This window comes from Gemmatimonadota bacterium (assembly GCA_026706845.1).
In the GTDB taxonomy this organism is placed as follows: Bacteria; Latescibacterota; UBA2968; order UBA2968; family UBA2968; genus VXRD01.
Window position 1 is genome coordinate 1 of the sequence record JAPOXY010000057.1, and the last position, 54,659, is coordinate 54,659.

The following is a 54,659-nucleotide window of genomic DNA, read 5'->3' on the forward strand; positions in this document are numbered from 1 at the left end:
ATCAGCGATGTGATGGCATTGAGTTCGATGCCGGGCAAGAGGCCGATAAACACGGGAATAATAATGATGATGTTGAGGGGCGCCATAATGCTCTGCGCTTCTTTGAAAGATTTGGCAAAGATGGAGACGGACATTAAGGCGGCGGCAAAAAAGATGGTTAAGGGCAGACACAGAGAAAGGACCAGGAGGATGGATGATATTTCGAACATGCCCTGTAGCGCGTCGAGGATTCTTGCGACAATTTCTCGTTGTAACATAACGGCGATAAAAAAACCGATAAAACTATTGGCGATTGACGCAAATCCCGATAGGACAATTACACCACATTTGCCCAGCAAGATCTGAATTTTGCTGACGGGAGCAACGAGTAGTGTTTCGAGGGTGGCGCGTTCTTTTTCTCCTGCGCCCAGATCAAGGGCTGGATACATACATCCCATAAAACACATTATGACAAAAATATAGGGCAGAAAACCTCCCACGCTTTTTCCGATTCTTTCCCGTTGAGAAGCAATATCGTGGCGTCTGACCTGCACGGGATCCACAATTGTGCGGTCGAGGGCAAGCCGTTGGAATCGGTCATTGATGATCTGGTTTTCGTAGTCTCGAATCAGACTTGTCAGGCGATTGCGAGATGCGTCCATATCTCTGGAGGATTTGAAATAGAGATGGATCTGGCCGCGCTGTAAGTCGGCGATTTGGGCATCGAATTGCTCGTCAACGCGAATGGCTGCATCTATGCTGTCGGAGCGGATGAGCTGAGGGATTATGTCTTCTGTTATGTCTTCTCGTATTTTCAGGTCGTCGCGGTTGAGAAGGGTTTCGCGGAATGCCTCTGCATTGCCATTTGTGATCAGGGCAACTACAAGTGTTTTGGTTCTGACTTTTTGGGCCTGACGAGTAGTAAAGACAGCCGCAATTGTAAATAACAGCGGGAATAACAGCATTGGTATGATGAACATCATCATCATCGAACGCCGGTCGCGCGTGATGTCCTTAAATTCTTTTTTGAAGATGGTGAAGATCGTTTTCATGGGGACCTCTTATAGCAAATCTATGCCTGTTCAACGATGCGGATAAATTCGTCTTCCAGCGTGGGGGTTTGCATCTGGTTGTGAAAGTCTTTTAGTGTGCCGTTAAACTGCAATTGGCCTTTGTGAATGATGGCGAGGTCGTCGCTGAGCAGGCTGACTTCACCCATGCGGTGTGTGGAAAAGATGACGGTTTTTCCCGCGTTTCGACAGTCGCGGATGAGATGTACGATATTGCGCGAGGTGACGACGTCGAGACCGTCGGTGGGTTCGTCGAATACAATGACATCGGGGTCGTGTATGATCGTGCGTACAATGGAGACTTTTTGTTTCATGCCCGTGGAGAGTTTGCCAATGCGGCGGTTTGCAAAGGCTTCCATGTCGAGGAGGGCAAAGAGGTGGTCGCGCCGCGTGTTGTAATCGGCACTGGTCATGCCGTGCAGGTCGGCAAAGTAGCGCACCATTTCATTGGGCGTCAGGCGATCGTACAATCCCGTGTTGCCGGTGAGAAAGCCGAGGTTTTCGCGTACGGCTTGACTTTGTGTTACAGTGTCGTATTCCGCGACAGATATGCTGCCCGAAGTGGGTTTGAGCATGGTGGCAATCATGCGCAATGCGGTGGTTTTTCCCGCGCCATTGGGACCCAATAGCGCGAAGACGCGACCGGGCTGACAGGTGAAACTGATGTCGCATACTGCGTCGATGGTGTTGCCCTGAAAACCATCTCCCATTTCGCGTTTTTGCTGCCGCGATAATTTGAAAGTTTTGACAATATTTTTTGCGATAACCATAATGCACTCCGCGATTGCGGGTTGAATAGCGTATAGTCAGAAATCTCCCATTACTTTTTCATATTAGTGATAGAGTTACCCAATTTTGTTTCAAAATGCAAGAGGACATTTTTATATTGGGTTTTTTGTTTAAAACAGAAGCCTGCATCTATTCGTCCGTGAACTACAGGTATGGATTAGGAGTCATTGGGGGTGTTGAGCGTGGCGAGGTGTGTGGAGATTGAAGAGAGATTGCGTTGGGAATATAGATCCTTAGAAATACATTTATACAGAGTGCAAACTACTGATTCGGTCCAATGTTCTCTTTAAACTTGCAGATACAGAAGCAGCGCGTTCTAAATCCCAATGATCTCGTACAAATTCGGTAAAACGCGCATTAAATCCAGTGCCTACTTTTGCGGTTGTCGCGCTAGGTACCGGAACCAGTTCTCGTCTTAATTTTCCCTTTCTACTTCTTCGTGCAAGCGAAACGAGAAACTCTTTGGGTTTTTCTATATTGTCGGTGTTGTATGGAATGCGATTGAGTGGTATTGATAGAAATTTTGCGATGCCCCTGCGATCCGCCATAATCCAGGATTCGATTTCCATGACTGCAACGCGAAAGAAAAATCCAGAATTTAGAGGTGCTCCAATCCAGGACTGAATGAGCTTTGGCGGGCAATTTTGAGGAGAATCTAAATCTGTCAACAAAAAGACATTATAAAACCCTCTGGCTGCACGGTTGAGGTTACGGGCATTTTCTTTTAAGTAAGAATTGCCTTTATTTCCGATTCTTTGTACGATTTCGAGGTCAAAGTATTCGAGAATTTTAGTCGAAACTGCATCGCTGAGTGTATCCTCAACAGCGAGGATTACTTTGTTTGATCTCATTCTAAAAAGCTCAACTGTTCGGCATGTTCAGGTCTGGTTCTTGGAAGCACGGCTTCACCAACTGTAAAACCAGCTTCGAGGAGCGTCTGTACTTCATCAATATCAGAGACTATTTTAATCGCTGTTCCTTCCCGTGCTGGTGTAAGCAACAAAACTTCTCCGCCATCAATGCCTTTTTCTGTAAGCAATGCATCGCTATGTGTACTCACAAATACCTGGGGGCGTCTGCTTCTTTGCATCCTGGAAATAAACGGTGCGAGTTGAGAGACAATGCCCGCATTTAATGACAACTCTGGCTCTTCCAATAAGAGTACGGAGTCACTCTCGAGAAGAGACCATAATAAGCCCAGGAGACGAAGCGTTCCATCGGAAAATTGATCTTCGCGTTGTAAGCCCGCATTCGGGCGCCAGTGGGAATAAAGGGCTTGTAAATGAGGTCTTCCCGTGTTTGCTTCGCGAATAAATTCCAATTGCTCAAGTTGGGGCACGGCAATTTTTAGGGCTTGTTCAATTTTTTGCAACCGGGAACGGCGCGTTCTCTCAGGGACTGTAGCAATTCTTTCCAAAAATCCTTGCCCAAAGGGGTCATCTTCAACAACTCTGCCCTGAATCGAATCGGCAAACCGCAAAAGTTGAGGAACCAGATGTAAATAGGTAATGTCTCGCAAGAAAAGCACAATCTCTCGAAAGTCTGCATTGACATTGATCTGCTCAAGAAAGGTTTGTGTAAGTCGCTGTGGGTCCCCTTCGTCGTCTGCATCTGGCCTATCAAGAATCTGTTGATCACCTTTCCACACGCGTTCATAAGTGAGAAAAGGCTGGCGATAACCTCGAGGTTCCTGCCTAATTCCTATCGCATATCGCCAGGTTTCGGGGGATTCTGCATTGTCTGCAAGGTGAATTTCGATTGCAATTTCCGGATCTTGTCGCGCCGCCAGGCTGCGGATTTTAGATACACCTCCGCGGTCTTTGACCGCTTTCTGCAATCCGCCGCCTTCTGCTTTTACAATATCTCGAAGAAAGCGAAAAACATCGAGAAGATTAGACTTACCGGACGCATTTGCACCTACGACAAACTGACGCTCGCGCAATGGAACATCGAATTCTCGAAAATTGCGCCAGTTTTTTACAATAAGACGTTTGATCATCATAACAATAACTCCCATGAAAATCTAAATGGCTCATCCATGGAAACATGATCTTTAGCAGTAGAAATAACAGCATTAATAAACTTATTCGAGATGGGTGTGTTGGGCAAGCATTTTGTAAGTGCGATGCGCGCGGTATCAGATATAGTGTGTTCAATTTTAATAATGGCATATATTCCCTGTAAGCAAATCTATAAGGTGAAAATATGGACCAACGCGTTCTAAACAGCCCTGTTGAGGTTGCAGATCGCATTGAGAGTCTGGATGTGTTGCGCGGCTTTGCTGTGCTTGGTATCCTGGTCATGAACATCCAGTCATTTGCAATGCCTGGGGCGGCGTACCTGAACCCGACGGCTTACGGCGATCTCAATGGTATCAACTTTTTTACCTGGCTGGTTAGCTACCTGCTCGTTGATCAGAAGTTTATGTCAATCTTTTCAATGCTCTTTGGTGCTGGGGTCTGCCTATTTGCCGATCGCGCCGAGGCTCGCAGTGGTCGCTCCGCTGGCTTGCACTACCGCCGCACATTCTATCTGCTCGTCTTCGGCCTTGTGCATGCCTATTTTTTGTGGTCGGGCGATATATTGGTTGCCTACGCGCTTTGCGGCTCCGTCCTCTTTCTTTTTAGGAATCGTTCGCCGCGGACGCTGGTGGTCATTGGCCTCGTTGTTTTTGCAGTGGCGAGTGTGCTGTCCATTGGAATAGGTCTGACAACAGAGTTTATTCCCGAAAAAGATGTGGCTGATATCACCGCGACGTGGGCACCAGATGCGGCCAAAATTGATGCGGAGTTGCTCGCTTATCGTAGCGGCTGGTTCGCACAGCAGGCACAACGGACTAGCGATACACTGGGAATGCACACGACGGTCCTGCCAATTGAAGTGTTTTGGCAATCCGCAGGTATCATGCTGCTGGGCATGGCCCTCTACCGTTGGCACATCCTGAGTACGGCCCGCAATGACCGATTCTACTGCTGCCTCGCGCTCATCGGGTTCGGTGTGGGCGTGCCGATTGTTGCTGCTGGAGCCTGGTGGAATTTTGCGGCCGGATGGAACTGGGAGCGTTCGATGTTCCTTGGGTCGCAGTTCAACTACTGGGGTAGCCTCTCTATGGCATTTGGATACGTGGGTATTGTGATGTTGGCGGTTCGGCGCGGATGGTTCTCTGCGTTACAGATGCGCCTGGCAGCAGCCGGGCGAATGGCGTTTACCAATTATATCGCACAAACGCTGATCTGCACGACTATTTTTTATGGGCATGGATTCGGGCTTTTCGGGCGGGTTGCACGCTGGCAACAGGCCATAGTTGTCATCGTTGTATGGGGCCTCCAACTCTGGTGGTCGCCGTTGCTGATGAGACGTTTTCGATATGGCCCGTTGGAATGGAGTTGGCGGGCACTGACCTACTGGCGGGTCCCGGGACGATAGCGCGAATTTTGTTTCACACGATTCAAAGGAGAAGATATGGATAAACTCAAACTCGCTCTGATTGGTTGTGGCGGTATGGGGACGCGCCATTTGTATGGGTTGCGCGAACTGGCGAAGACGCCATTTAATAATATTGAATTGTGCGCTTTGTGCGATCTCAATCGAGACAATGCAGAAATGGCTGCGAGAGAGGCCGAGCAGTTGCTCGGTTCAAAACCTCCCGTATTTACGTCCATAGAAGAGATGGTGCAGGCGATTCCCGATTTGATGGCGGTCGATGTGGTCACTGATCCGTCGGTGCATCACACGGTGGTGTGTGAGGCTCTGGATCTGGGGTTGCATGTGCTGGTTGAAAAACCTATGGCTATTTCTGTCAAAGCATGCCATGCTATGAATGAGGCGGCGGAGCGCAACGGGCGAAAACTGTCGGTTGCTGAAAATTATCGGCGCGATCCTTCGGCAAGGCTGACGCGCCATTTGTTGGATACCGGGCGGATCGGAACGCCTTATATGGCGACGCTCCACGCCTTGCGCGGCGGCAATGAAATTTTTATTACGCCCTGGCGGCATTTAAAAGACCGCGGGGGACCCTTGATCGATATGGGGGTACACTATGCGGATCTGATTCGGTATCAACTCGGCGATGTGGTCGAGGTGTATGGCGATACGCGCCTGGTGGAGCCAGTGCGCAAAAAACAACAGTCTATCGGTGATCGGTATGAATTTTATCAGCAGCGTTTTCTCGCGATGCCCGATGAAGTGCCCGCTACGGCAGAAGATACGTCAATGGCGATGATGAAGATGGAAAGCGGCGTGATGGTGAGTTTTATTATGGGCATTGGGGGGCACGGCGCATGCCGCAGTCAGTTGATTTTAGGCGATAAAGGGTGTTTGCAGAGCTACGGGAGTCGCGGGAGTCAGGCGATATGGCAATCGGCAGATGGCGAGGTGAGAGATCAGAATGCGATTTTAGATGCTGTTGACGATTTTGAATTGCATCCTCTCTTAGATCATTTTTTTCCCACGAAAAACAGTGTGGGCGACCAGGCAGTGGATTGGAAATTGATCGCTTATGAACAATACGAACTCGCCTGTGCTGTTCTGAATGATGAACCGATTGAGGTCGATGGTATTGAGGGAATGAAGGATGTTGCGGCGATTTATGCGATTTGCGAGTCTGCTCGCGCAGGTCGCACTGTGACGGCAGCAGAGATCGAAAGCGGAGAGTTGTATGAATATCAGGCGGAGATCGATGCGGCGTTGAACATCAACACTTAAAATGGAGGAAAGACAGATGGTGATTCGCAATTGGCAAGATGCCACGCCCACAGTGGGCCATGAAACGGCGTTGATCTGGTCGATTTTCAGGCAGAAGGGGTCTGCTGGTTTGAGCGAGGAAGAAGCACCGATGTTGGCGGCGTCGGGATTTACCCTGCATATGATGCAGAGCCGCAAGGCGGGCGATTATCACATGCACGATGACAAAGAACAGATTTATTATTTTACGCGCGGTCATGGCAAGATGAAGATCGATGACGAGATTTATCCCGTTGAGCCAGGCGATGCCGTGCATTTACCGCCTTATACGTATCACCAGTTGATCAATGACAGCGACGATTGGATTGAACACATCCTGGTGACTGTGCCGGTGGGTTAAGGGTAAAGGACGTATTTTAATCCCTCTTGTCGCTCTGCGCCATCAAATGCCTGTTCCCAATTTTCGAGTGGCAGCCTGTGGGATATGTATGCCGAGGGATCTATTGTTTTGTCGATGACCATTTCGAGGGCGCGTTGCCAACTGGGCCAGTTCTGGGCAATAGAACTGTTTATGGAGAGCTGTTTGTAGATGATTTTGCCCCAGTTCACTTCAACGGGGTGTTCGATCAGTGCTACCTGTGTGAATGTGCCGAGGGGACGCACAGCGTCGAGGCATTGATTGATGGAGGCGGCAGCACCAGCACATTCGATGACAATATCGGCGCCGTCGCTGTTGAGCGAGCGGACACATTCGGATATATTTTCGCGCGTGACATCCACGGTGTGTTCTGCACTTTTAGCCATAGCGAGGCGATGGGCGTCGCGGTCTGTTCCGCAGACTATAACGCGCCCGCCTGCGAGTCTGGCGAGGTCGGCACACATCAGACCAATGGGACCGGGACCCGAAACGAGTACCAGGTCGCCGGGTACGATTTTTGCGTGAAAAAGAACGGCTTTGATGCAGCAGGCGAGGGGTTCAACAAGCGCGGCGGTGTCATAGGAGACAGATTCGGGAAGCGGGAAGGCGAGGTTTTGGGGGATGACGCAGTATTCGGCAAATCCGCCGTCGCGCATGCTGCCAACGGATTTGCGCTGGGGGCAAAAGAAAAATTCGCTGGCCCGACAATAGCGACAGTACCCACACGCGCCATTTGCCGTGGGAAGGACTGTGATGCGATCGCCTATTTTGATGCGGGTAACATTGGCGCCGACTTTGACGACTTCACCCGAAAGTTCATGGCAAAGTGTGACAGGTGGGCGAGAGCCATAACCGCCGTGGCGGATGTGGAGATCGGTGCCGCAGAGTCCACCGAGCTGAACGGCGATTTTAATGTCGTCGGGGTGTTCGATATCCGGTTCTGGAATGTCGCATAAGGCGATGTGTCCAGGGCCGGGTTTTAGTTTGCGTACAGCGCGCATGGTATTTGTTCAGTATAGAGAATGTGTATTTTTTCGTTTACTTTGCTATTATGCACAATCTTTACATGGTAGGCAATCACTGTTTGTGTGGAGGAGACATCGGATGCGGTGCAAGGGCGACTTCTCTATACCCGCTCCACCCAGATCGGAGACGACCAGCCCATCTCGGCATCGGTCTGAATTACGCGGATGTAGTAATAGGCATTCGCCTCAAGTGCTGTGGTGTCCAGCCACTGCAAGCGATAGATATCCTGTCTATCCCGGTGGGGGGGCGTTCCAGTCTCAACGACCTTCCCGTTCTGCACGACCTCAACGCGATCAATCGCGTCTGTACCCCGGACGTAGGCATAGATTTCTCTCGGTACCTCGCCCCTCTCGACCTCCAGAATGCTCCCCATAGGCTGATCGTTGAGTGTGAAGTCCAGGATAATGCGAGCACCCGTAGTGCCGTAACAGCGACGGCTTTTGAGCGCATCGAACAGCGCCTCCCGTGTTAACTCGGGCGCCCAGACCGCTGCAAGTCCCCCTGGAAAAGGCGTATGGGCCTGTCGGTCGTGCTGATAGCTCCGTCCCGGCATGCCCACATGGTTGTCGCTGCTGGCGATCATACCCAGTCGGTAACCCCGTCTCAGTGCCTCCCATGCCCCAGCCCCCGGCGTCATCCCCTTGTCCCACCGGTCCATTGAGGGATTTTCAGATTGTCCCCAGCACGAATAGATCTCCATCAAAGGCTCCAGGTCCGGATCGTGAAGTGACCAATCCGTCCACGTCTTGACGTGATGCGGGATCAGCATCACATCCTTCCGTCCCCGATAGTACTCGTACAGAAAATCGGGCATATAGCTGAACGTCCCGGCATCCTGAGGCGGCTCAACCGCAACGTCCCGAAAATACACATTCCGATGGCCCACTGGAGAGCCGGCCTCATAGGACTTGAACGTCACAAATTCTCCCGGTCTGTAATACTCGATAGCCTTCTGCTGGAGAAGCTCCCAGCCCACGCCTGTAATCGCGCCCTGATCGGTAATGGCCACAAAATCGAGCAGCGACACATCCCGGGCGTACTGATACACATCGTCCGGCGTGCCGCAGGAAATGCCCTTGGACCAGCCCGGTTGGCGGGCGTCCTTTTTTTGCGAGTGCATCACGTGATATTCGCTCTGAGCGTGCAGATCCCCCCAGAAAAGCTGCAAATTTTTCTCATCCGAGTGAATGCACGGATTGGAAGTCCCCCATATCTGTTCTCCCTCCGAATCGGTCAGCGTCACGCCCTCAAAAACGGCTCCCGAATTTTCCAGTTCCACTTTAACCGGCTGCAATCCGGAAAATTGGATATTATCCACCTGGCGCCAGCGCGCGTCGCGCAGGACCAGGGACCTGGGCGGATCGTCCTTCGGACGGCAGTGACAGGCATCTGTCAGGGCAATCCGCACCGGGGGTACGGGCCCTGTAATCACTGATGGGACTACTACGTTGGCCCGTGCAGGAGCGCCTGACACCACGTCCAGTTCAACCGGCGCCCCTCTGGGGCGCACCCAATTCCCATCGCCCGGATCCACATATACCGAAATCGTTAGTTCTTCTTCCGGAAAGGTTTGAATCCGTACACCGCGTCTCACAAATCGGGGGTCACCGTAAGTCAACACAATCTGGTCTCCTCCGGCCAGAGGCCCATCCTCTACCGTCGCCGTGATCCACCATCGCCAATACGCCTCCGCCGGGTCTTCATCGGGAATCAACATGCGCTCCATCGTTTCCAGGTGCAGCACAGCGTCCCCCTGGGTGACCACCTCTGCTGTCGTGTTGACCGAATGAAAGGGGGCGTACTTTCGATCTTTTCCCCGCACCAATTCGTCCCAGTATCGGAGTTGGGGCACCACAACAGGCTCCCACCCGGTATTGGGCATCCCAACACGCAACCGCGCACCTTCAGCCAGGCCGTCCACGCCTGTTGTAAGCGTTAATGTCAAGGTCACATATGAGCCGGTGACAAAGGGTCCCTCTGGTGAAAGCGTCACTTGACCAGTCGCGTCGTCCTGAGAAAAAATCATACCCATCACCTCGTTCAAGTCCGGCTATCGATCGCTCATTGATTGACGATCTCAACGGATATTACCTGTTATGGATAAATCACATATTGAGATAGGGCATCTTCATCCATCTCAATCCCCAGCCCCGACCCTTCGGGCAGGTGGAAATGGCCCTCCTCACACACGATAGGCCGTTTCAAAAACTGGTTGGAAAGACCGAGCATCAGCGGTTGATACTCCTGGAAAATCAAATTTGGAATGGCCAATGCCACATGGATTGAAGCCGCGATACTGGGCGGCAGACAGATCCCTGCATGCAGCGCAATGGGGATATTGAACGTCTCGGCCAGATCGGCAATTTTCCTGGTTTCCGTAATTCCGCAACGCCCCACATCGGGCTGTGCGATATCCAGCCCCCGCGCCTGAAACCAGTTGAGAAATTGGTACCGCGTTGTCTCGGTCTCTCCGGCTGCAACGAACATATCCAGTTCCCGAGCAATCTCCGCGTGGCCTTCAATATCCTCCGGGCTGGTCGGCGTTTCAAACCAGAACACCCCCAGCCGCTCCAGGTGCCGTCCCAATTGCAGGGCCGTCGGTGTGTCATAATTCCACAGTGCATCTACCATCAGCCGGACATTCGGCCCCACCGCATCTCGAATTCCCTCAACGTGTTTTAAATCTCTTTCAATTCCGAAGCCCAAAAACATCTTGAGTGCCCGGAAACCGTCCGATATATGCCCGCGTGCCGTCTCTGCCATTTCCTCAATTGAGTTTCCCCGCACCCCCGAAACATAAACCGGTACTCGATCCCGAAAAGCCCCGCCGAGAAGTTCTACTACCGGCGCACCCAGCTTCTGCCCCTGGATATCCCACAGGGCGGAATCTACCGCTGCAAGGCCGTGTACCATAAACCCGGAGTAGTGTCCCCGCAGGTTCATCGCGTGATACATCTCGTGTTTCAATACTCCCCACTCGGCCGGGTCTCTTCCGATCAGAATCGGCCTTAGCACCTTGTCGATTACCATCGCCGTCACCTCCGGGCCGATTGGTGCCTGTCCCTCTCCCCACCCCACAATGCCACAGTCGGTCTCCACTTTGACCAGCGTCGTCTCGGTCTGGCGGGAATAGAGTCCGCGCCATCCCGGCTGCACATCGTAGGTCCGCTCCTTCGCCTGCTCTTCTTCCACTCCCTTTCCGCCAAAGGTATCTTCCCGGGGAATTTTAATCGCCATCGGCTTGATATCGGTAATTTTCATCTTTTTATCCCTTATGGGCCTGTCTGTTCAGTCACAGTCCAAACCTGGTTGACGGGTATATTTTTCAGTACCTGTACCGTTCCGCTGGGCCACCGAATCATCAGGGTATCCACTGTTGAACGACTGCCCAACCCGAAGTGAACCCGGAGATCGTTCTGAGAGAGATAGCTGGATCCGCTCCGCACCTCCTTCACCTGCCTCAACCTCCCGGAGACCACCCTTACTTTGGCGCCAATTCCATCCCGGTTGCTCACCGTCCCCACAGTTCGGACTGTCAGATAGTTGTTCTGATTTCCCCCGTCGTTGCGCAGCAGGTCCGCCCGCTCGTTGGAGTTGAGGACAAACAGATCGACATCCCCGTCGTTGTCATAATCCCCGAACGCCGTCCCCCGACTGGCTTTCACAAGGCGCATCCCATCTCCGGATTTCAGGGAAGCGTCGGCGAACGTCCCATCCCCGTTATTGCAAAAAAGGAGATTACGCTGTGGATAAGAGGTTGATCCGTCCAGCTTTTCGATGTTGTCCTGCACGTGACCGTTGGCCGCGAAGAGGTCGCTGTACCCGTCGTTGTTATAATCGAAAAAACCGACTCCCCATCCGAGGTAAGGCCGGGTGACCCTGCCTGTACCGGAGGCAAATGACACATCGATGAATGTTCCATCCCCGTTGTTGCGGTAGAGGGTATAAGTCTCATGCTGGAAATTGGTGACAATCAGATCCATCCATCCGTCGTTGTCGTAATCGCCGGCAGCCACGCCCATGCCTCCCTCCTCCTGGCCGTTCTCGTTGTAACCGACCCCGGAGATCAATCCCACATCGGTGAATGTCCCGTCTCCGTTGTTCCGATAGAGGAAATTTCCAACCATATCGTTGGCCACATACAGATCGAGATCTCCATCGTCGTCGTAGTCTGTGACGACTACACCCAGGCTTTTCCCTTCGGTATTGGCTACACCCGCCGCATCGGCTACATCGGTGAATGTCCCATCCCCGTTGTTCCGATAGAGTCGGTCGGGCGCACCATTGAAGTTGTGCGGATGGGGATATGTCTTCAGGTCCGAGGCACCGGCGCCCTGATAATCGACGATATAGGGGATCAGATCAATTCGCGGATCGTCCAATGAGTAATCGAGGTAGTTGGCCACATAGAGGTCCAGATCCCCGTCGTTATCGTAGTCCAGAAACGAGCACCCCGATCCCCAGTGGCTGTCGCCCACGGCGGCGCGCTCCGTCACATCGGTGAATGTTCCATCCCCGTTGTTTCGATAGAGGATGTTGGAACCGTAATTGGTCACATAGAGGTCTAGATCCCCGTCGTTGTCATAGTCGCCGGTGGCGCATCCCGTTCCGTATCCCGTGTCGCCCACGGCGGCGCGCTCCGTCACATCGGTGAATGTTCCATCCCCATTGTTCCGATAAAGCCTGTTCGTCGGCGTCTCATTTCCTACAAACTCCGGAAGTGGGGCACCATTGACAGCATACAGGTCCAGGTCGCCATCGCCATCGCAGTCAAAAAAAGCGCAGCCTGCCCCCATCGTCTCTACAAAGTACTTTTGCCCACTCCCTCCGTGGACGTGGTGGAATTCGACCCCCGCCTGAACCGTGATATCCACAAATCGAACGCCCTGTGCATCGCCTGGATCCCGTTTTGGGCTACAAGTCAGGCCAAATAACGCGACGAGAATCATGAAACGGGTTGTCCACACTCGCGCTGATTGAAACCAGAACATCCTGAACGATCCTTTCTATCCACCTTGCAGGTCCCAACACATCCGTAACGCCACCTTTAGGGCGTTTTGCGTGCGATCTCTTCTGCCTCTTCCAAATTTCTTTTCGTTTCGGGATCGGTCGGGTCGATCGCAAGCGCCGCCTTCCAGGCCGCCACTGCTTCCAGCAATCGCCCTTGCGCTGCATAGATGACCCCGAGGTTGTTATGGGCTTTCAACAGATGGGGATCCAGCGCAATCGCCCGTTGATATTCGGCCATCGCCTTATCCAGCACCCCCTGCTTCTGATGTACTGCACCCAACTCAACATGTGCTGGCGCAAACTCGGCGTTCAGCGCAATCGCCCGTTGAAACGCCGTTTCGGCCTCCCGATATTTGTCCTGCTGTGCATAGACCAGGCCCAGATTGTGATGTGCATCTACTGAAACCGAGTCCAGCCCGATCGCCTTCTGAAATGCTGTTTCGGCCTCCCGATACATGCCTTGCTGTGCATAGACCAGGCCCAGATTGTGATGTGCATCTACCGAAACTGAGTCCAGCGCAATCGCCCGTTGAAACGTCCTGGCAGCCCGCTCAAACCTTTCGTAGCGCGCGTGGATCACTCCCAACTCAACGTAAACAGAGGGATCATTGGGACTTTGTCGAAGGACGGTTTCCGCCTGTTCTACCTCTTCCATATACGCATACAGCCGTTTGAATATCTCCAACTCCCGCTCTCCCTCGTCGGTTTTTCCCTGTCTCATGTAGGCCATACCCAAACCGTAGTGGGACTTCGCGTGTTCCGGATCGATCTCCAGAGTTCGTTCGTACGCCTGAATGGCCTCCGAATACTTGCGCTGTTTTGAATAAGCATTTCCCAGCGCGTAGTGGGCATCTCGATAGTCTGGATCGCGCTGTATCGCCTTTTTGTATTCCGCTATGGCCCGGGCATACTCCTTTCCCTCCATGTAGATTTCTCCCAGATTGTAATATACCTGGGTCAGATCCGGGTTGATCGCGACCACCTTTTCATAGGCCCGAATTGCCTCCGTGTACTCGCCCTGCTGTGCAAGAACCCGGCCGAGGTTATAGGAGGCCTCCACAAAATCTGGCCTCAGACCGATCACCTTGCGGAAGGCCTCCACCGCCTCATCATATTTGCCATGGGATGTGTGAACAAGGCCCAAACCAAAGTAGGGCATCGGAGAATCCGGATCTAATTCGACTGCTTTTTGGAAGACCTCCATTGCCTTGTCGCGGTCGCCTTGGTTTAAGTGAACCATCCCTAAATGATACCTTATCTCCCCCCTGGACATGCCCTTCTCCTTTTCGGGATACGGCCAGAGGTAGATGATAAGCCCGATCAACAGGAGGAGTACAGCGTATATCCAACCTTTTTTCCATTTTTTTAAGCTGGCATTCACAATTCCTCTCCTTCCGTCACCGTGAGGACCTGATTTACCTGGAGATTCTCAAATCGTTGAACCACACCGCTCGGCCATCGAATCTCCAGAAGGTCCACGCGCTTGTTGGACCCCAACCCGAACTCCAGCGGAAGGCTATTCGTAGATCCGAAGCCGCATCCCCCGCTGACCTCTGCGTACAATAACAGCGACCCCGCACGCACGGTCACCGCCGCCCCAATTCCATCCCGGTTGCTCTGAGTTCCAACCGTTTTAACCACCAGCCAGGTGTTGGAATTCCCTTCGTTGCGATATAAGCGATTCACCCATTGATCCCCTATGAACGCCCCCCCAACAGGGACGTAAATATCCAAATCACCGTCACCATCATAATCTGCAAGGGTCACACCATGCCCCTTTCCGACCTGTTCGACTACGGCGGTAGCCGCGGTCACATCCGTAAAGGTCCCATCCCCGTTGTTGCGGTAAAGGGCATCGGGTTCTAACCGCCCCATCTCCGGGCCCCCGTTGGCCAGATAGAGGTCCTGATATCCATCCTGGTCAATATCGCCAAAGTTGGCCCCCATCGACCCGAAGGCCTTGTTCAGCCCCGCCTGGATAGTCACATCCGCAAAGGTTCCATCCCCGTTATTGCGGTAGAGCACAGGCGTGCTATAATAAGCGTCCGGACCTGTTTCTCCGTCAACCTGACTCTGGATATAATCGGTGAAATCGGCCATAGATGAAAAGAAAAGATCGAGATCCGCATCGTTGTCATAGTCCAAAAAAAACGTCACAAATCCCTTCCGTCTTGAGGCGACTCCGGCTCGCTCGCTCACATCTGTAAAGGTCCCATCCCCATTGTTGTGATAAAGGACATTGGGCTCCGTATGATTGACGACATACAGATCCAGGTAACCATCTTTATCGTAATCTCCAAAGGCTGTCCCGATAGCTGATCGGGTGTCTGCAACACCTGCTTGAGCGGCAACATTGGTGAAACTGCCGTCGCCATTGTTGTGATAGAGCACGTTGGGTGACGCATCTCCGACCACACCGTTGGCGATGTAAAGGTCGAGAGCCCCGTCATTGTTGTAATCCCCCCAGGCAGCGCCAAAGCTCGACCCGGAATCTCCTGCGCCAGCACTCGCCGTCACATCGGTGAAGGTTCCATCCCCATTGTTCCGATAGAGCGAATTCGACTTCTTACCAAACCAGCCGTCCCGAGTTACGTAGAGATCCAGGTCCCCGTCGTTATCGTAGTCGGCAAACAGAGACGCGAAACCGCCCGGCATATCGGCCAATCCCGCCTGGACAGCCACATCAGTGAAGTTGCCATCTCCGTTGTTTCGATAGAGAGCCTGAGGCGCATAATGTCCCAGGGCGAAAATATCCAGGTCCCCATCGTTGTCATAGTCTCCCCAGGCACTGCCTCGTCCGCCATCCACCTTCGCGACTCCCACCCGGGAAGCGATATCGGTAAACAGAGGGAGAGAAACTCCGAAATCCTCGTGGAAAAGCCTGAGTCTATATCTCTCCTCCAAATCCTCTGGATATCCGCCTTCCCGATCGTAGGCGAGTTTAAGGGCCCATTTGGCCTCCAGGCTGCCCGGCCTGATTTTAAGGGCCTCTTTCAAAGCGGGAATAGCCTTGCGGTAATCCTGGCTTCGGAGATGGGCAACCCCGAGTTGATATTGGGCTTCAAAATGTTGGGGATAATGCGGGGTAATTGATGCGAAGCGCTCTGCGGCTTTAGAAAATTGACCGAGTCTGAGTTCGACGATACCCAGCTGAAAGGAAGCGCCTACATGATCGGGATTCACTTCCAGCACCTTCTCAAATTGCCTCTTGGCCTCCTCCAGGTTGGGAAGCATCCCTCCCGCGATCCCCAGGAGGTAGCCAACCTTCATCCGTGCATCCGCAGGGATACCGTCTGGATCGGTCAAAAGCACCTGCTGGATCTCCTGTCGGGAGTCGAAGAACCGCCCCTCAGTCGCCAGAACCTCCGCAAGCACAAGACGGGCTTCGACCCGATCCGGCTCGATCTTGATTGCCTGGTGGAGCACATCGGCCGCTCGCCCCAACATCGGCTGCCGCAGATATATCTCTGCCAGCCGCACGCGGGCATCGTAGTGGGAGGCGTCGAGTTCCAGACAGCGCCGGAATGCCTGGACCGCCTGCTTGTGCTGGCTCTGATCCATAGATTTGACTCCGCGCCGATAATGCGCCTCGACCTCTTCCTGATCCGAAGTTAGAGCCCAGACCGGAACCGCGATCAGCAACAACAAGAAAACCCGCATTTCCATCCTCCATCTCTATTCAGGTTGAAACAGATTTCAGCCATCCCTTCCGTTCGAAATCAGGGCTACTCCCGTCTCCTTGTCGAAAAAGTGCATTTCGGTCAGATTGAACGCCAGGTGAACCGTTTCACCGACTGCCGGAATCCAATCCGTATAGATACGGGCGACAAACCGCGCATCTTCCGCCCTCAGGTAGAGATAGGTCTCGTTTCCCATCGGTTCTACCACCTCAACGCTGGCGCGGACCTCCCCTCGTTCCCGGGGTCCGTAGGGTGCAGACGCCTCGATAATATGTTCCGGCCTGATGCCCAGTACCAGATCCCGGCCGATATAGGCTTGCAGGCAACCGACACATCGCTCTGGAATGGGGAAGCAGATGGCACCGCTGGAAAAGGCCACACCCTCGTTTCGAATCAGCCTGCCCTCCAGAAAATTCATCGATGGGCTGCCGATAAAACCGGCCACAAACCGGTTGACCGGATGCCGATAGAGATCGATAGGGGAACCAATCTGCTGGATTCGTCCCTCTCGCATTGCTACAATCCGGTCCCCCATCGTCATCGCCTCGACCTGATCGTGGGTGACATAGATCATCGTCGCGTCCAGATGCATATGCAGCTTGCTGATCTCTGTGCGCATCTGGACGCGCAGCCCGGCATCCAGGTTCGACAGCGGCTCGTCGAACAGAAAGACCTTCGGTTTCCGAACGATAGCCCGCCCTACCGCCACGCGCTGTCGCTGTCCACCCGACAGCGCCTTCGGCTTCCGGCCAAGCAGGTCGCCGATTCCCAGAATATCTGCCGCCTCCCGTACCCGGGCGTCGATCTCCTCCTTCCGGTATTTCCGCAGCTTCAACCCGAAGGCCATATTCTGGTAAACGGTCATGTGGGGGTAGAGGGCGTAATTCTGGAAGACCATAGCAATATCCCGATCTTTGGGCAGGAGATTGTTTGCCAGGACCCCCCCGATATAGATCTCTCCTCTGGTCACCTCTTCCAGGCCGGCGATCATCCGGAGGATTGTCGACTTCCCGCATCCGGATGGACCTACCAGGACCACAAACTCTCCATCTTCCACCTGGAGATCGACATCCTCCACTGCCACTACTGCTTTGTCGAACACCTTTCGCACACGCTTCAGAGTCACGCTCGCCATCGCTACCTCTTCTTTTCGGTAACACGCATCTCTCTCCTGAGTTTCCGTCCGCCATCCGCTGGCTGTCATTCACCTTTGAGCGAACCGACCATCAGGCCGGAAACAAAATAGCGCAGACCACTGAGGTACAAAAGAAGCATCGGAAAAACGGCTACGAGCAATCCCGCCATCGTCACCGGCACATTGACGCCGAATCGATCCCGAAAAACAGTGATCCCCACCATAAGCGTGCGCATATCGTCGGCCTGCAGGAGCACCAGGGAGATGAGCAACTCATTCCAGACCCACAGCGCGTTGACGACGGCCAGGGTGGCGATCGCCGGAAGAGACAGCGGCAGCACGAATTTGCGCAACAGCAACCCGTGCGAACACCCATCGATCAGGGCTGCGTCGAATATCCCCTGGGGCAACCGGCTGAAGAAGCCAGTCAAAAAAAACGTGGTATAGGGCAACATAAACCCGCAATACACCGCAATGGCCGCCGGATAGGTGTTCACCAGGCCGACCTTCACCATAAAGACAAACAGCGGCACGATCATGGCGATGACCGGAACGGCCATCAGCGCCGAGGTCAGCCGGAAGAGCACGTGCCGACCCGTGAAAGGGATCCGGGCGAAGGCATAAGCTGCAAAGCACGAGATACCGAGCGTCAAACCGACCGACGCGATTGTGAGAACAGCGCTGTTCAAAATCCACCGCGCAAATTTCGACTGGCCAAAGACAACGGCAAAATTGTCCAGCACAGGCGAAGAGGGCAATCCCACCGGATCCTGGAAAAACGCCATCTGCTCTTTAAGAGCAGAAACCACCATAAAGTAGAGGGGGACGAGGGCCACGATGCACAGCCCGAGAAGAACAAAGTGGCACACGGCCGACCGAAAAAATCTTTGGACCATCGCGAGCATCCTCTACTCGAAGATTTCCACCCGGCGCAGCAGGCTGAAAAGGCCGGTCAGGCCCACAGCGACGAGCAACACCACGACAAACGAACAGGCGGAGGCAACGCCGATCTCGTCGTAGCTGAAAGCCCGCTGGTAGATATAAAATTCACTCACGTAAGTGGTGAAGCCGGGCCCGCCCCGGGTCAGTACAAAGATATAATTGAATACCCAGCTAAATAGCTGAATCATCATAACACTCGTGTAAAACAGAATCACCGTACTCAGCTGCGGAACCGTGATGTAATAAAGCGTCTGCCACCAGCCCGCCCCATCGATACGCGCACTTTCGTAGAGTTCGCCCGGAACCTGCATCAGGCGGGCCAGGAAAAGGACTATGCCCAACCCCAATTCCCGCCAGACGATCACACCCCCTACGGTAAAAAAAGCGAGCTGAGGATCTCCCAGCCAATCCTGGCGCAGTCCGCCCAGTCCGGCGAAATCGAGGACCCTGTTGACCAGACCGCGATACTGAAGGATATAACCAAACGCGATGCCGGTAACCACAACCGGTATCATGTACGGGAGAAAGATGAAAAACCTGTACACCTGCCAGCCTCTGATCCGCTCGTACAGAAGAGACGAAAAAACCAGAGACAGAACAACGAGAATCGGTATTAGAAAGAACAACCCAACATTGTTCCACAACGCCTGCCAGAAGATCGGATCGCCCAGCAAGCGCTGGTAGTTGTCCAGCGCCGTCCACACACCGGTCCCTCTATGCCGCAGGCTGAATTCGATAACCTTTGCCATAGGGTATGCATACACGAAGGCGAGAATGGCAAGGGCGGGAACGAGAAAGGTGTACCCCGCACGATTTGACCACTGTATCATCACACGCTGTCTCCTGACCTGCATACGCTACCTGGTCTCAGAAGCCCAGGTCGTGAGTTCTTCAACCATATCCACGTTCGAATCCCGCCACCGGTTGAGGAACTCGTCCACCTGCCCTGCAGCCCGATCTGCAGATAGTGCTCCGGCGAACAGGGACTGCACCGCCGGAAAAAGATTTTCCCGATCCATCTGAGGCGGCCAGTAGTTCTGGTAATTCGTCATGCTCTCGCTCTCCATCCACGCGGCAATTGTGCGATCCTGCGACCGCACAAGCCTGCTGCGATCAAAGCGCCCGTCGGGTGGAATTGCTCCCGACAGGGCATGCATCCTATCCAGTCGTTCAGGGGTATGAAAGTAACAAAGCAGATCGGCCGCTTCTTCCTTGTAATCCGACCACGAAGTCACAAGCAACTGCTGTGCCGTATTCGGCATCCTACCCGCCAGCCTGCCGCTCCCGAACCTGGGAGGCAGCATGACACCCACGTTCTCCTCTCCCAGCATCTTGCTGAAGTAACTCACCTTGGTCTGGCCAGCAACGGCCATCGCCGCTTCTCCAGCCAGAAACAGGTTTTGAGCCTGATAGTATTCCAGCGAAGAGACATCCCGGTTGAAAACGCCCTTTCGAATCATCTCCTCCACGCGGTGTAGCCAGCCTGAATACAGAGGATCGATAAACGGAACCTCGCCGGTAGCGGCCTTGAGAATATCGATAGAATCGTCCAATTCTTGCAAAATGAAGAGGCTGCTAAAATTTCCAATACCGCTCAGACCCTTCACACCATATCCCCACGGCACAAAACCGGCAGCCCGCAGGCGATCTGCTGCCGACAGGAACGCATCCCAGGTGCGAGGCGGATGATCGGGATCCAGGCCCGCCCGGGCAAAAGCTGGCTTGCTGTAAACGAGCAGGAAGGGAAGCGCATACCAGGGAAGCCCGTAGATTTTCCCCTGAAAGGCGGTCTCTCGCAGACTGTCGGGAAAAACAGGCTCCAGGTCGTCCTTGCTCAGCAGGTCGCTGATCGGATGTACATACCCCCGCCAGACGAACTGCATCGTGGATACCCCACCCCACATATACTGAATATCGGGGCCCTGTCGGGCCTGTCCGGCGGAGGCGAATGACGGATAGAGCGATTCCGTAGCCTGCAGCACGGTTGCAATCTCAACGCCCGGATGCACCGCCTTGTATCGGTGAACGGTCTCTCGCACCCACTGCTGCAGACCCGGCGTCTCCTGTTCGCCCCACCACCAGACGGTGAGATGAACCCCCGGTGCGGCCCGGACACTGCCGGGCGTCAGCCAGACAACCAGAGACAGACCTGCCAAGTCGGCAGTTGCTCGACCGCTCCTTGCAAGGAACTCCCGCCGTGTCACTCCTCCATTACTCACTGGCTCAATCTCCTTATAGCTCGTCTGAGTTCTGGTGTGCAGTCGGTAGCGGTCCAAATCGCTTGACGGCGTCGCTTCTATCCACGATATCCGGCACCTGGACCGGCCTGCCCTCGTAGATCGACTGCACCGCACAGATCGCCCCGGCGCAGGACCGGGCGCTCTCATAGACGTTGCACGGCGGCTGATAGTCCTCCAGGATGGCATTCACCAGATCGAGGTCGGCCAGGTACTCTGTGCCGCCGTGGCCCACCCTCCTGGAGATATCCTCATCCACAATCAGCGGCGGCACTTCGATTTTCACCATCCCGTGTTCCGACTGCTCCTTTGAAGCCTCATCCTCCTGTTTGACGGACATCGTGTACATCCACCCATAAACGCCCCTGCTATAATTCGGATCTTCGTCGACAAAGCAACCATAGACACCCGGTCCATCGGGAGGAGGGGGCACACGGCCAGAGGTCTCCAGCGTGCCCTTCGTCCCGTACACGGCGGCATACTCTATCGTGGGCCGCTTTGGCCCCTTTGAACAGACGCATCGGGCAATTGCACCGCTCGCCGTTTTGAAAAGCGCTACTTCGTGATCGTACACCTGTCGATAGGGCATATTCTTCTTGTTCCCGTACCCGAACACCTCGACGAATTGTTCTCCCATCAACCAGTACGCATTATCCACGGCGTACAGACCACCGCCGGCGCTGATCGATCCCTGAGCCAGTTCTCCCAACCCCCATCGGAAGGTCGGAGAACCATCCTGCCGGATGGTAATTCCCTCAATGTCATGGACATATTCCGTCTCTACATAGTAGATTTCTCCAAGCTTCCCCTGTTCGATCAACCGCTTCATATGCACCGTAGGTGCCATCCACCGGAGCTGATTGTCCATCTGGACCTTCAGATTGCGCCTTTCAGACATATACACAATCTTCCAGAGCGTCTCCAGGGACTGGTTCTCCATTGGCACCTCAACCATAACGTGCTTCCAGTGGTCCAGTGCTGCCAGGGTGTGCTGCCCGTGCAAGTGGCAGGGTGTGCAGAGGGCCACCAGGTCCACATCCTTTTCGGCGAGTACATCGGCGTATCGAGTGGTCCACTTGCCAATGCCGTGTTCCTCTGCTGCGGACCTGGCCCGCTCCTCAACGACGTCGCAGACCATCACCACTTCCGTCTGGTCGATGTACTCGTTGAACACCCGAACGTGTGACCTTCCATGGCCCATCCCGACCACAGCAACCTTCAATGTCTTTGCCATCGCCTGTTTCTCCTTTGATCAAGGTCAACCGCCCAAGCGCGTGCCATATAGCTTTAGTCTGCGTGGATATGGTGGCCGCTACCGGGAAACCAGATCGCATCCACGAGAATTGTCAGGGCGACTCCCAGCGCCCAGCCGACCAGGATGCCGATAAAAAACGGCCTGGACCGCCTGTAGAGCGCCGCGTCCCCGATCTTCATAAAGATCCATTTAAACGCCCAGGCCAGAAAGATGGAAAAGGTCATTCGGTAGCTGAAATAGGTGGATGAAATCGCAAATCCAATCGGATGGATCGGCCAGCCCGGAAACCGGTACCGCAGGAACGTCATCACTGCCATAACCCCGGCGCCGATCCAGAAGAATTGCAGCTTCTCCCAATCGGTCGGGAATGGCGATTGCATATACACGACCACGTCGTTGAGGACCTTCGGCGCAGCGGAATTGATCTTCCAGGAGTTAAAGTTGTAGGCCCCGTGGGCATACCCCAGATAAAGGGTTCCCCACACCGAGCAGAGCAGAGAAACAAATAGCGCCAGGCCGGTGCAGACCAGAATTCCCTTGCGGGAACGTGCGGCCACATCCGCCACCTTCCCCACATGCGTCAGCACCGGCATGAACAGCCCCGTCCCACGGGCCACTAAAGAGTATGTGAAGGCCAGGGCGGTCAGGCTGGCCCCCGAGGTTGTCTCGGTCCCCAGCACATACAGCGTGGAATACTGCGCCGTCATGGGTGCTCGCACATAAGCCAGGCCGGTCTCGACCACGATCCTCGACACTCCGATGTATATGACGAGAGTAGAAACCGTCAACACCAGGGCCATCTTGTAGCTCATTCCCGCGCTGTGCAGCCATAAGAGAATGAATACTATACCCAGAATAAATCCAAAGACGGCGGTCCGATAAGACATCATCTCGTCGCTGTTCCCGGCGAGACGTGCATCTCCGAAGGCACTGCGCACCATATTCCTCAGGTGGTGCCGCGCCGTCCACAGCACCCAGAACACCATACACCAGAATGCCCCCCAGCACTGCCAGCCGGTGGCCGCGCTGTAGGACGACCAGTACGCCCCCTCCCCAGCGCTGTAGCCGATGCGGTTGAAGATGGAGGCCTCGACAATAAAGATCAGAAAGAAGAACCAGATACTGAACAGCACCTCTAAGTTCGCAAAAAAACCGAACGCCATCGCAAAAAAGTGGATGTTCAGGTTTATACCCGGCGCACCCGGGTAAAGAACGACGTTTCCCCCACCCAGGGGAATGGCCGGGAGGCCCGGGACAAGATAGGTCAGGATGTTCCAGCAGACGATCCCGAACGGAATCACCGCCCCGGCCCAGAACAGCTTTCCACGCATAAATTCCGGCTTGAAGCCAACTGCTCCAGATTTTGTCGCCATCTCGATTCCGACACTCACCAGGGGGTAGCCCAGTTTCTCGTGATGGATCCACTGTCTTCTCAATGCCACCACGATGCACGCCGAAACCAGCGTCACCGCCGCGATGAAACAGACCCACCAGAATAGGGGGATCACCCACACTTCCCAGGGAATACGTTCCCCTGTTGGCAAACCCTCGAAAAACCACGTCATCGCACCGGTCTGGTCGGATGGGGCCAGCCAGTCAGAGATGTAGTTGTGAAAATATGGCTCCCATCGGTTCTCCGGCGAGGCAAAGTAGTACGGAGAGGAAATGATCGCCAGCCAAAAGCCCGTCAGTTGCCATGTCGGCAACACGCTTCCGGCCATCACCATCGCCAGGATGATCAGCAGTTCGAAGGGCGAAAGCGGGCGCACAAAACCCAGACGACCCAGAACGACGTTCAAAATAACCAGGACCAGGAAGCACAGAAAGGCAATCAAAGGAAAATGACTCAAGTTGAGATACGAGGAGCGAATCACGTACTCATCATAGGTCAGAAACAGACTGGCGAAGGCCGCGAAGAGAACGCCCAGAATCACCGATCTGGTTGTAATTCCCTCCTTCTTCGCGGGTGAGGACAGGTGCGCCTCATCTACGGCAGTCGATTCAATCGTCGCCCTGGAGGGAACAAAAACTGGTTCTCGGCTATTCATAACCTATCTGCCCTAATGTCCATTTTTTTTCATCGTGGGCGGTAATAACTCAAACGATAAACTTCAACTCGCTCTCTTTTCCAGCACCCACCTTCGCAGAATGTTCCTCAAAATTCAACATGTCAAGCAGGCTCACCCCCTCTTCCATCTTTGTGAGCAACAGCCCTTCCTTTTTCTGGATATCCTCGGCAATCGGAATAGCCTTTGACAATTCAGCGGTGGTTGCCACAACAACACCATCGTCGTCGCCGAAAAGAATATCACCCGGATGCACGATCACGCCTCCACACGAGATTGGTATTTGTGTCTCGAATATCTTGGAAGTGGTACCGGCAACGGGATAGATTGAACGGGCATAATACGGAATAGGTAAGGTGCGTATCTTTGCCGTATCCCGGCAGGGACCGTCGATGACGACGCCAGCCAGTTGCTTGCGCATGGCCTCAGTCGGAAACAATTCGCCCGTCAGCGCCCTGCGACTGCCCTGGGAATCGATGACAAGAACCTCATCCTGCTCGGCGTCTCTCAGCGCTTTGACGACCGTAAGAAAGTCTTCGTGGCAGGTCACAGTGTGTGCACGTCCGATGAGCTTGAGGCCAGTGGTGATTGGACGAATGGCAGAATCGACAGCCCTGAGGTCCTTATTGGCATCACATATGCACGCGGTATCGAGAAGGGACAGACGCCGCTTGATCTCTTCAAAATCCATCAAATTGACCTCCTATTTTATTTTTTTCTTCAATTGTCTTCCCATAGATCAAGACCTAATAGTGTTCGTCCCAGGGGAGACAATTTTGCTGTCAGGCCAAGTTCGTGTTCCTTTTCTTTCCGGAGTTCCCAGCGCTTACCGGTTACTTCGATAACCAGACCCGCCAGGCGATCTCGCCAGGCCTCAATCCGATGGTCCCGTGCTTCTTCATCTTCTTCTTGAGCGGGATACATAGTGATGTATTGCGCTACTCTCGGAAGATCGGCCGTATTTGGACTGCTTCCATGAGGCAACGCACTGTGCCAGATAATGAGATCTCCCGCCCTGCCTGGAATTGACCGCACGCCCAGACTTTCGATATCCTGCTGCCGGGGGTCGGCATCCGGCGGCAGGTCCTTCAGCCACGCCTTGATCTTTCGGTGAAAGCCGGGCACACAGGAGAACGCCCCCTGGTTGGGGGCAGTATCCGTTAGATAGAGCACACCCTGTACCCAAAATTCGATCGGCAAATCCAACGACGTATCCCAATGGAACCTGCCGGAGTATTTCCAGTCGTCCCGTTCCGGTGGATTCATACTGGCTCTATCGATGCTAACCCACAGCTTCTTCGTCCCAAAAATCTCGGCGAACGCCCGATAGACGCGGGGATTCTGGCGGTTGTTCCAGAGGGTCTGATCCTGGTACATTTCGACCATAATACTCGCGCGGGGAGGATTCGGGTACCAGCTTTCTGGATGATCGGGACTCATCCCCAGAAAATCCCAGACTTTTTGTTCGGCTGCTTTGACCTGATCTGGGGGAACGGCATTGGGAATAACAACATAACCGTTCTCTTCCCAAAAGGTTCGGTCTCCTGTGCTTAAGATGGACATTCCCTCAATCTCCTTCACTGTGGCGGCCGACGACTCTTCCGCCACAACCATCAAGCATCTGCAAATTCATACAGAAGCGCAACCGCCGACTTTTCGCATGCCCGCAGGCCCTCCACTTCGAAATACTCGTTAGGGGCGTGCAATAACCAGCCGTGACCGAGTCCCGACATCACAAAGGGCATGTTCAACGGGGGCTCGCTGAACAACACTTGCGGAGCCGTTCCAGGTAATATAGGCACAACTCCAGGCTCGGCGTCTAATCTTCTGAGGGCTCTGACAGCGGCTTGCGCGATATGCTCTTTCGGCGATGTCCTGGCCGGATCGTATCCGGTCACAAATCTCAGTTCGATGTCGCCATACCCATGCCGGTCCAGGTGGGCGCGTACCTTGTCCAAAATCTCCTGGACAGTCATATCCGGCACCAGCCGGATGTCTATCTTGCACATCGCCGAAGCAGGCACAATCGCCTTGGGTCCGGGCCCAGTGTAGCCGGACAGAAAGCCGTCGATATTCAGGCCAGGCGCAAAAATCGCTTCTCTGACAAGATCCAGGCCATCAAGCCCTTCACGGAATTCCGTAATACCGTACATCTCCTTGAAGGCACGAGGGCCCCAGATATCGAGCAGATCGGTGAGCAGGCGCTCATCATCCTCAGTGGGAAGCCGTACATTCTCATAAAAACCATCAATCACAATTCGATCGTCGGCCCCGCGCATAGAATTAAGTGCCCAGATCAGTCGCCACACCGGGCTGTTGACCACAGGCCCGACCATGGAATGCGCATCAGTCGGCAGTGTTTTGACTGCCAGCTCAAAATAGGCAATGCCTTTGAACCCCAGACTTACCTGCGGATGGCCTTTAACGGTCTCCAATGGGAGATGGTAGTACATCGCATCGGCCGTCTTCAACTCATCTGTGTACTGCTCAATAAACTGAGGCAGATGCCGACTGCCCAATTCCTCCTCACCGTCTATGAGAAAAATGAGGTTGACGGGCACATCACCCGTGACAGCCTGAATAGAATGGACGGCGTGAATAAAAGCCATCAGCGGTCCCTTGGTGTTTATGGCACCTCGGGCAATGATACGGCCATCCACAATCCTGGCCTCAAAGGGCGGCGAATCCCAGGCCTCCAGCGGATCTACCGGTTGGACGTCATACATGCCATAGACCAGAAGGGTGCGATCGCTATTGCTGGACATCAAATGGCCGTACACTACGGGATGACCGCCTTTCAGAGGGACCAGCCTCGCGTCTGCACCCAGGTCTCGCAGCATCTCTGCGGTCATTTCGGCACACTTCTGTATCCCCAAATTCTCCGTTGAGATGCTGGGTTGGCGAAGATAGCGTTGCGTAGCTGCCAGATGATCGTCGAAATGTTGATCAACATATTCGAAAATCTGTTTAAGTGTATCCTCTGCCATTTTAACGCCCTCCTGATCAAATCTACGGATACATTTTGTCCTCTAATGCATGCTCTGTCGGCAGGTAATCGCATGTCCCCCGGCCACCATCCACCAGGATAACCTCGCCGGTGATAAAGCGCGCGGCTGAGGATGCCAGAAATACAACGATCCCTGCGACATCCTCCGGCTCTCCGATGTGCCCGAGGGCAACGCGCTCGGCCTGTGCCTTTTCAACGCCGGGCGTGAGCGCATCGCCCCAAATGTCGGTCCGAATCGCACCGGGTGCCACGGCGTTGACTGTAATCCCATACTGTCCCAGATCCCGGGCACAACACCGGGTAAAGGCCTCCATCGCACCCTTGGAGGCGCTGTAGGCGGCTCTCGCAATCCAGCCCAGGCGGGCGTTGAGCGAACTGATATTGATGATCCGTCCACCGTCCCCAACATCGACCATAACCCGAGCCGCGATTTGCGTGCAAAGAAAGCACCCCCGGGCATTCACCGCAAAAATCCGCTCCCAATCGGCATCGGTTGTATCGAGAACGGATACGGCGACATCTATACCGGCGTTGTTGACCAGAATATCGATACCGCCAAAACGTTGAACCGCTGCATGGACCATGGCCTCCACCGCTGTGCGATCCGACACATCGGCCTGGATCGCCATAGCCTGTCCTCCATCCCGCTCAATCTCGATCACAGCACTTTCGGCCGCCTGAGCATGGGCGGCGTAGTTGACCACCACCGCCGCACCCTGGCGCGCCAGTTCTCGGGAGATCGCCCGGCCGATTCCTCGTCCCCCGCCGGTCACCACGGCAACGCGATCTTCCAGACCTTGAAGAGGGAATGGTTTTGTATCGTTCTCCATAATTCCGGCCTCCAGGACAATTTATGAAAAATCGGCACCTCAAAGCTCCGCACTCGACGCTTCCCCATAGGGCAGTGGATAGAGCGGTTTCATCTCATCGTGTCGATCCGCAATCTGTGGGATAGAGATCGGTCGATGCGCCACCTTCGACTCGTTGACCGCAACTGCTCCGGCACATGTGCGCGCCGCTTCATAGACATTGATTTCCGACATACAATCGTTCTCGATCGAGTGGATCAAGTCCATCCAACTGAAGAATTCCACACCGCCATGCCCCACCTTCCTGACCATATCTTGGGTGATCCACTCCGGTAGTGGAACTGGCGGCACCTCAATCGGACGCATCTCGTAAGGCCCGGTATAAGGCTTGGGTCCGGCGCCGTCCTCCACCAGACATCCGTAAAGTCCCGTACTGTCCGGGGGCGCAGGCAGATACCCCGTAGATTCGATCGTGCCCTTCGTACCCCACACCGATTTTGTAATTTCCTTGTAGGGACGCCTCGCTGCCTTTGAACACTGGACCCGTGCAATCGCCCCGGAGGCCGTCCGAAACAGAGCCACATCGTGGTCGTCCACGTTCCGGCTGGGCAGATTCTTGCGATTGCCGTAGGCAAAAACCTCCGTGAAGTCCTCTCCCAGAAACCACCGGGCCGTGTCCACAGCATAGATACCCGCTCCGGCAGACACAGATTCCTGTGCCTTCACCCCGTAGCCCATCCGAAAACCCTCTTTTTTCATGAGTCCGCCTCCGCCCTGCTGCCGAATATCCTGTAAATATTCGCAGATCACGTAATAGATTTCCCCCACATGGCCATCGTCGATCAACTGCTTCATCTTCACTGACTCCGGGATCCACCGGTCCGGGCAGTCCATCTGGACCTTCAGATGCCGGCGTTCGGCCATCGTGATAATTTTCCAGAGCCGTTCCATGGACTCGTTTTCCATCGGCGTCTCAACCATCACATGCTTGCCGGCATCCAGCGCTGCCAGCACCATCTGCCCGTGGATATGACAGGGCGAACAGATACACAGAATGTCCAGGTCCGTGTCCGAAAGCAAGTCCGCGTAATGCGTGGTTGTCTTGCCTATGTCCAGTTCTTTAGCCGTGTTCTGCAGCCGCTCCTCGTTCACATCACAGATCACAGCGCACTCGGTCTGCTCAAGGTATTCGTGGGTTAGACGAACATGGCTTCTTCCGTGACCGAGCCCGACCACACCGACCTTGTAAGTCTTCATTTCCAGCACTCCCACCTTTAAATGAATTCCTCAAAAAAAACTGGTGTCCCTTGGATATCCGTTTGATTCAAGAATACGGTCAAGGACCACCAGAAAAAAATGAGGACAGAAATACGAGAACAGTCCGCAAAATCAACACCGGGGGTTTGGATCTCTCCATGCCCCCGGCGTTAGGCATACCATTACAGACGCCTCAGAACGTCCCGTTCACCGTGAATCTCAAAGGTGCGTTGAAGAATTTGCTATGGGTGTAAGCGATATCTACACTGAGCGACGCCGCACCGAAAGCCCGCTTGAGCCCGGCGCCGACGCTGAAATCCTCGGCGTCGTAATTCCACTTGTATCCCCCCCTCAGTGCCAGTGTATTGGCCAACCACAGTTCAGCACCCATGTGAACGCGTCCTTCGTAATCAATCGCAAACACGTTCTCTGCTGAAAGTGTTAGATAAGTGGGATCTCCCACCTTCCCGATCACCTCCATGGCCCCGGCGATTGTGTAAACCACCGGCATAAAAGAGCTCTCTGCGATAACGGTGTTGTCCTGCCCAAAGTTCTTCAGGGTCATCGCTAACCGGAAAGACTGGAAACCAGTGTAGAAAAGCGTACCGACGCTGGCGTCAAAAGTCGTATTCGAATCTTCGAACAGAGACTCTTGAAGGTACCTGAAGTTTGCACCGAAAGAGAGCCTATCGGTGAACTGGTAGGCATAGGCAACACCAAACGCGATGTCGTCCCCCTCTACCATCTTGCCGGTGCCCATGGGTTCGAAAATGGTCGTCTCCTCAAATGGCTTCGTCCGAAACGACACCATGCTGATCCCGAAGACCGAAGCACCGAAACGATAAGCCACGGCACCCGAGTAGAGTTTTGAATCGGCAAACCAGCGATTGTAAGAAAAGGTATATGCAGCCCTCTCGATGTGGGTCAGGCCAGCCGGATTCCAGAAGATGCTATTGATATCGTTAGAAATAGCCATATACGCAGATCCCATCGCCACAGGGCGAGCCGATTGGCCAATTTTCACAAAGTAGAACCCGGTCGTGCCCAGTTTCTTGAAGATGGCCTCTGCATCCACGGCCAGAAGCGGCCCCATCAGTGCGGCCAAAGTGGCTATCAACAGACTGCGTCTCATTTTTATGCCTCCTTTCATGGTCGCACGGTTATTTGACAATCATAAATGTCCCTGTCTTCTTCTCGCCCTCGCTCCCCGGCATCAGCGACTCCACCACGAAGAAATACTTTCCCGTCGAGACCTTCGACGCGAAATTCAGTACCACCTGATTCCAACTCGTCTCTCCCCGAATCGGGGACCTTGTCCGCACCGGGTTATCGACCACCGCGACCAGATCTCCAGAGACGGTAAAGATCGAGATCTTGCACCTTCGGGGCACATTCACAAATCGGATCTCTTCGCTACCGCCCGGGTAGCGGTGGATGTCGTCGAGTCTGAATGGGTTGGGCACCACAATCACCGGATCCTCGAATCGGTCTTTCTTATCGGAGGCCACCACAAAGGGTATGCTTTGCAGGTGCGTCCTCGTTTCGGGCGCGCCGTGACCACTCTCCAGGGAGGGAATCGCCATTCCTGTGCCGTTCCAGTCGGTGTGCCCAGTGTCGTAGCTTCGGACAGAGTACCAATAACTGAACCCCGCGAGCGAGGAGGCATCCTTATAGCTGTGCGTGCCGGTCTGGAGGTCCACCAGAAGCTCCCAGGGTCCCATAGATGTGAGTTCTGACCGGTAAATCCGATAGCCAGCTACATCCCGCGCCTCGGCGGTCCCCATATAGTCGGGGTCTTCAGCGGCCTCTGCGTCGGCAGACCAGGACAGCAGGTTGTTCCCGTCCTCGTCGCTTTCCACCGTGAATCTGATGTCGGGCGGCGCGTCGGGGATATCGTAGTTGTTGGCGTAGGCAAACCGGGCCCGATCCAGGTGCTGGGCCAGTGCCCGTTCACCGTCGGGCACCTGAGCCTGAGCTCCCGGCTGTCTACTCCATCCAAAAATGTCCACTGTTTCTCCTGAGCTTGCAAATTCGGCTCCGGTGCCAGCTACCCAGGCCACCACGACCTTGGCTTTGTCGCCGGGGCCCAGATCGTAGGGACCATAGGTCTGAGCGAAGCCCATGTTCATAAGCTCTGTGGGATTGTCCTGGGGGTGCTTTGGCGAGATGGGGCGCATTCCCTGCCCGGTCATCTCCAGGTAGATCTCCTCGTCGGACATAGGATGCTCCGGCGTATCGATGTCGTCCAGGCTGCGGATTTGCCACCAGAAGGGGAAGGCTGGCTGGTCGGGATTCTTCGGTGCTACATAGACCTCGTCGTCCTGGGCGAACCCGTCGGTCGGATCGGCGTCTAACAGGGCCAGCCCGATATACTGAAATGCCCGGAGCTGCCCTTCCTTGAGGAGGCCGGAGTTTCGGACATTGCCCGGGGCCTCGGCCAGCCGGGCAGGCTCACCCGTGTCATCGGCCTGGTCAAAGGGGTAGTCGCCGTCATAGACGTACTGGATCTTTTTTCCTCTCAGATCCGCGTGGCCATCGAAATTGGGCGCTTCGCTGTACTTGAACCAGTCGTCCTGCACCCGGGGGCTCACATCCTCCCAGCCGCTGGTCCAGCCCGTCCACATATGCCCTGCCCGGGAGACTCTGGGCAGATTGAAAAATGAAAGGTATGTATCGTTCAACTGCTTCGTCCCGGTATTCTCCAGAATGACCTCTTGAATGATGAAGTCGTCGTAGTCCGGGTAGCCCCACGCTTTGGCCTTTCGAGTCACGACAATCCCGGTTTCGGTGCCCCACTGCGTAATCAGGATTTCTTCGGGTTGGGTGTCGTTGGGAATGTACCGGTTGTAGTCGAAGTTGTGGATCTCCGTCACATCGTTGACCACCGGCGGTGCTCCTGGCCAGTAGTTGGCCGTCACTGCTCCAGTCGCCGGAGAGACCGTCCGTACGCCCAGGTCTTTCTCAGGACCGGCGGAGGCATCGTAGGTCATCGGCACGATATCCTCTGTGACTATCCGGGGATTGGACATCGACACATTGTAGAAGCCGTTCTCGTCCTTTGTCAGCACATAGATCCCCTCTCCCTGGCTGGTGTGGGTCGAACGGTCCGCAAAGTCGATGCTCTCCTTAACTCCCCAGTAGTCTTCAAAGTCTCCCTCCAAAATGGGAGCACCGGGGTACATCAAGCCCGCGTCCCACAGTCTCGTCCAGCTCCTGGTCATGCCCTCGGTCTTACCCTGGATGCCGTTGCTGCGATAGCCCGACCAGAGCAGTCCCCGGGTCAGGTTCCGCATCGGCGCAGCCTGGGCCCAAAGGCTACACGGCAGGAACAACAGCGACAGCACCACAGGCCAGAAGCCTATTCTCACTATTCGCATCTTGAAACCTCCTTGTGATAATAAGGAGCGCCTGGGATCGGGCCACAGCCTGTGTCCGCCTCAATCCCAAGCCCTGAGATATAAAACAGAGTTGACCTGTCAGAAGGACACCATCACTCCCAGCTCGATCTCTCTTGGAAACCCGGCATATCGGCTCAGTTCTCCGGTATCGCCGAACTGTTTGTACGTGCCGCTGTCGGGCCTTGGCCGATCCAGACCGTTTTTCCACCAGTCCTCAGCCGGCCTGGGCTGTAGATCGCGCTGGTTAAACAGGTTCCTGACGTTGAAATAGAATGTAGAGCGCACCTGGTTGCGGATCTGGAACCGCTTCACAAAGGCCAGGTCGGTCCGGGTATGCATAGGTCCGAACCACCACTTCGGTGGCTCGCCAGGCAGTGCGAACCGCCTAGCCCTCCCCTCCTGCATCCGATAGACCATCGTGACGCTGATGTCGCCCCACACCGGTCCATAGTCCGTCGGCGAGTGATAAACAAACACCACCGATCCGAAACCCGGCCGTTCGGTCCCAAAAGTCCCCTGTGCTGTGTTCCGTCCCCGGGGGTTTACGTTAAACTGTTTGTAGGACCACATGCCTGGCCAATCCTCCATTTCTTTGATCTCGGATTCCTTGAGCGGGTCGTAGTCCGCCGCGGTGCCATTCTGTATGGCCCGGAGCCGTTCGTTGGCCCGATGGCCGAATTCCTGGATCTCCTCAGCGGTCAGCAGCACCGGTACTTCCGCTCCGGAATCGCTGCTGTTCACCTGCCCGTCGCCGTTGGTGTCCCGGGAGTGCGTCACATAGTAGTTGGATCCGGTGGCGACCCAGTTCGAGTCGGGCACAAAGTAGGTCCTCCACCACCCGGACTGGCGTGCGGCCGACACCCACTGCTTATTGTACGAAACCAGGAATGAGAACCCGTGGCTGAGATTCTTCCTCAGCGACAGTTCGATGCCCCGGACGTCCTCATAGGAGTTATTCCTCCAGTCGGCCCCACCGCGTTGGGGAGCCTGCTTCTGCGGGTCCCACCAGTAGCTATTGCCGTAGAAGAACTGATCCGTCCCACTCTTGTAGAAGACCGTCAGAGAACTTATGTAGTCCCCGACAAAGTTCCAGTCGGTCCCGACCTCGAAGCTGGTGGTCGTTTCATACTTAATGTGGTTCCAGAATCCGGACCAGTCCCGCGAGTCCGACTGGTTCCCGACCTCTGTCGGGTCGATCTGTCCGTTGTTGTTGAAATCCGCTGCCCGGGCTCGACTAACCCATCCGTATTGAGCGATGTACCATGTGGAGGGCAACTGGCGGAACACTCCGAAAGAGTAGCGGATCGTAGCTCTGTCGGTGATCGGGTGTGAGACTCCAACCCGGGGACTCCAGGCCTGCAGGGCCTTGGCATCCACCAGAGGGATGAGCTGTTGGCGCGTCCACGATTTGGTCATCGGCGCCATCGACCAGAGTCCGTGTTCGCCCTGAGGCACCTGGGTGCCCCAATCCAGTCGGTCATAGCGAGCGCCCACGTTCAGGACCAGCCCGTGAAACTCCATCTTGTCCTGGATGTACCAGGACGACTGGATGGGTTCCCACGGCGTATCCCTGGTATATGGCTTCCCGGCCACGCGCAGGGCAAAACTCGTCATACTTCGCCAGCGTTCCCATACGGTCAGCACCTTGTCGAACGCGACCTCAAACCCACTTTTGACGAAGTGCCCCTTTGTGATCTGGCTGGAGAAATCGAGCTTGAAGTTGACCCGTTCTCGCTTCGTAAGCTGATACTCGGTTCTCGTCGAGGGAGCGGCCGTGAAGTAGCCGTCCGCGTCCCGGCGAATGTCCTCGGTAATGCCTTCTCCGTATTGATCTACCGGTACGTTGGTGGTGTCCTGGTTATCTCGGAAAAAGGAAAGCTTCGCCTCGTAAAATGTCTTGGGCGTCAGGATGTGGGTCAGCGATACATAGACCAGGTCGTTTTTATACTTGACCTGCCCGGCCCCACTCCCCTCAGGGAGAAAGATGTCGCGGCCCAACTGCCTTCTGGCGCCTGAGCCTCCCCAGTAGCTTCCTGAACGGCCGTAGATGCCCCCCACGCCCACCTTGAATTTTGAGCGCGCGATCCCGGTCAGTTTGTAGGAGGTCTCAATGTTGCCAGGAGAGGCAATCCAACCCGATTTTCGGTCTGGGTAGAGGTAGAAGCCGCGCTGTTTGCCCTCTGGAAATATCGCCGCCAACCCCCGATACCTGGCCGAGGTAAAAAAGGAGGCATTTTCGATCACCGGTCCGGATAGAGTCCCCTCTATGCGGTGGCCGATCACGCCGGTGTAGTCGATCCGCTCGTGCACCCTCCGTCCGGTCACCGGATCGGTTTCGCCCGTCCAGTTCGAATCGTTCCACTTCATCTTATCTTGATAATAGGGGCTGTCATAGACATTGCTGCCCCAGTGCTTTTTCCCGGCCGGATTCAACAGGTAATCCAGGCTGCCGTGGAAGTCCCTGCTCCCTTCTTTTGTCACAATGTTGACAACACCCGCCTGGGCGTTGCCGAACTCAGCCTCCATCCCGCCTGTAACCACAGCGAGTTCCTGAACAGCACTGGAGTTGACGCTCTGAAAATTTCGGCTGGCGTGCGACCGCCGCTCCACATTGACTGCAGACATGGGTACTCCATCGACGTAGTAAACCACGTCACTGCTCCCAGAGCCAGATGACGACGTGTCTCCACCCCGGATCGACGTGTCTCCGTCCAGACCGACCCCGGCCAAGAGCTCAAGCACCTGTTCGGTGTCCTTGACGATGGGAGCGACCTCCTCGACGTTGGAGTTGTCCAGGATGTATTTGGTGGTTGTCCTATCCGGCTCTACTGGAGGCCGCTCAGCAACGACCACGATTGCGGTCATCTCCAGGGCGGTCTCCTTCAGGGTAAAATCTACAGTTGTCGTGAAGTCAGCGATGGCCTGGACGTCCGTCTTGGAAATCTGATCGTAGCCGATCATGGACGCTGTCAGCGTGTAGGTCCCCGGATTCACCAGCAAGATCAAGTAGTCCCCATCTGGCCCTGTGGTGGTACCCTGTGAGGTGCCCTCGATGATCACATTTGCCCCGGGCAACGCCTGACCGTTGCTGTCCACGATCTGACCTTTGATCTTTCCCGTGGTTCCGGCAACTGCCTGCTCAGAGGTCACCGAGAACAGCAGCAGAAAGGCGAATACAATCCAGAAAACACGATCACTCTTCATATTCTTCTCCTTTTATTAACAGGTTCCGGATCACATATAAAACTTCACTCCAGCCCCGATGTCGAACAAGTGAAACGGATGGGTCTTTTTCACACCCCAGTTCAGGAAAGGCCTGAGTTCCCCAACGATCACATTGTAACTCACACGCAGGTCCAGGGCAGCCTTCGGTCCCAGGAAGATCTGCATCCCAGCCCCACCGCTTACACCCAGCGCTGTCCGCGTATCGTCGATCGCCTCCAGGAGCAGGGTCTGATCCAGCGTAGCTCCCCCTTGTTCGGGAAAGATGAGTCCGCTCACCTTAGAATGGTAGTTGTGGAACCCGGCTCCAACGGTAAGATAGGGAATGCTTCCTTCGCCTTCGAACTTCTTATCCTTTAAGGCGAAAAGCCAGTTGACCACCAGGCAGTTAAAGGTCATATCGGACTTGGCCTGTGGACTTGTGTAGTCCCTTCCATCCTTGAACCGAAACGTCCGCTCTTCGAGACTGCCGCCCGCAAACTTCGAGTAATAATACTCCACTTCCACGATCCGTGCCGGACTGGTTACAAAGTGCGCAGCAGCCCCAAGCTTGAATCCCTCGGTGTACATATCCCTGAAGTTAAACAGCGGCGAATAAAGCTCGGCGAATACGCCGAACCCCCCTCTGTGGCCCTCTTCCTGAGCCACAGCAAAAGCCGTGGGCGATAATACCCACAAAAGAATCCATAAACCCATGATCCTTCTCATAAACACCTACTTTGAAAACACGCAGTCATTTTTCGATCAACCCACTCGTCTCAGATGATCTCCCTTTCCGGACCCAGCCGATTGTAAAACTGGGGGATATAGACCTTCCGGCCTCCCTCGTTGATCGAGATTAGCGAACTGATTGCCGCAGCGCAGCTCTTTGCCGCCTCATAGACGTTGATAAATGGCAGTCTGTCGTCTAATATCGCGTCCACGAAGTCGCGGCAGTTGTGGTACGTCCCGCCGCCGTGACCGGTTCTTTTGGCAACCTCGGCATCCAGTTCGAGCCCCACCAACTCCAGGGGCTCAATCTCTCCGGGAAGCCCGCTCTCCTCCTGTGCATGTGCAATACCGAGCACTCCATTATGCCGATCTCCCTCAACGGCCGCCCTGGTGCCGTATAGCGACTTGTAGAGGTTGCAGCCGGGCCAGGCCATCGCCTTGCAACAGGCAATCTTTACCGTCACTCCACCGGTTGTCCTGAAAATTGCCGTCTCCCAGTCGTTGACTGTCCGATATGGCGAGTAAATGCGGTTTCCCAACCCGACCACCTCGGTGAAATCCTGCCCGATGATCCAGCGGATGTCGTCGATCGCGTGAATGCCGCCGCCGGAAGAGATGCTCTCCTGCGTCGTCGTACCGAACCCATCCCGCCAGGTCTTTTTCCCATCTCTTACAAACAGGTACACCAGGCTGTGTGTATATTCAGACTCGGCGTAGCATACCTCGCCGATTGTGCCATCTTTTACCAGCCGCCTCAGGGTGATCGTGCGTGGATCCCACCGGCTGTTCTGCTCCATGGCCAGCTTCAGGCCCGTTCGCTCTACCGCCTTGACGATTTCCATGCACTGGTGCAGCTTGTCGGCATTCTCCACCATCGGAATGGTCGTCAGGATGTGCTTTCCCGCCTCCAGGGCCGCCAGACACTCATCTCCGTGGCGAAATCCCGGCGTGCCCGTGCATATGAAGTCCACGTCCTGGTCAGCCAGCAGGTCTCCGTAGTCTGTATAGACTCGGGGCACCCCGTATTCCCTGGCCAATTGGTTCGCTTTTTCCTCGTCTATATCGCATACCGCAGCGACATCCACTTCGTCGATGTATTCGTGGAATGTCCTCAGATGCGACTGCCCGAATCCAAGCCCCACGATCCCCGCCTTCAAGGTAGCCATCGATTCCCTCCGACAGATAACAATCTCAAGTCACGCAAATGAAAACGTTACAACAAATGAGCCTCAGGCAATACGATTTCTTTCTAAAACGCACCAACCGTTCTATTCTATATTTCGTTAAGTTTCGCTAATCTTCACATTTAATTAAGTTTTTCTAATTTCTACTTGACATAAAAATCTATCTTTCTGATATTGAAAGGCGCAATGAAGAGAAATTATAATATTTCCTCACATTGTTCTGGCCATTAGCTCCTCCGTCCAAGGTTTGGTAGCTAATGGCTTTTTTATATGCGCCTTTCGGCTGAGCTTACTGCGTGCGTTTTACCCATTGCCTCATGCCGGTATCGAAGTGATCCCACACTGCCTGCCGCATCCCATTAGGATCACGCGCCTTCAGGGCGAGGAAGATCCGCTCGTGGTTCTGGAAGTGTTCCAGGTCAATGCTCTCCCAGTCCCACCACTCGCGGTGCGCCGTAACGAAAAATTCACTCAGTACTCGTCCAAGAGCCTGAGTCGCCAGGTTCCCCGTTGCTTCGTAGGTCGCAAAGTGAAACGCCCAGTCGTGCGTGTAAAACTCGACAGGACGCTCTAACGCCTCCCGCATCGCTTCCAGGTGATGCTCCATCGCTTCCAACAGATCTTCAGTTACGCGCTCTATTACCATCTCCACTATTCCAATATCCACCGCCCGCCGCAATTCGTACATCTCTATAATCGTCTTTTTATTTATAGATGGAACAAAGCTCAGATACTTAAACAAAGCCTGCGGGTCGAACTCTCTGACACTGATCCCATGCTTGGGACGAGCTTCCAGAACGCCTATTGCCTCTAAGATCTTGACCGCTTCTCGAACGGAGGCACGACTCACACCAAACGCTTCTGCCATCTCTCGCTCTGTGGCCAACCTGTCTCCGGGCATCAATCCATTCTGCAAAATATGGTTCTTGATTGCACCGATGATCCTCTTACTCAGATTTTCTTTTTCAATGCTATTAAACAAATCCCATTCTCCCGACCTTTCATTGTACAGATATTGGTTTACAAAACCAGCTATATCATTATATGGTATAATGGTCAGACCATTAGTAAAAATAATACACTCATTCACATCCTCTGTCAAGGATTTTTTGATTCATATAGGCTTCGGGATGAAATGTTTGAGGAGAAGGTATAAACAGTTGACCTCTTGTGAATTGGTGAACCTTACTCTTTGGAAAGGTCTGGCATCAGGTTGCCGGAATGACGGGAAATACGATGTGAGACGGATACTGTCTCGAGTGATGTACGGTCTGACGAGCCGGGCGCATCTCTGTATCGGTGCCGAATTCGTGGCCGGTATTTGGGTTGCGGTCAAAGCGCGGGAAGTTGGACGAAGAAATTTCGACACGGATGCAGTGGCCTTTCCGAAACACGTTGCCGGTGACACTGAGGTCGATTTCGTATTCGTAGATCTGGTTGGGTTCGAGCAGGGTTGGGTTGGTAAGGCTTTCGCGGTAGCGAGCACGCAAGATGCCGTCGCAGAGGTTTTTGGCGTAACCTGCGGGGGAGACATCTACCAGCTTGGCCGTCCAGTCGGTGTCCGGGCCGTCGGTGGCGGCGTAGAGCACGGCTTTGATTGGTCCGGTGACTTCCATGTCGGCTTCCAGGGGGGCCGAGGTGTAACAGAGTACATCGCCGCGCATCTCGACCGGGCGCTGATCATAGGGCCCCCAGGGCACGATGTGGGGCGAGCAGCAGTTGTTGCCACCCAGGGTCTGGACGGGGTACCGTGGGTCGTAGATAAAGTGGTCCAGAGTCTCTCCTTCTGTGAGGGTGGGAGACAGGCTCCCGTCGCCGAGCAGGGTGTTGGCACTACCGCGGGAATGGAGGTACCATTTCTGCCACCGGGTGCGCGCCAGGGGCCATTCGTTTTCATCGCGCCATTCGTTGGTGCCCATGATGAAGATACGCAGGGGCGGTTCATCTACGATGCCGTTGTCGATGCCTTTGAGCCAGTAGTCGAACCAGCGCAGTTCCAGAGCCTCTAAGTCCACCATTGAGTGGTCGCCGAAGTCGATGTCGCCTGTTCGGGGGGAGGCGCTCAAGACGTGGGGCCACGGCCCGACGATGAGCTTACTTTGCCGGGCTTCGGGGGTGCGGCCGTGCTGCCGCAGACCGTTGAAGTTGGTGAAGGTGTTTGCGGCGTAGAGGTCATACCAGCCGCCCATGTTGAATGCGGGGACAGCGATGTCACCCCACCGTTTTTCGTCATTGATTTCGTCCCAGTAATCGTCGTAGGTAGCGTGTTGAATCCAGTCTTTCCAGAAGCCGAGGTTGCGCCCAGCCTGTTCGTCCATTTCTATGAGGGGGAGATAACGAAAGGCTTCAGTCCAGTTGTGGTATTCGATGCTCTGGGCAGTGCGAGCGGTAGTACGCATGCCCCAGGTCATGAGGACGTTGAGTTGAAGGGCACCACCGGGATAGACCAGCCCGCTGAAGTAGTCACAGCAGATGACGCGAGGGGCAATGCAGGTGAGATACTGGCTTCTGTGCGGCGCGCTTTGCCACTGGACCAGGCCCAGGTACGAAGCACCGGACATGCCAATTTTGCCGTTGCTCCATTCCCGGCGACCGATCCATTCCTGGGTGTCGTAGCCGTCTTTGTCTTCCCGGAAAGGATAGTCGTTGCCCTCCGAGTCCCAGCGACCGCGACAGTCCTGCATTACACAGGCGTAGCCGCAGTTGGCCAGCCGCCGAGCTTTTTCGATCATGATATCGGTGTTATTGCTGTAGGGAGTACGCATCAAGACAGTGGGGAATTTTCCCGTGGCTCTGGGGAGGTAGATATCGGCGGATAGGTTAACTCTGTCCCGCATCGGGACTTTTACGTCCAGTTGCATATCTACGTCGTAATTGGGTTCCATGGGGGCTCCTTCTGACATGTATCCATTATCTGTGTAAAACGCTCAAATCACTCGCGTTTTTTCTATTTCCATCGGTGGTTGCTTTATGAATCATCCAGGCTAATGCTCCTTTGAAGCAGGCTTGTTTTTCGACCGTCTTCCATAGTGGAAGCCGATCTCGCGTGTGGCCGTCTCACCACTCACCAGGTCCGTGATTGTCACTTCCAGGACGTTGATACCGGGTTTGGTCTTGCTCAAATCCAGCTCTACATACTCATTTTCACTCGATTCCGATCCGACCTGCTCGTAGGTCACTGAGACCTGAGGTTTCTTGCTCCTGAGGAGGGATCGGAACCCTGAGGCAACCATTCCGACAATCCCCACCGAACCTTCGGGGCTAAACCGAACCAGATATTGCATCTTGTAGCGGGTCTGACCGAAAGCGTCTTTATTCAGGTTGTAGATCTCGAAATAGGCATAGACCTTCTGATCCGATTTGTAGGCACGGGAGGGCATCGGCACCACCCAGATATTGCCCTTCCGAAATCTGTCATTCGATCCTTTATCGCCAATGGTAGAAGCGAGCTCAATGTCGCTCATCTGGAGCGTCATCGACCGGTAGTCCTCAATCTCCAGCGACTGTTTATAGACCCCGACGTGTCCTGCGATCAGGTCCTTGAGTTGAACCTGAAGTTCGTATTTTCCCGGTGGCACCTGGACCTGAAGCACGTCGGGGACAAACGTCCCCTTCGCCCAGTCGGATTCTCCGGTATTTCGATAGGAAAACGTATCTGTCGTTCGGTAGATGTTGGTGTGGCCTTCGTCCGCCAGAGCCAGTGCGGCCTGCACATGGACCATCGAACCCGTGTCCTTTTCGACGAATTCTAATTGTTTGGGTGAAATGCCGTAATAGACTTCGAGCGTGGTCTGCCCATCGGGGCCTCGGAAGTCGGCCAGGTCGTAGTAGAAATGGAGAGCAGAGCCTCGGAGGCTGGGACGGTAATAGTCCGGGGTTGCGCCAACAGTCCTTTCAAAGACGAGTTTGGGCGCATATTCGAGCATTCGCGCCGTGTATTTCAATTGTCTTTGTCCCGCAGGAATCGGGGGAAGCGGAGCAAAGTCGTAAGTGCGGTTGCCCAGTTCGTCGGTAAAGGTAAACTCGATGCCGTTCTGGATCTGTGTATAAGTCCAGGTCTCCCAGGGGACTGTATTGATCTCGTTGTCGATTGTGAGGGGCGTATAGCCCTGGAAATTGAGACGAGTCTTTATATCCAGGATATCATCGGAAAGGCTCCCGAGTTCATCTTCTTCTTGTGGGGTGGGAATATTCTGCAACATAAGGCGATCCAGATACGAATCCGTCGATCCCGAAAGCGCTTCAACATTCTCATCATCCAGGGTGGGATCTCCAACGGCTGTCCCTTCAGCCATCTGACGAGGGTCAACGGTGATGTCATCGGACAGAGCGTCACGGCGCGTCCGGACCGGGAAGACCGGTCCGGTAAAAGTCAAATAGTTGGCCTCGGGTCCATACATATCCACCGCCATCCGGGTGCGCACGGCCTCAACTTCGGCACTCACACTGAGTTGCCTCAGGTCGGACCGCGACCTGAAGTCGGGTTCCCCATAGCGGATATAGACCTCTCCCCGCCGGTCCCAGGGATAGGGTCCCGCAGCGAAGAAGCTGCGGGCATACCACACCCGGCGATAGTGCTCGATGATACGCTCGTTGACAGGGGTCAGGATATCGGAATCCCGACGCATCCAGAACCGTTCCAGATAGGCCTGGCGCTTCGCAGCTTCAGCGATAGCCCGATAATCGTCGAGTTCCTTCCTGGAGGCCACGAGTGAAATGTCCGTATAGATATGGCGTTCCCCTTCGTCCAGATTCTGTAGATAGCGTTCGAAGTATTCCAGGGCGGATTCGAAGCGCTCATGGAAGAAATAGCCCTGGGCCACCAGGGGGAGGAGCCGGAACTCCTGGGGATTGGCCTCAAGGTAAGGGATGAGGTAGGTGTTAATCTTGTCATATTGCCTGGCCCGCACGCAGGAAAGCCCGAATGCGTAGAGGCCATCCGGGTCATCGGACACCAGTTTGACGTATTTTAAATAGTATCCAATTGCCTTTTGGTGATCCCCCCGAAAGTTTTCGTAGGCCTCTCCGAGAAGCAAGTAGGCCGGGGCGTAAGCCGAATCGATCTTGGCCGCCCGCTTACCCTCGCCCACAGCACGTCGGAAATTGTAAAAGGCCGCCAGTCCTTTGCCAGGCATCTTGACGTGAGTCAGCCCCAAACCCACGCGGGCATCGGGGAGGTTGGGATTGAGTTCCATGGCCGCGGAGAAGGCATCTTTGGCTACCTCGAAGTCTTCCTTCTTGAGGGCTGCGTAGCCGAGCCGGATCTGAAGGGCGGCGTCTTTCGGGTATGCCTCGGCCAGGCGGGCAAATGTATCAACGGCCTTGCCCAACTCGCGCGCTCGCACCTGCTGCTCCCCCAGGGTGATCATAGAGTCCCGCTCGGCTTTGGAGAGGACTTGTGGTGCCGCCTCGGACGGTAGATCCTGGGCAGAGATGGCAAGTGTGAGGATCCAGATTGACGTCCAAAAGGGGACCCAAAAAGAGAAAGTAAAACGCCGAAATCCGACAGAAATTCCCATCGTACACCTCCAGTCTCTCTAAAACCACCAGGATTTTGACTGTAAAGGTGGATCCTTCTCTGACTATCATCACATTTACAGAGCTTCAGAATAATATAAGGTTTGCTAACAGGGGAAGTCAAGCGGCAGGTACAATCCGGTCTCGTTATATTGCTGTGTTCTCGTGAAGTTTTGGATGAAAAAACTCCTTTTGAAATTTTTTAAAAAAAGCTAACTTAAACCGAAGACTGTCAGGTAGGGTTTTCCAGGTACACTTGGACATTGGTGAAGAGGAGGAGGGCTATGCAGAAGCTCACTGTTTCACGAGATGACGAAGTCTATGAGGCTTTTGCCGACATTGCCCGGACGCCGGACGGCATTCTCGTCTGCACTTACCGCGAGAGCATGGCTCATGGCCCCTGGCCCTTCTCGCGGATCGTAGTGCGCCACAGCGAGGACGGTGGCTACACCTGGCAGCCCAGGCAGGTAGTCATTGAGAAGGATGGCGAGAAGGGGGAAGGGCGACTGAACTGTTCCCGCATCACAGTCTGCCGGGATGGAACCCTGTTGCTGATCGTAGATTTCTACGTGCCCGGTCGAGACCGATTGGTGAATCCGGTCGAGAACCTGCTGTTCTGGAGCAGTGATTCGGGCCGGACATGGGAGGGTCCTGTGGAGACGGGCATCACCGATGGGATCGTGCCTTCCATCAAGGAGCTCTCCAATGGCGACCTGCTCGTCGGTGTGACCCGCCAGCGTTCTACGGACGGGAGACTCTCCGGCCTGAAGGAAGAGCAGACAATCTATCGTTCCGGCGACGGTGGTCGAACCTGGGAGGGACCCTCAGTAGTTCCAGCCCCGCCTTACCTGCGGCTAAATGAAGGCGATTTTGCCGAACTGGACGATGGCACGGTGGTCTGCTACATGCGTGAAGATGGGGAGCGGTTCACGGGTTGGAAGAGTACTTCGGACGACGGTGGCCGCACATGGTCTAAGGCCTTTCGCAGCCAGATGTACTCCTGCCTGGGCCGTCCATCGGTCGGCCGGGTTCGGTCTGGCGAGATCGTTGTCACCTACCGCTTCTGCTCTGCTGTATCCACCAGCCTGGCCCTGTATGTAGAGACTCCTGCCGAGGCGGTTCGCCGAGACGATCCGAACCCGGATGATTACGCGACCGACTATCGCCAGGCCAGGTTCGCCTTTCTGGACAATGACCGCAGTCTTCACCCCGATAGCGGCTATTCCGGATGGGTGCAACTCCCCAGCGGCGATCTGTACGTGGTCAATTACATTACCGATGACGCCCCCCGGGCTTTTATTCGGGGCTACATTGTCTCTCGCCATGATTGGTTTTTGTTCCCGGAAGGCGCTATGCCGTGGCTGCCCCCATCATCCTCTCAGCCCTATGTGGAGTTGTCCGCCGAGTGGACACGGAAGCAGCATGAGCGCAACCGGACGCAGGACTGGTCGCGCTACGTGCCAACACAGAAGTAAGGAATGTTAGCACTTGATTTGCCATTATCTATGTTTTGCAATGCAGGTCCCCATCAGTTGCGCTATCTGGCGGGGATTTTCTATACATGTGGTGGAGAATAATGATCCGGAATATTCTGCATATAGGAATGGGTGTGGTCGTGGTCTTTTTAGGGCTGATCGCCCTGGTGGAGTTACTGGGATATGTGACCTGGTACCTGATGCCCAGAGATGCGGAGTCGATGCAACAGGCGTCCGAGTTTGAGGCGATTATGGGCAGGCTGGTGCAAAGTCCTGCAGAGAGAGCTATACAGGTTGTGGTGCCAGACCGACATCCGAAGACCGCAAAAGCCGTGCATCGGGTGATGGAATGGCCGGAAAGAAGGGGACGGCAGTTTCGGGAAGCTCCAATGCTTCAAAAAAGGGTGGCGGCAGGTGAGTTGCCGCCGGTTGGGGAACGGTTGCCGGAAAATCCGCTGGTGATCGTGCCGCCCCATCAGAATGGGCCTTATGGAGGCACCTGGACGCGGTTTGCAACGGGACCGAGAGATATAGGCATTGTTGAAGCGCGATTTGCTTATGAGGGACTGGTGAGATGGGATCCGATGGGGCAGAAAATTCTTCCCAATCTGGCAACGCACTGGGAGATAGCCGATGGGGGACGGACTTACACATTCTGGTTGCGAAAAGGGGTGCGCTGGTCAGATGGACATCCCTTTACGGTAGAGGATATTTTCTTCTGGCATGAAAATGTGTTGAGTAACGAGGAGTTGACACCGGTGGTTGCGCGGGATTTTCAGCGGGGAGACGAGGTGATGGCGATAGAAAAAGTCGATGCGCACACCGTGCGTTTTCGCTTCAAGCGACCCAATGGTCTTTTCCTGAAATTGTTGGCATGGGGGCGCGGATACGAAATGCTGCGGTATCCAGCGCATTATATGGCGCAGTTTCATCCGCGGTATGTGCCAGTGGAGAAATTAGAAGCGATGGCTCGGGAGCACGGTTTTGATTTCTGGCACCAGCTTTTTCAAGATAAGCGGGATTGGCGAAATCCGGATATTCCCAGGCTGTGGCCGTGGGTGGTCGTGGCGCCGCCACCGGCCCGTCCTTCTGTGTTCGAGCGCAATCCCTATTATTGGAAGGTGGATCCAGAGGGGAACCAGCTTCCCTATATTGATCGTATGACTTTTGAGATTTACGACCGCGAGACGATCAATCTCAAAGCGATTAATGGAGAAATTGGGATGCAGGGGAGGCACATTCTGATCGAAAATTATTCTTTATTTATGGAGAATCAGTCGCGCGGAGGGTACCGGGTGTTGCACTGGATTACCGGGGGAACCGGCGGAGAGAGCGTTGCGTTGAATTTGAACCACAAGGATCCCGTGATGCGCGAAATCATATGGGATCGTCGGTTCCGCATCGCGCTGTCACACGCGATTGATCGGGAGGCGATTAACGAGGTCGGTGGGTTTGGTATCGGTCAGCCGAGGCAACCGGCGCCTTTGCAAACGTCGGTGCATTATTCAGAGGCATTTGAAAAAGCATATATCGAATATGAGCCGGATAAGGCCAACGCGCTTTTGGATGAGATGGGATTGGTGGAGAAAGACCCGTCCGGCATGCGACTGCGTCCGGATGGCAAGCCGATCAGGGTGGCAATTGAGACGATGTCGATCAACAACCGGGTGCTGGAATTGGTGGCGAACTATTGGACGGCGGTGGGGGTGAAGACGGAGATTAAAGAGGAAGCCCGACAGCTTTATTACGAGCGAAGAAAGGCGCTGATACACGATGCGGCAACTGCGGGGGGAGAAGTTCAGAACCCGCTTTTGGAGCCGCGCCTGTTTGTCCCCTATAATGTGGGATCGAGCCACGCGATTGGGTTCACGCATTGGCTTTTGACCAATGGAAAACGCGGGGAGACGCCCACGGGAGATATGCGGCGCTGCATTGAACTGTTCTGGCAGATTGAGGAGACGCCGGACGAGGCCGAACAGGTTCGGCTGTTTGGAGAGATTATAGAACTGAACCGGAAAAATCTCTGGGTAATCGGAACAATCGGGAGTATGCCTTCGATTATGCTGGTACACAATACATTTCGGAATGTGCCGGAGGTCGCCATGGCTTCATGGTCGGTTCGCACACCCGCAAATACTGCGGTTGAGTGTTATGCGATTGAGCCATATAGGTGATGATTACTCTTTCAGTGCCGAAAGTTGAGCGGTTTGTTCAACCTTGCCATCGACAATGCCCATGTATCCAATTAGCATTTCGTCAAAACTTTGCTCACCCCAGCGAACCGTTGCGGATGGGTCGGGGTTGAGTTTGTTTTTTGCCGAGTTGTCAAAGACGGCATGGCTGACTATGCGCGTTCCTGTGGGCAGGTGTTTAGGGGTTGAGAGGGCGTAGAACCGCTGCCAGTTGAACGTGTAATTTGGCACAGAGAGCAGGGTCTCGCGGGTTCCGTCGGGATAATGTGCAACATAGCGGAAGCCCGCGCCCCGGAAGTGCATGTGGGGGAAGAGGGTGTAGAGCGTTGCGTCCTGTTCGAAGATTTTTACGGATGAATCGCGATGGGCACTGGCATATGGTGGAATTTTAATTTTCGGATTGGCGGGACCGACCACGCGGTGTTCGAGCAGGTTTTGTGCGTCGGTGAAATACAACCCCAGTTTGCTTTCATCCACTTCGGGACGTCCAGTGGTCGTGTAGTGGATTTGAAACTGGATTCTGCTTCCTTTGGGGAGTAGTTGCGCCGTGCCTTTGGGCAGCATGACACCGTCCATGCCCGGTACATAAGAGGCAAAGATGCCGTCTAACCAGCGGTTCTTTTTGACGGTTTTCATTTTGTGCCCTTTGGGATAGATCACGCGCGCCAGTGCGTGGTGCATGGCCGCGCGATTTCCCGGCAGAAATTCGGTGCCTCGCACTCGCACATCGCGGTCTATGGGCACTGTAATTTTGAGATAGCGATAGTCAACAATGCCGGTTGCGGGGATTTCCTGCCGTTCCAATGCGATGACCAGATCGGGCTCTCCGTAAGCCCAGGTTGTGGCTTGTGTCGGGTTTTCGGATAGGGGGTCAGGGCCTTCACCGCGGGGCGATCCGGCTTCGATCCAGTGAACGAGGGTTTGTTCTTCTTGTCGTGTGAGAGACAGGTCGTTGCTGAATGTGCCTATGTGTGGGTCTGCATGCCAGGGGGGCATGCGGCGTGTGCGCACGACTTCGCGCATCATTGGAGACCAGCCCGCGACTTCTTTGTAATCGGTCATGTCAAAGGGGGCTATGCCGCCGGTTTGGTGACAGGTGACGCATTTGTTTTGCAGAATGGGCGCGATTTCTCTGGCATAAGAGATCTGTTTGTGTCGTGCGCGGTCTTTGCCCGGCAGGGCAATCAGGCAGCCGGGTGATGCGACGGCTTTGACGGCGATTTCTTCACCTTTGAGATGGGCGAGGAGTGCATCGGCGAGATAATGGTTGGATGCACTGGGTTTTTGCGCTTCGTAATTCAGGCGATCGTCGATGGGACCCCGGTAGAGGATGTGCCACGTTTTGGGATCGATGACAAGTGCTTCAGCCGTGCGGTGCAGGTCGAGCGATTCGGCGACGAGTTGTGTTTCGTCAATGAGGATGGGATAGCCGATGGAGAAGGCATCGGCTTCTTCGCGTACGCTTTCGCGGTCGTCTTGTAAGTTGGCATTGAGCATTAAAAATTGCACGCCTTTGGGCGCGTATTCATCGCGTATTGCGTTGAGGTCATGCACTGCATTGCGCACAATCGGGCAACCATTGCCTTGGATGAATAAGACGATGGCAGATGCGTCTGAGTGTTCGTGGAGTGTGTGGAATTCGCCGTTCTGGTCATAAAGGCCAAAATCATCCACGACAATATCTACGGATTGTGGTGTTTCGAGAATGGCAGAGCAGCCAATGAAGAGACAGGAGAGGATGTACAATAGGTGTTTCATTCGGGGATACCTTTACAAGAGTTAAAATTCTCTGCTTCGCAACAATTCCAGCACGCGTTCGAGGTCGTCATTGCTGTAAAATTCGATTTCGATTTTGCCTTTGGAGCCTCTGCGGCTGATGTTGACCGCTGTGCCAAAATAACGCTGGAGGTCTTCTTCGAGAAATAGCAGGTTGGGGTCTTTGGGCGGCGTGGTTTTTTTTGGTGCGGTGTCTTCTTTGAGTGCTTTGACGAGGGCTTCTGTGCGGCGAACCGATAATTCCTGTGCAATAATCCGCTGGCATAAGGCAATTTGTTGATCCGCGTTGTCAAGACCAAGCAGTGCGCGGGCGTGACCTGCAGATATCTGCCCGGCTTGTAGTGCGTCGAGTGCTTCGGGTGCCAATGCGAGGAGGCGCAAGGTGTTGGCAATGGTCGAGCGGTTTTTGCCCACGTGTTCGGCAACTTCTTCCTGTGTGAGAAAACACTCCTCTATGAGCATGCGATAGGCTTTGGCTTCTTCAATGGGGTTGAGATTTTCTCGCTGGATGTTTTCAATCAGCGAGAGTTCCATCATTTCCTGGTCTGTTCCCACGTCCATAACAATCGCCGGTACGACCGTGAGTTCGGCCTGACGCGCGGCGCGAAAACGACGTTCGCCTGCGATCAGTTGATAGCCCGAGCCAAAGCGGCGCACGGAAACAGGCTGTATGATGCCTTTTTCGCGGATTGATTGCGCCAGTTCGCCCACGGCTTTGGGATCAAATTCCGTGCGTGGCTGGTGGGGGTTAGGTTCAATATCGTCAATAGATATTTCGATGATTTGCCGTTGGGTCTGCCCCGTGGGCGAAGGGGCAATTTCCGATGTGATTTTTTCGGCAGGAGCTGTATCGGCACCGGGAATCAGGGCGCCCAAACCTTTGCCGAGGGCATTGCGTTTAGCCATTGATGACCTCCCCGGCTAAGTTCATATAGTTTTGCGCGCCGGTAGATATGATATCGTAGAGGATGATGGGTTTGCCAAAGCTGGGTGCTTCGCCGAGTTTGACGTTGCGAGTGATAATTGTATTATAGACGCGGTCGCCAAAATGCAATTTGGTCTCTTCAGCAACTTGGCGCGCTAAATTGAGACGTCCGTCGTACATGGTGAGCAGTACGCCTTCAATGGCGAGGCGAGGGTTGAGGTGTTGCTGCACGAGGCGCAGGGTGTTGAGCAATTTGCTCAGGCCCTCGAGTGCGTAGTATTCGCATTGTATGGGGATGAGCACGGAGTCGGCTGCTGTCAGCGCGTTGAGCGTGAGTAATCCCAGTGAGGGGGGGCAGTCGATGATGATAAAGTCGTGGGATTCTCGCGCTTGCGAGAGGGCATTTTTGAGTCGTTGTTCGCGCGAAATGATGGAGACCATTTCCACTTCGGCACCAGTGAGACGAATGTGAGATGGCGCAATGCTGAGAAAGGGCAGATCGCTCTGATAGATGACTTCCATTAAGGGTACGTCTTCGAGGAGTACTTCGTACACACAGGGCGTTTGTTCATCTATCTCAATGCCACATCCGCTGGACGCGTTGGCCTGCGGGTCTATGTCGAGCAGCAGGGTTTTCTTTTCTGCAGTAGCCAGACACGCAGATAAGTTGACGGCTGTGGTGGTTTTGCCCACGCCGCCTTTTTGATTGGCTATGGCAATGACCCGTGCAGACATCTCAAACCCCGTAAATTCAAGTATAACAGAGATATTCAAGCCTTCGAAATATAGGGTAAGAAAAAAAGAAAATCAAGCACGGGCGTTTGTGGGGGCAGGATAGCGGACAAAAAACGAGCACCCGCTTCTCAGTTGAAGAAGCGGGTGCTCGTGTGTTAATCTCTATTCAAGAATAGGAGATTACTCTTCCAGTGCAGCGTGGGCGGCTGCGAGACGGGCGATGGGTACGCGGAAGGGCGAACAGGATACGTAGTCCATGCCGATGTTGTGGCAGAAGTGCACGGAGGACGGATCGCCGCCGTGTTCGCCGCAGATGCCCACTTTGAGATCGCCGCGGGCGTCGCGTCCGTTTTTGGTGCCGAGTTCGACGAGTTGCCCCACGCCGGTCTGGTCGAGGGTCTGGAAGGGATCGTTTTCGAGGATGCCCTTTTCGACGTATTCGCCCAGGAATTTGCCGGCGTCATCGCGCGAGTAACCATAGGTCATTTGCGTGAGGTCATTGGTGCCAAACGAGAAAAATTCTGCGTGTTCGGCAATTTCGGCAGCGGTGAGGGCAGCGCGGGGAATTTCGATCATGGTGCCGATGAGATACGCGACGCGCTTGCCGGTTTCACTTTCCACTGCGCGAGCCACGCGGTCTGTCATGATTTTGAGTTCGGTAAATTCTTTGACCGCGCCCACGAGTGGGATCATGATTTCGGGAACAGCTTTGGATCCCACATTTGCGGCAGCTTCGAGGATGGCACGCACCTGCATTTCGTAAATTTCTGGATAGGTGATGCCCAGCCGGCAGCCGCGGTGCCCGAGCATGGGATTAAATTCGTTGAGGGATTCGACCTTGTCCTGAATTACGCGCAATGAGGTATCGAGTCGCCTTGCCATTTCCTCTTGCTGGTCGCTCTCGTGTGGGAGAAACTCGTGCAGGGGAGGATCGAGCAGGCGAACGGTTACGGGCAGCCCTGCCATGGCATTGAAAATGCCTTCAAAGTCGCCGCGCTGGATGGGCAACAGCTTTTCGAGGGCGCGACGGCGGCCCTGTTCGTCATCGGCGAGAATCATTTCGCGCACGATATTGATGCGGTCGCCTTCAAAGAACATGTGTTCCGTGCGACACAGGCCAATGCCTTCGGCGCCAAAGTCGCGCGCAACAGCCGAATCGTGTGGTGTGTCCGCATTGGTGCGCACATTGAGCGTGCGAATCTCGTCAGCCCAGGCCATCAAGGTGGCAAAATCGCCCGAGAGTTCGGGTTCCTGTGTGGGGACCTGACCGAGCATGACTTCACCCGTAGAGCCGTCAATGGAGACCCAGTCGCCGCCTTTGACAACTGTATCGCCAACGGAGAATTGATTCGCTGTGTAGTCGATGGCCAGATCACCACAACCGGCCACACAGCATTTGCCCATACCGCGGGCAACCACAGCGGCGTGTGAGGTCATGCCCCCGCGTGCGGTGAGAATGCCCTGTGCGGCGTTCATGCCGCCGATATCTTCGGGCGAGGTTTCAAGACGCACCAGCAGAACCTGTTCGCCCTGTTCGGCGGCTTCTTCGGCTTCTTCGGCGAGAAAGACGACCTTTCCCGATGCAGCACCCGGTGAAGCGGGCAATCCCGTAGCCAACACACTGCGTTCAACTGAGGGATCGAAAGTGGGGTGCAGGAGCTGGTCGAGTTGTTCTGGTTCCACGCGCTGTACGGCTTCGCTCCGGGTGATCAGTCCTTCGTTGACCATGTCAACGGCAATTTTGACGGCGGCAGCGGCGGTGCGTTTGCCATTGCGGGTTTGCAGCATCCAGAGTTTGCTCTGTTGCACTGTAAATTCGATGTCCTGCATGTCTCGATAGTGCTTTTCGAGGGTTTGATAGATGCCTTCGAGTGTTTGATAGGCTTCGGGAAGTCTGCCCGCCAGGAGATCTACGGGTTCGGGCGTGCGCACGCCTGCAACCACGTCTTCGCCCTGCGCGTTGGTGAGAAATTCGCCGTAAAATGTGTTTTCACCCGTGGAGGGGTCGCGCGTAAATGCAACGCCTGTGGCGCAGTCGTCACCCATGTTGCCATAGACCATGGACTGTACGTTGACGGCTGTTCCCCAGTCTCCAGGGATATTTTCCAGACGCCGATATGTGATGGCGCGATCCGCCTGCCATGAGCCAAATACCGCGCCAATACCGCCCCAGAGTTGCTCGATGGGGTCGGTGGGGAAATTTTGTCCCGTGCGTGTTTTGACGATGTCTTTGAACATATCGACGAGGGTTTTGAGGTCCTCTACGGTCATGTCGAGGTCGTCTTCGATGCCGCGCTTTTCTTTGACCTCTTCGATAGCGGCTTCAAAGGGGTCTATTTCGAGGCCCTCGGGAGTCACGCCCATTACCACATCGCCATAGGTCTGGATGAAGCGGCGATAAGAGTCCCATCCAAAACGCGGGTTGTTACTCTTGGCAATAAGACCTTCTGTGATTTCATCGTTGAGGCCGAGGTTGAGTACGGTTTCCATCATGCCGGGCATGGAGACGCGCGCTCCCGAGCGCACGGAAAGGAGCAATGGGTTTGTCGCATCGCCGAATTTGCCTCCCATAACAGTTTCGAGTTTGGCAACGTTGTCCATTACCTGTTTTTCAAGTGCGTCGGGATATTGTTTGTCGTGATCGTAATAATACGTGCAAACCTCGGTGGTGATGGTAAATCCAGCGGGCACGGGAATACCCAGGCCCGACATTTCTGCGAGATTTGCGCCTTTGCCACCGAGCAAGTTGCGCATTTCTGCAGAGCCTTCGGCGTTGCCATCGCCAAAGAAATAGACGTATTTTTCTTCTTGTTTTGCTGTCGCCATTGCGTCCTCCAAAGGGGTTCAAATCGGGGCACGACAGTGTGCTCCCGGGATATTTTGGCAGGAAAAAATATAACAGGGCAAAAAAACGAGCAAGGATTTTGTTTGAATTGGGAAGGGAAGGTGGGTAGTGGGTGGGCTGACTACTGACTACTGATGGTATCGGGTTGTTGGGTATTGATGGTGTTGGGCTGTAAGGTTTGAACTGAATCAATCAATGATTTTACCTGATTGAACTGGGTGTTGCTTTCCCAGCCGAGGATGGTTTGCAGAATGCTGCGACGTCCCACATAAATACGCAAATCAGCGGTAGATCCAAAGCTCAGGGCAATGGGGGTTTGATTGACGGCGACTTCCAGGCCAAAGGTGCGAACATTGCCTTCGTGGATGGCGTACCCGTGGACTTCTGACACTTCGCCATGACCGACAAAACCCTCGCGGTCAGTAAATAGATTGCTCAATATTTCAACGGGTTGACCGGGACGCACCTTCCACGCACTGGTTTCGGGCATCCAGGCACCGATAACTGTACCTTCGCCTTCTCCCGCGATGATCATGACAATGGCTCCCTGACTGGCCTGCATGCCAGGATAGAGATCCTGGCGGGCTACCACGCCACTGACTGGCGCGCGCAAGGTGGCGCGTTCGAGGGCTTCGCGCGCGGCTTCGAGATTGTGTTTTGCCTTGTCCAGAGATGCCTGGGTTTGGCGCACTGCAGCTTCGGCCTGTTGAATTTCAGCGGGCAGGGGACCGCGTCTCACCAGGTTGAGATTTTCGAGTTCGACTTTTAAGCTGGCTTCAGCGAGGTCGTAATTGGTTTTGGCGCGTTCGTAGTCTTCCTGGCTGAAGAGCCGCTGGCCTTCATAAAGGGCCTGGGCGCGTTTGAGGTCCTGTTGCCGAGCCGTGAGGTTAATGCGCGCTTGCTCAACGCGCGATTCGGCTATTTTGAGTTCTTCGGGGGTTGGCTGTGCGCGCAGCAGGGCAAGCCGCGCCTGTGCGGCTTCGAGGTTGGCGATTTCCCGTTTGATTTCTTGTTCGGCGGTTGCCGCTGCCGCTCTCAAATTGCCGTCGTAGAGTCGGGCGACGGGTTGACCGGCTGTGACGGAGTCGCCGGGTTCTGCGAGGATTTCGTGGATGTCCTGGCTCATGGGCGAATTGATATATATTTTGTCTCCTGGTTCTACAATGCCTTGAGCCATCACAATATCGTCAATCTGGATCAGTGCAAGGGCGAGTGCAATGGCCCCAATCACACCGAAGACCCAGAGTAGCCATTTGACGATTCTGCCTTTTCGGCGACGGCGCATCATGGGATTATTTTTTTCCTTGTGCTTGACA

Annotated in this window: 39 protein-coding genes; 5 read left to right on the forward strand and 34 right to left on the reverse strand. The window is 54.6% G+C overall.

Translation table 11 applies throughout. The features are described from left to right. From OXG87_05450 to OXG87_05465, 4 genes are all read right to left on the reverse strand, one after another. Nucleotides 1-1,031 (reverse strand): ABC transporter permease (locus OXG87_05450; GenBank protein ID MCY3868983.1); only part of this gene is annotated, 1,031 nt, incomplete at its 3' end. 20 nt (nucleotides 1,032-1,051) lie between these two features. Next, the gene (locus OXG87_05455; protein ID MCY3868984.1) at nucleotides 1,052-1,819 is read right to left on the reverse strand and encodes an ATP-binding cassette domain-containing protein; all 768 of its coding nucleotides are present in this window, start codon (nucleotides 1,817-1,819) and stop codon (nucleotides 1,052-1,054) included. Nucleotides 1,820-2,083: 264 nt separating this feature from the next. After that, nucleotides 2,084-2,689, reverse strand: coding sequence for a hypothetical protein (locus tag OXG87_05460; GenBank protein ID MCY3868985.1), 606 nt, complete (start codon nucleotides 2,687-2,689; stop codon nucleotides 2,084-2,086). Next, a complete protein-coding gene (locus OXG87_05465) occupies nucleotides 2,686-3,840 on the reverse strand; it encodes an AAA family ATPase (GenBank protein MCY3868986.1) in 1,155 nt (384 codons plus the stop codon). Before OXG87_05465 ends, OXG87_05460 begins: the two co-directional genes overlap by 4 nt. A gap of 203 nt (nucleotides 3,841-4,043) precedes the next feature. Between OXG87_05465 and OXG87_05470 the strand changes: the two genes are divergently transcribed. Genes OXG87_05470 through OXG87_05480 form a run of 3 tightly spaced genes read left to right on the forward strand, consistent with a single transcriptional unit; the run spans nucleotide 4,044 to nucleotide 6,921 of the window. Continuing rightward, entirely contained in the window at nucleotides 4,044-5,264 is a 1,221-nt protein-coding gene (locus tag OXG87_05470) for a DUF418 domain-containing protein (protein MCY3868987.1), read from the forward strand. Nucleotides 5,265-5,300: 36 nt separating this feature from the next. Next, nucleotides 5,301-6,542, forward strand: coding sequence for a Gfo/Idh/MocA family oxidoreductase (locus OXG87_05475; GenBank protein ID MCY3868988.1), 1,242 nt, complete (start codon nucleotides 5,301-5,303; stop codon nucleotides 6,540-6,542). 16 nt (nucleotides 6,543-6,558) lie between these two features. Beyond that, the gene (locus tag OXG87_05480; GenBank protein ID MCY3868989.1) at nucleotides 6,559-6,921 is read left to right on the forward strand and encodes a cupin domain-containing protein; all 363 of its coding nucleotides are present in this window, start codon (nucleotides 6,559-6,561) and stop codon (nucleotides 6,919-6,921) included. Here OXG87_05480 and OXG87_05485 read toward each other — a convergent pair. The 25 genes from OXG87_05485 to OXG87_05605 all read right to left on the reverse strand — a co-directional run bounded on the left by OXG87_05485 (nucleotide 6,918) and on the right by OXG87_05605 (nucleotide 43,397). Then, nucleotides 6,918-7,940 carry an alcohol dehydrogenase catalytic domain-containing protein gene (locus tag OXG87_05485; GenBank protein ID MCY3868990.1) on the reverse strand — a complete coding sequence of 341 codons (1,023 nt, stop codon included), beginning with the start codon at nucleotides 7,938-7,940 and terminating at the stop codon, nucleotides 6,918-6,920. The two genes, OXG87_05480 and OXG87_05485, sit on opposite strands and share 4 nt — an antisense overlap. 125 nt (nucleotides 7,941-8,065) lie before the next feature. Further along, the gene (locus tag OXG87_05490) at nucleotides 8,066-9,991 is read right to left on the reverse strand and encodes a CehA/McbA family metallohydrolase (protein MCY3868991.1); all 1,926 of its coding nucleotides are present in this window, start codon (nucleotides 9,989-9,991) and stop codon (nucleotides 8,066-8,068) included. Between the two features lie 68 nt (nucleotides 9,992-10,059). Beyond that, nucleotides 10,060-11,226 (reverse strand): mandelate racemase/muconate lactonizing enzyme family protein, encoded by a 1,167-nt coding sequence (locus OXG87_05495; GenBank protein MCY3868992.1) that lies wholly within the window; start codon nucleotides 11,224-11,226, stop codon nucleotides 10,060-10,062. An 11-nt stretch (nucleotides 11,227-11,237) separates the two neighbouring features. Then, nucleotides 11,238-12,956, reverse strand: coding sequence for a CRTAC1 family protein (locus tag OXG87_05500; protein MCY3868993.1), 1,719 nt, complete (start codon nucleotides 12,954-12,956; stop codon nucleotides 11,238-11,240). 56 nt (nucleotides 12,957-13,012) lie between these two features. Further along, nucleotides 13,013-14,356 (reverse strand): tetratricopeptide repeat protein, encoded by a 1,344-nt coding sequence (locus OXG87_05505; GenBank protein ID MCY3868994.1) that lies wholly within the window; start codon nucleotides 14,354-14,356, stop codon nucleotides 13,013-13,015. Then, a complete protein-coding gene (locus tag OXG87_05510; protein MCY3868995.1) occupies nucleotides 14,353-16,635 on the reverse strand; it encodes an FG-GAP-like repeat-containing protein in 2,283 nt (760 codons plus the stop codon). Before OXG87_05510 ends, OXG87_05505 begins: the two co-directional genes overlap by 4 nt. A gap of 36 nt (nucleotides 16,636-16,671) precedes the next feature. Then, nucleotides 16,672-17,790, reverse strand: a complete 1,119-nt coding sequence (gene ugpC / locus OXG87_05515) for a sn-glycerol-3-phosphate ABC transporter ATP-binding protein UgpC (GenBank protein MCY3868996.1) — start codon at nucleotides 17,788-17,790, stop codon at nucleotides 16,672-16,674. A gap of 65 nt (nucleotides 17,791-17,855) precedes the next feature. Beyond that, nucleotides 17,856-18,695 carry a carbohydrate ABC transporter permease gene (locus tag OXG87_05520; GenBank protein ID MCY3868997.1) on the reverse strand — a complete coding sequence of 280 codons (840 nt, stop codon included), beginning with the start codon at nucleotides 18,693-18,695 and terminating at the stop codon, nucleotides 17,856-17,858. A 3-nt stretch (nucleotides 18,696-18,698) separates the two neighbouring features. Continuing rightward, nucleotides 18,699-19,562, reverse strand: coding sequence for a sugar ABC transporter permease (locus OXG87_05525; GenBank protein MCY3868998.1), 864 nt, complete (start codon nucleotides 19,560-19,562; stop codon nucleotides 18,699-18,701). A 27-nt stretch (nucleotides 19,563-19,589) separates the two neighbouring features. Next, entirely contained in the window at nucleotides 19,590-20,951 is a 1,362-nt protein-coding gene (locus OXG87_05530) for an extracellular solute-binding protein (GenBank protein MCY3868999.1), read from the reverse strand. Nucleotides 20,952-20,964: 13 nt separating this feature from the next. Then, complete coding sequence (locus OXG87_05535) at nucleotides 20,965-22,203, reverse strand: Gfo/Idh/MocA family oxidoreductase (GenBank protein MCY3869000.1); 1,239 nt, start codon at nucleotides 22,201-22,203, stop codon at nucleotides 20,965-20,967. A 53-nt stretch (nucleotides 22,204-22,256) separates the two neighbouring features. Further along, complete coding sequence (locus tag OXG87_05540; protein ID MCY3869001.1) at nucleotides 22,257-24,272, reverse strand: hypothetical protein; 2,016 nt, start codon at nucleotides 24,270-24,272, stop codon at nucleotides 22,257-22,259. 49 nt (nucleotides 24,273-24,321) lie between these two features. After that, nucleotides 24,322-24,981 carry an RraA family protein gene (locus OXG87_05545; GenBank protein MCY3869002.1) on the reverse strand — a complete coding sequence of 220 codons (660 nt, stop codon included), beginning with the start codon at nucleotides 24,979-24,981 and terminating at the stop codon, nucleotides 24,322-24,324. 29 nt (nucleotides 24,982-25,010) lie between these two features. Then, nucleotides 25,011-25,853, reverse strand: coding sequence for a phytanoyl-CoA dioxygenase family protein (locus OXG87_05550; protein MCY3869003.1), 843 nt, complete (start codon nucleotides 25,851-25,853; stop codon nucleotides 25,011-25,013). 50 nt (nucleotides 25,854-25,903) lie between these two features. Beyond that, on the reverse strand, nucleotides 25,904-27,277 hold the full coding sequence (locus OXG87_05555; GenBank protein MCY3869004.1) for a M20/M25/M40 family metallo-hydrolase: 1,374 nt from the start codon (nucleotides 27,275-27,277) through the stop codon (nucleotides 25,904-25,906). A 22-nt stretch (nucleotides 27,278-27,299) separates the two neighbouring features. Then, nucleotides 27,300-28,127, reverse strand: coding sequence for a 3-oxoacyl-ACP reductase FabG (fabG, locus tag OXG87_05560; protein MCY3869005.1), 828 nt, complete (start codon nucleotides 28,125-28,127; stop codon nucleotides 27,300-27,302). 39 nt (nucleotides 28,128-28,166) lie between these two features. After that, complete coding sequence (locus OXG87_05565) at nucleotides 28,167-29,363, reverse strand: Gfo/Idh/MocA family oxidoreductase (protein MCY3869006.1); 1,197 nt, start codon at nucleotides 29,361-29,363, stop codon at nucleotides 28,167-28,169. Between the two features lie 193 nt (nucleotides 29,364-29,556). After that, entirely contained in the window at nucleotides 29,557-30,495 is a 939-nt protein-coding gene (locus OXG87_05570) for a PorV/PorQ family protein (GenBank protein ID MCY3869007.1), read from the reverse strand. A gap of 28 nt (nucleotides 30,496-30,523) precedes the next feature. Further along, a complete protein-coding gene (locus OXG87_05575) occupies nucleotides 30,524-32,740 on the reverse strand; it encodes a hypothetical protein (protein ID MCY3869008.1) in 2,217 nt (738 codons plus the stop codon). Between the two features lie 99 nt (nucleotides 32,741-32,839). Continuing rightward, entirely contained in the window at nucleotides 32,840-35,965 is a 3,126-nt protein-coding gene (locus OXG87_05580) for a TonB-dependent receptor (protein MCY3869009.1), read from the reverse strand. 30 nt (nucleotides 35,966-35,995) lie between these two features. Beyond that, a complete protein-coding gene (locus tag OXG87_05585) occupies nucleotides 35,996-36,691 on the reverse strand; it encodes a hypothetical protein (protein MCY3869010.1) in 696 nt (231 codons plus the stop codon). A 50-nt stretch (nucleotides 36,692-36,741) separates the two neighbouring features. Then, the gene (locus OXG87_05590; protein MCY3869011.1) at nucleotides 36,742-37,860 is read right to left on the reverse strand and encodes a Gfo/Idh/MocA family oxidoreductase; all 1,119 of its coding nucleotides are present in this window, start codon (nucleotides 37,858-37,860) and stop codon (nucleotides 36,742-36,744) included. A gap of 307 nt (nucleotides 37,861-38,167) precedes the next feature. After that, the gene (locus tag OXG87_05595; protein MCY3869012.1) at nucleotides 38,168-38,860 is read right to left on the reverse strand and encodes a FadR/GntR family transcriptional regulator; all 693 of its coding nucleotides are present in this window, start codon (nucleotides 38,858-38,860) and stop codon (nucleotides 38,168-38,170) included. Nucleotides 38,861-39,086: 226 nt separating this feature from the next. Then, a complete protein-coding gene (locus tag OXG87_05600; protein MCY3869013.1) occupies nucleotides 39,087-40,763 on the reverse strand; it encodes a CocE/NonD family hydrolase in 1,677 nt (558 codons plus the stop codon). A 99-nt stretch (nucleotides 40,764-40,862) separates the two neighbouring features. Then, the gene (locus tag OXG87_05605; protein ID MCY3869014.1) at nucleotides 40,863-43,397 is read right to left on the reverse strand and encodes a GWxTD domain-containing protein; all 2,535 of its coding nucleotides are present in this window, start codon (nucleotides 43,395-43,397) and stop codon (nucleotides 40,863-40,865) included. 282 nt (nucleotides 43,398-43,679) lie between these two features. On the opposite strand from OXG87_05605, the gene OXG87_05610 reads away from it, so the two are divergent. Then, nucleotides 43,680-44,870, forward strand: a complete 1,191-nt coding sequence (locus tag OXG87_05610; protein ID MCY3869015.1) for a sialidase family protein — start codon at nucleotides 43,680-43,682, stop codon at nucleotides 44,868-44,870. A 101-nt stretch (nucleotides 44,871-44,971) separates the two neighbouring features. Next, entirely contained in the window at nucleotides 44,972-47,044 is a 2,073-nt protein-coding gene (locus OXG87_05615) for an ABC transporter substrate-binding protein (protein MCY3869016.1), read from the forward strand. A gap of 3 nt (nucleotides 47,045-47,047) precedes the next feature. On the opposite strand, the gene OXG87_05620 is transcribed toward OXG87_05615, so the two are convergent. The 5 genes from OXG87_05620 to OXG87_05640 form a co-directional block, all read right to left on the reverse strand. After that, nucleotides 47,048-48,820 (reverse strand): redoxin domain-containing protein, encoded by a 1,773-nt coding sequence (locus tag OXG87_05620; GenBank protein ID MCY3869017.1) that lies wholly within the window; start codon nucleotides 48,818-48,820, stop codon nucleotides 47,048-47,050. A gap of 21 nt (nucleotides 48,821-48,841) precedes the next feature. Then, entirely contained in the window at nucleotides 48,842-49,744 is a 903-nt protein-coding gene (locus tag OXG87_05625) for a ParB/RepB/Spo0J family partition protein (protein MCY3869018.1), read from the reverse strand. After that, nucleotides 49,737-50,498 carry an AAA family ATPase gene (locus OXG87_05630; protein ID MCY3869019.1) on the reverse strand — a complete coding sequence of 254 codons (762 nt, stop codon included), beginning with the start codon at nucleotides 50,496-50,498 and terminating at the stop codon, nucleotides 49,737-49,739. Before OXG87_05630 ends, OXG87_05625 begins: the two co-directional genes overlap by 8 nt. Nucleotides 50,499-50,678: 180 nt before the next feature. Further along, nucleotides 50,679-53,324 (reverse strand): pyruvate, phosphate dikinase, encoded by a 2,646-nt coding sequence (gene ppdK / locus OXG87_05635; GenBank protein MCY3869020.1) that lies wholly within the window; start codon nucleotides 53,322-53,324, stop codon nucleotides 50,679-50,681. A gap of 140 nt (nucleotides 53,325-53,464) precedes the next feature. Further along, the coding region (locus OXG87_05640) for an HlyD family efflux transporter periplasmic adaptor subunit (GenBank protein MCY3869021.1) at nucleotides 53,465-54,659 on the reverse strand (1,195 nt) is incomplete at its 5' end.

Coding starts and splice junctions, on each gene's coding strand:
- OXG87_05575 (MCY3869008.1), bottom strand. CDS start 32,740: ATGCGAATAGTGAGAATAGGCTTCTGGCCTGTGGTGCTGTCGCTGTTG.
- OXG87_05545 (MCY3869002.1), bottom strand. CDS start 24,981: ATGGATTTTGAAGAGATCAAGCGGCGTCTGTCCCTTCTCGATACCGCG.
- OXG87_05585 (MCY3869010.1), bottom strand. CDS start 36,691: ATGAGAAGGATCATGGGTTTATGGATTCTTTTGTGGGTATTATCGCCC.
- OXG87_05625 (MCY3869018.1), bottom strand. CDS start 49,744: ATGGCTAAACGCAATGCCCTCGGCAAAGGTTTGGGCGCCCTGATTCCC.
- OXG87_05455 (MCY3868984.1), bottom strand. CDS start 1,819: ATGGTTATCGCAAAAAATATTGTCAAAACTTTCAAATTATCGCGGCAG.
- OXG87_05580 (MCY3869009.1), bottom strand. CDS start 35,965: ATGAAGAGTGATCGTGTTTTCTGGATTGTATTCGCCTTTCTGCTGCTG.
- OXG87_05525 (MCY3868998.1), bottom strand. CDS start 19,562: ATGATACAGTGGTCAAATCGTGCGGGGTACACCTTTCTCGTTCCCGCC.
- ppdK (MCY3869020.1), bottom strand. CDS start 53,324: ATGGCGACAGCAAAACAAGAAGAAAAATACGTCTATTTCTTTGGCGAT.
- fabG (MCY3869005.1), bottom strand. CDS start 28,127: ATGGAGAACGATACAAAACCATTCCCTCTTCAAGGTCTGGAAGATCGC.
- OXG87_05490 (MCY3868991.1), bottom strand. CDS start 9,991: ATGATTTTTTCTCAGGACGACGCGACTGGTCAAGTGACGCTTTCACCA.
- OXG87_05460 (MCY3868985.1), bottom strand. CDS start 2,689: ATGAGATCAAACAAAGTAATCCTCGCTGTTGAGGATACACTCAGCGAT.
- OXG87_05620 (MCY3869017.1), bottom strand. CDS start 48,820: ATGAAACACCTATTGTACATCCTCTCCTGTCTCTTCATTGGCTGCTCT.
- OXG87_05610 (MCY3869015.1), top strand. CDS start 43,680: ATGCAGAAGCTCACTGTTTCACGAGATGACGAAGTCTATGAGGCTTTT.
- OXG87_05630 (MCY3869019.1), bottom strand. CDS start 50,498: ATGTCTGCACGGGTCATTGCCATAGCCAATCAAAAAGGCGGCGTGGGC.
- OXG87_05605 (MCY3869014.1), bottom strand. CDS start 43,397: ATGGGAATTTCTGTCGGATTTCGGCGTTTTACTTTCTCTTTTTGGGTC.
- OXG87_05465 (MCY3868986.1), bottom strand. CDS start 3,840: ATGATGATCAAACGTCTTATTGTAAAAAACTGGCGCAATTTTCGAGAA.
- OXG87_05475 (MCY3868988.1), top strand. CDS start 5,301: ATGGATAAACTCAAACTCGCTCTGATTGGTTGTGGCGGTATGGGGACG.
- OXG87_05535 (MCY3869000.1), bottom strand. CDS start 22,203: ATGGCAAAGACATTGAAGGTTGCTGTGGTCGGGATGGGCCATGGAAGG.
- OXG87_05565 (MCY3869006.1), bottom strand. CDS start 29,363: ATGAAGACTTACAAGGTCGGTGTGGTCGGGCTCGGTCACGGAAGAAGC.
- OXG87_05540 (MCY3869001.1), bottom strand. CDS start 24,272: ATGAATAGCCGAGAACCAGTTTTTGTTCCCTCCAGGGCGACGATTGAA.
- OXG87_05510 (MCY3868995.1), bottom strand. CDS start 16,635: ATGCGGGTTTTCTTGTTGTTGCTGATCGCGGTTCCGGTCTGGGCTCTA.
- OXG87_05600 (MCY3869013.1), bottom strand. CDS start 40,763: ATGGAACCCAATTACGACGTAGATATGCAACTGGACGTAAAAGTCCCG.
- OXG87_05495 (MCY3868992.1), bottom strand. CDS start 11,226: ATGAAAATTACCGATATCAAGCCGATGGCGATTAAAATTCCCCGGGAA.
- OXG87_05500 (MCY3868993.1), bottom strand. CDS start 12,956: ATGTTCTGGTTTCAATCAGCGCGAGTGTGGACAACCCGTTTCATGATT.
- OXG87_05480 (MCY3868989.1), top strand. CDS start 6,559: ATGGTGATTCGCAATTGGCAAGATGCCACGCCCACAGTGGGCCATGAA.
- OXG87_05590 (MCY3869011.1), bottom strand. CDS start 37,860: ATGGCTACCTTGAAGGCGGGGATCGTGGGGCTTGGATTCGGGCAGTCG.
- OXG87_05485 (MCY3868990.1), bottom strand. CDS start 7,940: ATGCGCGCTGTACGCAAACTAAAACCCGGCCCTGGACACATCGCCTTA.
- OXG87_05550 (MCY3869003.1), bottom strand. CDS start 25,853: ATGTCCATCTTAAGCACAGGAGACCGAACCTTTTGGGAAGAGAACGGT.
- OXG87_05555 (MCY3869004.1), bottom strand. CDS start 27,277: ATGGCAGAGGATACACTTAAACAGATTTTCGAATATGTTGATCAACAT.
- OXG87_05570 (MCY3869007.1), bottom strand. CDS start 30,495: ATGAGACGCAGTCTGTTGATAGCCACTTTGGCCGCACTGATGGGGCCG.
- OXG87_05520 (MCY3868997.1), bottom strand. CDS start 18,695: ATGCTCGCGATGGTCCAAAGATTTTTTCGGTCGGCCGTGTGCCACTTT.
- OXG87_05470 (MCY3868987.1), top strand. CDS start 4,044: ATGGACCAACGCGTTCTAAACAGCCCTGTTGAGGTTGCAGATCGCATT.
- OXG87_05615 (MCY3869016.1), top strand. CDS start 44,972: ATGATCCGGAATATTCTGCATATAGGAATGGGTGTGGTCGTGGTCTTT.
- ugpC (MCY3868996.1), bottom strand. CDS start 17,790: ATGGCGAGCGTGACTCTGAAGCGTGTGCGAAAGGTGTTCGACAAAGCA.